The 46,692-nt window shown below is 68.2% G+C and carries 42 protein-coding genes, 1 tRNA gene and 3 pseudogenes; 21 read left to right on the top strand and 25 right to left on the bottom strand.

Annotation, left to right across the window (positions count from 1 at the left end; translation table 11 throughout):
* Positions 1-144 precede the first annotated feature (144 nt).
* On the bottom strand, positions 145-1,539 hold the full coding sequence (locus tag EJK91_RS15890; RefSeq protein WP_046301172.1) for a cystathionine beta-synthase: 1,395 nt from the start codon (positions 1,537-1,539) through the stop codon (positions 145-147).
* Between the two features lie 46 nt (positions 1,540-1,585).
* On the bottom strand, positions 1,586-2,638 hold the full coding sequence (locus tag EJK91_RS15885) for an alpha/beta hydrolase (RefSeq protein ID WP_125079418.1): 1,053 nt from the start codon (positions 2,636-2,638) through the stop codon (positions 1,586-1,588).
* 182 nt (positions 2,639-2,820) lie between these two features.
* Between EJK91_RS15885 and EJK91_RS15880 the strand changes: the two genes are divergently transcribed.
* Positions 2,821-3,675, top strand: coding sequence for an SGNH/GDSL hydrolase family protein (locus tag EJK91_RS15880; RefSeq protein WP_125079417.1), 855 nt, complete (start codon positions 2,821-2,823; stop codon positions 3,673-3,675).
* Between the two features lie 36 nt (positions 3,676-3,711).
* Complete coding sequence (locus EJK91_RS15875) at positions 3,712-4,929, top strand: acetyl-CoA C-acetyltransferase (protein WP_046301171.1); 1,218 nt, start codon at positions 3,712-3,714, stop codon at positions 4,927-4,929.
* Between the two features lie 299 nt (positions 4,930-5,228).
* Here EJK91_RS15875 and EJK91_RS15870 read toward each other — a convergent pair whose 3' ends face one another.
* Complete coding sequence (locus EJK91_RS15870) at positions 5,229-6,080, bottom strand: Bax inhibitor-1/YccA family protein (protein WP_125079416.1); 852 nt, start codon at positions 6,078-6,080, stop codon at positions 5,229-5,231.
* A gap of 157 nt (positions 6,081-6,237) precedes the next feature.
* On the opposite strand from EJK91_RS15870, the gene EJK91_RS15865 reads away from it, so the two are divergent.
* Genes EJK91_RS15865 through EJK91_RS15855 form a run of 3 tightly spaced genes read left to right on the top strand, consistent with a single transcriptional unit; the run spans position 6,238 to position 9,778 of the window.
* Positions 6,238-7,275, top strand: a complete 1,038-nt coding sequence (locus tag EJK91_RS15865; RefSeq protein ID WP_125079415.1) for an enoyl-CoA hydratase/isomerase family protein — start codon at positions 6,238-6,240, stop codon at positions 7,273-7,275.
* A gap of 9 nt (positions 7,276-7,284) precedes the next feature.
* Entirely contained in the window at positions 7,285-8,058 is a 774-nt protein-coding gene (locus tag EJK91_RS15860) for an enoyl-CoA hydratase (protein WP_125079414.1), read from the top strand.
* Between the two features lie 10 nt (positions 8,059-8,068).
* Positions 8,069-9,778: an alpha/beta hydrolase gene (locus EJK91_RS15855; RefSeq protein WP_125079413.1), complete on the top strand. Its 1,710-nt coding sequence runs from the start codon at positions 8,069-8,071 to the stop codon at positions 9,776-9,778.
* Here EJK91_RS15855 and EJK91_RS15850 read toward each other — a convergent pair.
* Together EJK91_RS15850 and EJK91_RS15845 are read right to left on the bottom strand one after the other, a co-directional pair.
* Positions 9,779-10,186 (bottom strand): annotated as a pseudogene (locus EJK91_RS15850) (rhodanese-like domain-containing protein); the annotation flags it as partial.
* Complete coding sequence (locus EJK91_RS15845) at positions 10,183-10,728, bottom strand: cysteine dioxygenase (protein ID WP_125079411.1); 546 nt, start codon at positions 10,726-10,728, stop codon at positions 10,183-10,185. The gene EJK91_RS15845 and the pseudogene EJK91_RS15850, both read right to left, overlap by 4 nt.
* Before the next feature lie 277 nt (positions 10,729-11,005).
* On the opposite strand from EJK91_RS15845, the gene EJK91_RS15840 reads away from it, so the two are divergent.
* Positions 11,006-12,178, top strand: a complete 1,173-nt coding sequence (locus EJK91_RS15840) for a patatin-like phospholipase family protein (protein ID WP_125079410.1) — start codon at positions 11,006-11,008, stop codon at positions 12,176-12,178.
* A gap of 10 nt (positions 12,179-12,188) precedes the next feature.
* On the opposite strand, the gene EJK91_RS15835 is transcribed toward EJK91_RS15840, so the two are convergent.
* From EJK91_RS15835 to EJK91_RS15800, 8 genes are all read right to left on the bottom strand, one after another.
* Positions 12,189-13,022: a patatin-like phospholipase family protein gene (locus EJK91_RS15835; RefSeq protein WP_125079409.1), complete on the bottom strand. Its 834-nt coding sequence runs from the start codon at positions 13,020-13,022 to the stop codon at positions 12,189-12,191.
* Positions 13,019-13,894 carry a class II glutamine amidotransferase gene (locus EJK91_RS15830; protein ID WP_024443937.1) on the bottom strand — a complete coding sequence of 292 codons (876 nt, stop codon included), beginning with the start codon at positions 13,892-13,894 and terminating at the stop codon, positions 13,019-13,021. Before EJK91_RS15830 ends, EJK91_RS15835 begins: the two co-directional genes overlap by 4 nt.
* Before the next feature lie 8 nt (positions 13,895-13,902).
* Positions 13,903-14,427 carry an SRPBCC family protein gene (locus EJK91_RS15825; protein ID WP_125079408.1) on the bottom strand — a complete coding sequence of 175 codons (525 nt, stop codon included), beginning with the start codon at positions 14,425-14,427 and terminating at the stop codon, positions 13,903-13,905.
* Positions 14,428-14,443: 16 nt separating this feature from the next.
* Positions 14,444-15,502, bottom strand: a complete 1,059-nt coding sequence (locus EJK91_RS15820) for an NAD(P)H-dependent amine dehydrogenase family protein (protein ID WP_125079407.1) — start codon at positions 15,500-15,502, stop codon at positions 14,444-14,446.
* Positions 15,502-17,133, bottom strand: a complete 1,632-nt coding sequence (locus tag EJK91_RS15815) for a long-chain fatty acid--CoA ligase (RefSeq protein WP_046301160.1) — start codon at positions 17,131-17,133, stop codon at positions 15,502-15,504. Before EJK91_RS15815 ends, EJK91_RS15820 begins: the two co-directional genes overlap by 1 nt.
* Positions 17,134-17,174: 41 nt before the next feature.
* On the bottom strand, positions 17,175-18,212 hold the full coding sequence (locus EJK91_RS15810) for a YncE family protein (protein WP_024443941.1): 1,038 nt from the start codon (positions 18,210-18,212) through the stop codon (positions 17,175-17,177).
* Positions 18,213-18,776: 564 nt separating this feature from the next.
* A tRNA-Leu gene (locus EJK91_RS15805) sits at positions 18,777-18,850 on the bottom strand.
* A gap of 64 nt (positions 18,851-18,914) precedes the next feature.
* Positions 18,915-19,220 carry a DUF732 domain-containing protein gene (locus tag EJK91_RS15800; RefSeq protein ID WP_024443942.1) on the bottom strand — a complete coding sequence of 102 codons (306 nt, stop codon included), beginning with the start codon at positions 19,218-19,220 and terminating at the stop codon, positions 18,915-18,917.
* Positions 19,221-19,702: 482 nt separating this feature from the next.
* On the opposite strand from EJK91_RS15800, the gene EJK91_RS15795 reads away from it, so the two are divergent.
* The 14 genes and pseudogenes from EJK91_RS15795 (at position 19,703) to EJK91_RS15730 (ending at position 31,460) form a co-directional block, all read left to right on the top strand.
* Positions 19,703-20,002, top strand: a complete 300-nt coding sequence (locus tag EJK91_RS15795; protein WP_046285093.1) for a PE family protein — start codon at positions 19,703-19,705, stop codon at positions 20,000-20,002.
* Between the two features lie 9 nt (positions 20,003-20,011).
* On the top strand, positions 20,012-21,250 hold the full coding sequence (locus EJK91_RS15790; protein ID WP_125079406.1) for a PPE family protein: 1,239 nt from the start codon (positions 20,012-20,014) through the stop codon (positions 21,248-21,250).
* An 8-nt stretch (positions 21,251-21,258) separates the two neighbouring features.
* On the top strand, positions 21,259-22,503 hold the full coding sequence (locus EJK91_RS15785; RefSeq protein ID WP_125079405.1) for a PPE family protein: 1,245 nt from the start codon (positions 21,259-21,261) through the stop codon (positions 22,501-22,503).
* 42 nt (positions 22,504-22,545) lie between these two features.
* Positions 22,546-22,845 (top strand): WXG100 family type VII secretion target, encoded by a 300-nt coding sequence (locus EJK91_RS15780; protein WP_083022909.1) that lies wholly within the window; start codon positions 22,546-22,548, stop codon positions 22,843-22,845.
* Positions 22,846-22,865: 20 nt separating this feature from the next.
* Positions 22,866-23,150, top strand: a complete 285-nt coding sequence (locus tag EJK91_RS15775) for a WXG100 family type VII secretion target (RefSeq protein WP_047317298.1) — start codon at positions 22,866-22,868, stop codon at positions 23,148-23,150.
* A gap of 205 nt (positions 23,151-23,355) precedes the next feature.
* Positions 23,356-23,655 carry a PE family protein gene (locus EJK91_RS15770; RefSeq protein ID WP_125079404.1) on the top strand — a complete coding sequence of 100 codons (300 nt, stop codon included), beginning with the start codon at positions 23,356-23,358 and terminating at the stop codon, positions 23,653-23,655.
* 29 nt (positions 23,656-23,684) lie between these two features.
* Positions 23,685-24,896 carry a PPE family protein gene (locus EJK91_RS15765; protein ID WP_125079421.1) on the top strand — a complete coding sequence of 404 codons (1,212 nt, stop codon included), beginning with the start codon at positions 23,685-23,687 and terminating at the stop codon, positions 24,894-24,896.
* A gap of 40 nt (positions 24,897-24,936) precedes the next feature.
* Positions 24,937-25,243 (top strand): annotated as a pseudogene (locus EJK91_RS15760) (WXG100 family type VII secretion target).
* 20 nt (positions 25,244-25,263) lie between these two features.
* Positions 25,264-25,548, top strand: coding sequence for a WXG100 family type VII secretion target (locus tag EJK91_RS15755; RefSeq protein ID WP_046302274.1), 285 nt, complete (start codon positions 25,264-25,266; stop codon positions 25,546-25,548).
* A 133-nt stretch (positions 25,549-25,681) separates the two neighbouring features.
* Positions 25,682-26,491: a PE family protein gene (locus tag EJK91_RS22975; RefSeq protein WP_125079403.1), complete on the top strand. Its 810-nt coding sequence runs from the start codon at positions 25,682-25,684 to the stop codon at positions 26,489-26,491.
* A 51-nt stretch (positions 26,492-26,542) separates the two neighbouring features.
* Positions 26,543-27,721, top strand: a complete 1,179-nt coding sequence (locus tag EJK91_RS15745; protein WP_125079402.1) for a PPE family protein — start codon at positions 26,543-26,545, stop codon at positions 27,719-27,721.
* 28 nt (positions 27,722-27,749) lie between these two features.
* Positions 27,750-30,254 (top strand): ATP-binding protein, encoded by a 2,505-nt coding sequence (locus EJK91_RS15740; protein WP_444850826.1) that lies wholly within the window; start codon positions 27,750-27,752, stop codon positions 30,252-30,254.
* A complete protein-coding gene (locus EJK91_RS15735; protein ID WP_046302273.1) occupies positions 30,254-30,937 on the top strand; it encodes a response regulator in 684 nt (227 codons plus the stop codon). The genes EJK91_RS15740 and EJK91_RS15735 overlap by 1 nt, the downstream gene beginning before the upstream one ends.
* Before the next feature lie 67 nt (positions 30,938-31,004).
* Entirely contained in the window at positions 31,005-31,460 is a 456-nt protein-coding gene (locus tag EJK91_RS15730; protein ID WP_125079401.1) for a DUF1942 domain-containing protein, read from the top strand.
* A 12-nt stretch (positions 31,461-31,472) separates the two neighbouring features.
* On the opposite strand, the gene EJK91_RS15725 is transcribed toward EJK91_RS15730, so the two are convergent.
* From EJK91_RS15725 to EJK91_RS22475, 12 genes and pseudogenes are all read right to left on the bottom strand, one after another.
* Positions 31,473-34,025 carry a sensor histidine kinase gene (locus EJK91_RS15725; RefSeq protein ID WP_125079400.1) on the bottom strand — a complete coding sequence of 851 codons (2,553 nt, stop codon included), beginning with the start codon at positions 34,023-34,025 and terminating at the stop codon, positions 31,473-31,475.
* Positions 34,018-34,920 (bottom strand): potassium-transporting ATPase subunit C, encoded by a 903-nt coding sequence (locus EJK91_RS15720; RefSeq protein ID WP_125079399.1) that lies wholly within the window; start codon positions 34,918-34,920, stop codon positions 34,018-34,020. Before EJK91_RS15720 ends, EJK91_RS15725 begins: the two co-directional genes overlap by 8 nt.
* A 1-nt stretch (position 34,921) precedes the next feature.
* The gene (kdpB, locus tag EJK91_RS15715) at positions 34,922-37,063 is read right to left on the bottom strand and encodes a potassium-transporting ATPase subunit KdpB (protein ID WP_125079398.1); all 2,142 of its coding nucleotides are present in this window, start codon (positions 37,061-37,063) and stop codon (positions 34,922-34,924) included.
* Position 37,064: 1 nt separating this feature from the next.
* Entirely contained in the window at positions 37,065-38,735 is a 1,671-nt protein-coding gene (kdpA, locus tag EJK91_RS15710; RefSeq protein WP_125079397.1) for a potassium-transporting ATPase subunit KdpA, read from the bottom strand.
* On the bottom strand, positions 38,736-38,825 hold the full coding sequence (locus EJK91_RS22485) for a potassium-transporting ATPase subunit F (RefSeq protein WP_125079396.1): 90 nt from the start codon (positions 38,823-38,825) through the stop codon (positions 38,736-38,738).
* A gap of 216 nt (positions 38,826-39,041) precedes the next feature.
* Positions 39,042-39,992, bottom strand: coding sequence for a Ppx/GppA phosphatase family protein (locus EJK91_RS15700; RefSeq protein WP_125079395.1), 951 nt, complete (start codon positions 39,990-39,992; stop codon positions 39,042-39,044).
* On the bottom strand, positions 39,983-40,474 hold the full coding sequence (locus tag EJK91_RS15695) for a DUF501 domain-containing protein (protein WP_024442501.1): 492 nt from the start codon (positions 40,472-40,474) through the stop codon (positions 39,983-39,985). Before EJK91_RS15695 ends, EJK91_RS15700 begins: the two co-directional genes overlap by 10 nt.
* Positions 40,467-41,123: an FtsB family cell division protein gene (locus EJK91_RS15690; protein WP_125079394.1), complete on the bottom strand. Its 657-nt coding sequence runs from the start codon at positions 41,121-41,123 to the stop codon at positions 40,467-40,469. The genes EJK91_RS15695 and EJK91_RS15690 overlap by 8 nt, the downstream gene beginning before the upstream one ends.
* An 18-nt stretch (positions 41,124-41,141) precedes the next feature.
* Complete coding sequence (gene eno, locus EJK91_RS15685; protein ID WP_024442503.1) at positions 41,142-42,431, bottom strand: phosphopyruvate hydratase; 1,290 nt, start codon at positions 42,429-42,431, stop codon at positions 41,142-41,144.
* An 81-nt stretch (positions 42,432-42,512) separates the two neighbouring features.
* Positions 42,513-43,247, bottom strand: a complete 735-nt coding sequence (locus EJK91_RS15680; protein WP_125079393.1) for a lytic transglycosylase domain-containing protein — start codon at positions 43,245-43,247, stop codon at positions 42,513-42,515.
* A gap of 166 nt (positions 43,248-43,413) precedes the next feature.
* Positions 43,414-43,983, bottom strand: a complete 570-nt coding sequence (gene sigC / locus EJK91_RS22480; RefSeq protein ID WP_241178715.1) for an RNA polymerase sigma factor SigC — start codon at positions 43,981-43,983, stop codon at positions 43,414-43,416.
* 120 nt (positions 43,984-44,103) lie between these two features.
* A pseudogene (locus tag EJK91_RS22475) lies at positions 44,104-44,802 on the bottom strand (DUF2275 domain-containing protein); the annotation flags it as partial.
* Positions 44,803-44,925: 123 nt separating this feature from the next.
* On the opposite strand from EJK91_RS22475, the gene EJK91_RS15670 reads away from it, so the two are divergent.
* Positions 44,926-46,452 (top strand): PPE family protein, encoded by a 1,527-nt coding sequence (locus tag EJK91_RS15670; protein WP_036457885.1) that lies wholly within the window; start codon positions 44,926-44,928, stop codon positions 46,450-46,452.
* Positions 46,453-46,692: the final 240 nt, after the last annotated feature.

The raw sequence follows: 46,692 nt of genomic DNA, 5'->3' as shown, positions 1-46,692 counted from the left end.
GGGTAATTGCCCTGCGCCGGGTAGTCACCGGACGGGGGTGGGTAGTTGCCCTGCGGGGGCGGCGGAAAGTCGGTCATCTCCACCCTTTCGGGTCGTGTCGGTGAACGGTGCAAACGCTACCGCAGGTCGGCCTACGTCAACGCCTTATCGGCGGCGTGGCCCGTCGGACAAAAAGCCCAACAGGTCGTGGCGAGTGATGACCCCCACCGGTTTGCCGTCCTCGACCACCATCACCGCGTCGACCTCGGCCAACGTGGTGGCGGCGACGCCGACAACCTCGCCGGATCCGATCAGCGGCAGCGGCGGTCCCATGTGCTGCGAGACCGCGTCGGCAAGCTTCGCGCGGCCCTCGAACACCGCGGAGAGCAGATCGCGCTCGGACACGCTGCCGGCCACCTCGCCGGCCATCACCGGCGGTTCGGCGCCGACCACGGGCATCTGCGACACCCCGTACTCGCGCAGGATCCCGATGGCGTCGCGCAGGGTCTCGGCCGGGTGGGTGTGCACCAGGTCCGGCAGCACCCCCGACTTGGCCCGCAGCACGTCGGCGACGGTGGGCTGCACCGTCGAACCGTCCAGCCGCGAGCGCAGAAACCCGTAGGACGACATCCAGGAGTCGTTGAACAGCTTCGACATGTAACCGCGGCCGCCGTCGGGCAGCAGGACGACGACAAGCGCGTCGGGGCCGGCTTTGACGGCGGTCTCCACCGCCGCCACCACGGCCATCCCGCAGGAGCCGCCCACCAGCAGCGCCTCCTCCCGGGCCAGGCGCCGGGTCATGTCGAACGAATCCGCGTCGGAGACCGCGATGATGCCGTCGGGGATGCTCGGGTCGTAGGCGGCCGGCCAGAAGTCCTCGCCGACGCCTTCCACCAGATACGGCCGACCGGTGCCGCCGGAGTACACCGAGCCTTCGGGGTCCGCTCCGATGATCTGCACCCGGCCGTCCGACACCTCTTTGAGGTAGCGGCCGGTGCCGGTGATGGTGCCCCCGGTCCCGATCCCGGCGACGAAATGGGTGACCTGGCCGTCGGTGTCGGCCCAGATCTCCGGACCGGTGGTCTCGTAATGACTCTCGGGGCCCGCCGGGTTGGAGTACTGATCCGGTTTCCAGGCGCCGTCGATCTCCTCGACAAGGCGGTTGGAGACGCTGTAGTAGCTGGCCGGGTCGTCCGGCGGTACGGCCGTGGGGCACACCACCACTTCGGCGCCGTAGGCGCGCAACACGTTCTGCTTGTCCTCGCTGACCTTGTCCGGGCAGACGAACACGCACTTGTAGCCGCGGCGCTGGGCCACCAGCGCCAGGCCCACCCCGGTATTGCCGGAGGTGGGTTCGACGATGGTGCCACCGGGCTTGAGCGCTCCACTGGCCTCGGCCGCGTCGATCATCTTGACCGCGATGCGGTCCTTGGAACTCGCGCCGGGGTTGAGGTACTCGACTTTGGCCACCACCCGGCCGGCGCCAGGGGGAACGATCGAATTCAGCTCGACGAGTGGGGTGTTGCCGATGAGGTCACTGATGTGGCTCGCTATCCGCATGCCTGCCATCGTCTCAGGCGGTCGCGCTGCGCGGGCCGGGGCCCGCCTAACCGGTGGCTTCCCGGATGTATTCGCCGATCTGGCGCAACGAGCGGGTGGCTTCCGGCACGAACGGAGCGGCGATCTGGAAGACGTGAATCTGGCCCGGCCACACCCGCAGCTCCACCGGGACACCGGCAGCGGCGAGCACCTTGGCCCCCAGCCGGGCGTCGTGCAGCAGAACCTCGGAGCCGGAGACATGGATCAGGGTGCGCGGAAGTCCGGGCCGGACGTGCTGCAGCGGCTCGAGGACCTCACTGCCGTGGGTGCGGTCACGGCGGGCCGCGCCTTCCACCAGCTCGACCAGCGCGTCAAATGCCTTGGGCGGGAACATCGCCCCGGTGTGGATGTTGGGGTGCGCCTTCTTGGCTTCCTTGGCGATCTCCAGCAGCGGCGACATCGCGACGATCGCCGCCGGCATGTCTTCGTCACCCTCCTCCAACAACCGCTCAGCCAGCGCCAGCGACAGATAGCCGCCCGCCGAGTCGCCGGCCAACACGATCTGATCCGGTTCGTAACCCTGGCGGCGCAGCCAGCGGTAGCCGTCGTAACAGTCGTCAACGGCGTCGGCGATGGAGTATTTGGGGATCATCCGGTACTCCACCACCAGGACCGGGCTGTCGGCGTACTTCGACAACTTGGTGACGAGCCGGCCGTGGGTGTTGGCCCCGCAGGTCAGAAAGGCCCCGCCGTGCATGTAGAGCACCACGCGGCGGGTGCCGTCGGCCGGCAGGACACCGGCGGCGCGCACCATCTGCGCCTTGCAGCGCGGCAACCGGATGGTGGCCCGGATGGTGCCTGGCGCCGGCAACATCGCCTTCGCGGCGAAGTCGAGCAGCCCGAACGGCCACGGCATCCGCGGAAGGTAGCTGCCGACCGAGAGAACCGGCCGAATGGTGGCCCGGGCCGCCAGCCACGCCATCCGCCCCTCGACGCTGGTCGACTCTTCGGAGACCTCGACGGGCAGCCCGTCATGACGGCCATAACGATGGGGTCGCGAACTGGGGTGCAAACGGGTTCGAACACGTAACGAGCTGGGAATTGTGTCGGGTGCGGTCATGATGGACACTCCCTCCAGCCGGCCCGGGCCGGCACAGCCAACGCGGTAACTCGTATCGTCACACGCGAAAAATTGAGAAGAAATCTTATGATCCGTTCCGATACTGCATCGGGTCCGCTTCGTGACCATATTTGTTTGCTGCGCTCAGGTGACACGGGCGTCCTTTCCCTAGAATCACCAACATGGCGATCGGGGCAACGCGACGTTCGGCGGTCACGCTGGCCACTGCGGGCGTGTTCGCTTTCAGCGGCACCCTCTATGTCGGGGTGCGCAATCTTCTGGCCGGCCAAGCCGACCGGGCCCGCCAGACGATCCCCAAGGCATGGGACCTTCCACCCCGTGCCGATGGTTTATACGGTCCCGACGACACCGAAGTTCAGCCCTTTCACCGCGGGGACGACGTCGATCTGCACCTGATGGTGTTCGGCGACTCCACCGCGACGGGCTATGGCTGCCTTTCCGCGGGCGAGGTTCCCGGCGCGCTGATCGCCAGAGCGCTGGCGGAGCGCACCGGCATGCGGATCCGGTTGAGCACCAAGGCAATTGTGGGCGCCACCTCCAAAGGCCTGGCCGGGCAGGTCGACGCGATGTTCGTCGCAGGTCCGCCACCGGACGTGGCGGTGATCATGATCGGCGCCAATGACGTGACCGCACTGCACAGCATCGCCGGCTCGGTGCAGCGGCTACGCGCCGCGGTAAAGCGTCTGCGGGCCAGCGGCGCGGTGGTGATCGTGGGCACCTGCCCCAAGTTCAGGGCGATCAGCGCGATACCGCGGCCGCTGCGCTGGGTCGCCCACGCCCGCGCATGTCAGCTGGCCCGGGCGCAGACCATGGCGGTCAAAGCGACCGGCGGCATCGCCGTGCCCTTCGCCGACTTCCGGGCCCGGGAGTTCCACGACAGTCCCCACCTGCTGTTCGCCGCCGACCAGTACCACCCCTCGGCGGCGGGTTACGCCCTGGCGGCGGGCCAAATGATCCCGGCGCTCTGCGCTGTGCTGGACCGGCCCGATTCCCGCGTGGTGGCCTCGTCGGGCTAGATTCGGCTCTAACTACCCGATCTCAAGGAGCCAGAAGTGCCTGAAGCTGTAATCGTCTCAACTGCGCGTTCGCCGATCGGCCGGGCCGGTAAGGGATCGCTGGTCACCATGCGGCCCGACGACCTGGCCGCCCAGATGGTGCGCGCCGCCCTGGACAAGGTGCCTGCGCTGGACCCGCGCGAGATCGACGACCTGATGATGGGTTGTGGCCAGCCGGGCGGCGCCTCTGGCTACAACATCGGGCGCGTGGTCTCGGTGCTGCTCGGCTACGACTTCCTGCCCGGCACCACGGTGAACCGGTACTGCTCGTCGTCGCTGCAGACCACCCGGATGGCGTTCCACGCGATCAAGGCCGGCGAGGGTGACGCGTTCATCTCCGCCGGTGTGGAGACCGTGTCGCAGTTCGCCATCGGCGCTGCCGACGGTGCCCCGAACAGCAAGAACCCGCTGTTCGCCGACGCTCAGGCCCGCTCCGAGGCTGCCGCGGCCGGCGCCGAAGAGTGGCACGACCCGCGGAACGACGGTCTGCTGCCCGACGTGTACATCGCGATGGGTCAGACCGCCGAGAACGTGGTGCTGCATACCGGGATCAGCCGTGAGGACCAGGACCACTGGGGTGTGCGCAGCCAGAACCGCGCCGAGGAGGCCATCAACAGCGGCTTCTTCGCTCGCGAGATCTCGCCGGTCACGCTGCCCGACGGCACCGTGGTGAGCACCGATGACGGCCCGCGTGCCGGCACCACCTACGAGAAGATCAGCCAGCTCAAGCCGGTGTTCCGGCCGAACGGCACGATCACCGCCGGCAACGCCTGCCCGCTGAACGACGGTGCGGCCGCGGTGATCATCACCAGCGATACCAAGGCCAAGGAGCTGGGCCTCAAGCCGCTGGCCCGGATCGTGTCCACCGGGGTATCGGGCCTGTCGCCGGAGATCATGGGCCTGGGCCCGATCGAGGCCGTCAAGAAGGCGCTGGGCAACGCCAAGATGTCGGTCTCCGACATCGACCTGTTCGAGATCAACGAGGCCTTCGCGGTGCAGGTGCTGGGCTCGGCCCGCGAGCTGGGCATCGACGAGGACAAGCTGAACGTGTCCGGCGGGGCGATCGCGTTGGGCCACCCGTTCGGTATGACCGGCGCGCGGATCACCGCCACCCTGCTGAACAACCTGGCCACCCACGACAAGCAGTTCGGCGTGGAGACCATGTGTGTGGGCGGCGGCCAGGGCATGGCCATGGTGGTCGAGCGGCTGTCCTAGTTTTCGTCTAGTTCGTTGACGCTGCGCTCAGGGCGGGAAAGTTCGAGTAACCCCCGCCCTGGGCGCAGCGTCATTCTCGGTTCAGGGCACCCGGCCGTTCGGCAGGACCGCGGTGTGGGCCTGGCGCAGCTCGTAGCGGCGCAAAGTGCCGGCAGCTAATGCCTCACCGCCGATGAGGGGTTCTCCCCTGTCGGCATGCTGCCCGGGCCACCGAACAAAAAAATGACTCTGCGCTGAGGGCGGGTGCTACTCGCACTTTTGCGCCCCTCAGCGCAGAGTCAACGGGGAAAGCTAGCGGGTCACTCGCTCTGGAAGTAGCTGAGCAGACGCAGGATCTCCAGGTACAGCCAGACCAGAGTCACGGTCAGGCCCAGTGCGATGCCCCAGGCGGCCTTCTCCGGCGCGCCGGCGCGGATCAGCTGGTCGGCTGCGTCGAAGTCGATCAGGAAGCTGAACGCCGCGATACCGATGCACACCAGCGAGAAGATGATGGACAGCGTGCCGCCGCTCCGCAGGCCCAGGCCCTCGCCGCCGCCGACACCGAACAGCGACAGCACCAGGTTGCCGATCATCAGGGCCAGCACACCGAACATGCCGGCGACGAGCATCCGGGTGAACTTCGGGGTAACGCGGATGGCGCCGGTCTTGTAGACCACCAGCATGCCGCCGAACACCCCGAGGGTGCCCATCACGGCCTGACCGATCATCGAGCCGGCGTTGCCGGTCCCCACCGTGAAGGCGGTCAGCACCCAGGAGATGGCGCCCAGGAACAGGCCCTCGAGCACCGCGTAGCTGAGCACCACCGCTTTGTTGTCCTGCTTGCGGGCGAACATGGCCACCAGGACCACGCCAAGACCGCCGAACGCGCCGATGAAGGTCAGCGGCCCGGCCAGCGCCTGGTTCGACGAGACCATGAAGAAGGAGATGATCGCCGCCACGCTCAGCACGCCCAGCGTGATGCCGGTCTTGGTGACAACGTCATCAATGGTCAGCGGGCGGGTGACCTCCCGCTGCTGGTACTGCGCCGACGACGGGTCGACCTGGTAGGTCTGACTCATCTGCTGAGTGGCACCGGCCATACCGGTTCCGAACTGCGCGTAGCCGCCCTGTTTGGGCAACGAACGAAATACCGGGTTGCTGGTCTCCCGCACCGTCCCGATCCTCTCTTGGGGCTGTGAAGCGAAGGGTTACGAACACTGAATCAACGTTTCCCGACTCGCCGGAGTTCCCGACGGCGTTCGGGCCGCTCTGCTGCCAAACCTTACCCGCGGATCAGTGACCGTGCGTAGGGATCTACATTGCGAAGGCGTGACAGGTGAATCTGACGAGGTCCTGGCCCGCGTTGACAACGGGGTCGGCCTGCTGACACTCAACCGTCCGAAGGCGATCAACTCGCTGAACCTTCCGATGGTGACCGCCATGACCGCGGCGCTGTCCACCTGGGCCGAGGATCCGGCGGTCACGGCGGTGGTACTCGCCGGTGCCGGCGAGCGCGGACTGTGCGCCGGCGGCGACGTCGTGGCGATCTATCACAGCGCCAAAGCCGACGGCGCGGATGCGCGACGATTCTGGTACGACGAGTACCTGCTCAATGCACAGATCGGCGGATTCGGAAAGCCGTACGTGTCGTTGATGGACGGCATCGTGATGGGCGGCGGCGTCGGAGTCGGGGCGCACGCCAACACTCGAGTGGTCACCGACACCACCAAGATGGCCATGCCCGAGGTCGGTATCGGCTTCATCCCTGATGTCGGCGGCACCTATCTGCTCTCGCGCTCCCCTGGCCGGCTCGGCCTGCACGCGGCACTGACCGGCGCACCGTTCTCCGGTCCGGATGCCATTGCGCTGGGTTTCGCCGACCACTACGTGCCGCACGCGGCGCTGGAGGCCTTCACCGCGGCGATCATCGCCGACGGGGTGGACAGTGCATTGGCAGCACACGCGGTCGAGGCGCCGCCGAGTCAGCTTGCCGCACACCGCGACTGGATCGACGAGTGCTACGCACACGACACCGTCGCCGAGATCGTGGCGGAGCTGGCCGCCCACGCCAGCCCCGACGCCAACGCCGCCGCCGAACTGATCGGCACCCGGTCCCCGGTCGCCTGCGCGGTGACGTTGGAGGCGGTGCGCCGGGCGGGCCGGCTCACCACCTTGGAAGACGTTCTGATTCAGGAATACCGGGTGTCGTGCGCATCGCTGCGCTCGCATGATCTGGTGGAGGGCATCCGCGCCCAGTTGGTCGACAAGGACCGCAATCCGCAATGGTCACCGGCCACGCTGGCTGAGGTGACCGCCGCCGACATCGCAACGTATTTCGTTCCCGCCGAACCCGACCTGACCTTCTAAGGAGAACCCATGACTTACGAAACGATCCTCGTCGACCGCGACGGCCGTGTCGGCACCATCACGTTGAACCGGCCGCAGGCACTCAACGCCCTCAACAGCCAGGTGATGGGCGAAGTCACCACCGCCGCAGCTGAATTCGACGCCGACCCGGGCATCGGGGCGATCATCATCACCGGCAGCGCCAAGGCGTTCGCCGCTGGAGCGGACATCAAGGAGATGGCCGACCTGAGCTTCGCCGAGGTGTTCGCCGCCGACTTCTTCGCCGCATGGTCGAAGCTGGCCGCGGTACGCACCCCGATTATCGCCGCGGTGGCCGGGCACGCCCTGGGCGGCGGCTGCGAACTGGCGATGATGTGCGACCTGCTGATCGCCGCCGACACCGCCAAGTTCGGCCAGCCGGAGATCAAGCTGGGCGTGCTGCCCGGCATGGGCGGCTCCCAGCGACTGACCCGGGCCATCGGCAAGGCCAAGGCCATGGACCTGATCTTGACCGGCCGCACCATCGACGCCGCCGAAGCCGAGCGCTCCGGGCTGGTGTCCCGCGTGGTGCCGGCCGACGACCTGCTGGCCGAGGCCGGCAAGGTGGCCGCCACCATCGCCGGGATGAGCCTGTCGGCGGCCCGGATGGCCAAGGAAGCAGTCAACCGGGCCTTCGAGTCCACCCTGGCCGAAGGGCTGCTCTATGAGCGCCGGCTATTCCACTCGGCGTTCGCCACCGAGGACCAGACCGAGGGCATGGCGGCCTTTACCGAGAAGCGCGTACCGAATTTCACCCACCGCTGAGTAGCTCCCGATGAGCGCGCCAGCCGCCGACACCGCCGCCGCCACCGCGGAAACACCCCCGGCGGAAGCGACCGCGCGCGAACCCTGGTGGGTCCGGCACTACACGTTCACCGGCACCGCGGTGGGCCTGGTGTTTCTGTGGTTGTCGCTGACGCCGTCGCTGCTGCCACGTGGGCCGCTGTTCCAGGGCTTGGTCAGCGGCGGCTCGGGCGCCATCGGCTATGCCCTGGGGGTGTTCAGCGTCTGGCTGGTCCGCTACATGCGCTCGAAGGACACCAGTCCGCCGGCCCCGCGGTGGGCGTGGCGGGTGCTCATCCCGACCGCGGTGGTCATCCATCTGTGGGTGGTGTGGACGATCCACGGCTGGCAGGACCAGATGCGTGACCTGATGGGTGTGCCGCGGCTGACTTGGTACAACTACCCCCAGGCCGGCGTGATAGCGGTGATCACGCTGTTCATCCTGGTCGAGATCGGCCAACTGATCAGGCTGCTGATCCGCTTTCTGATGCGCCAGCTCGAACGTGTTGCGCCGCCGCGGGTTTCGGCCGTGGTCGCAGTGTCGTTACTGGTAGCTCTGGTTGTGGCGGTGCTCAACGGTCTGGTGCTCAAGACCGCGATGCACGTCATGAACAGCACCTTCGCCTCGGTCAACGAGGAGACCAGCCCCGACCGAGCGGCCCCGTCGACCCGGCTGCGCTCCGGCGGGCCGGAGTCGCTAGCCTCCTGGGAGTCGCTGGGCCATCAGGGCCGTATCTTCGTGGCGAATGGACCGACCGTCGCCCAGCTCAGCGCGTTCAACGAGAAACCGGCCACCGAACCGATTAGGGCCTACGCCGGCCTGAATTCGGCCCACGGGATCAAGGAGACCGCCGAGCTGGCGGCGGCCGAATTGGCCCGCACCGGCGGACTGAGCCGGGCGGTGGTGGCCGTGGCCACCACGACGGGCACCGGCTGGATCAACGAGGCGGAGGCCTCGGCCCTGGAATACATGTTCAACGGCGACACCGCGATCGTGAGCATGCAGTATTCGTTCCTGCCCAGTTGGCTGTCTTTCCTGGTCGACAAGGAGAACGCTCGCCAGGCCGGCCAGGCGCTGTTCGAAGCCGTCGACAAGCAGGTGCGGGCCCTGCCGGAGGCCAAGCGCCCCAAACTGGTGGTGTTCGGGGAAAGCCTCGGCTCCTTCGGCGGCGAAGCCTCCTTCATGAGCCTCAACAATGTGCTGGCGCGCACCGACGGTGCGCTGTTCTCCGGCCCGACGTTTCAGAACACCATCTGGACCGACCTGACCATCAATCGCGATCCCGGTTCCCCGCAATGGCTGCCGATCTACCACGACGGCCGCGCCGTGCGGTTCGTCGCTCGCCCGGATGACCTGGCACGCCCCGACAACCCTTGGGGCGCAACGGATACGCCGCGGGTGGTATACCTACAGCACGCCTCGGACCCGATCGCCTGGTGGCATCCCGATCTGCTGTACCACAAGCCGGACTGGTTGAAAGAGCCCCGAGGCTACGACGTGCTGCCGCAGGTGCGCTGGACTCCGATCGTGACGTTCCTGCAGGTCTCGGCCGACATGGCGGTGGCTATCGACGTGCCCGACGGCCATGGCCACAGCTACGTCGCCGACGCCGCCGATGCGTGGGCGGCGATCCTACATCCAGCGGCGTGGACCCCGGAGAAGACTGAACGGCTCCGCCCCCTGTTGCACTCCAACGCTTAATCCGACGAGAGGCGCCGGCTCGACCAGCTCCCCGACGGCGGCCAGGGCCTGATAGCCGCCGATGACGTCGGTGGCGCGGTGCAGCCCCAAGTCCTGCAGAGCAGCCGCGGCCAGGCTCGAGGTGTAGCCCTGCGAGCACAGGATGACCCACTGCACGTCGTCGTCGACCGCCTGCGGCAGCCGCGCGTCGCTGGTCGGGTCGCAGCGCCACTCCAGCACGTTGCGTTCGATCACCAGCGCTTCGGGCACTTGGCCTTCCTCCGCGCGCTGGGCCGCCGGCCGGATGTCGACTAGGTATGCGCCGTTGCGCAGCGCCTCGGGCACCTCATCAGCGGTCAGCCGGTGCAGCTTGGCGCGGGCGGCCTCCAACACCCGGTCAATGCGGCTGGTCACGTGCGTTGTGGTCATGACGCCTCCGGGTGCGAAGTGAGTTCGGTGCGCTGCCTACGCAAAGTATGGTCCTGCGCGACGTCGTAATAGGACATTTCCGCCAGTGGCGGCGAGTAGGCGTGCACGCTCAGCGTCGGGGCGGCCGGTTCGAACTGGTTTGCCGGCGGCGCCCAGACGACGTCGTGCACCCAGCCCTGGGTGAACGCGGCCTGGTCCCCGGCGTCCAGGCGTCGTTGCGCCAGCTCGCGACCATTCCAATGGAACTCGTCCAATGAGCCGGACAGCACGGTCAGCGCGCCCAGCGAGTCGCCGTGATCGTGCAGTTCGGTGGCGTGCCCGGGGACCCAGCTGATCAGCCATATGTCGAGCCGCTCGTCACCGTGAATTCGGGCGAACCAACGCTGGTCGTCGGGAAGGCCGGAGGCGGGCAGCAGGTGGTTGTAGCGGCCCTGCAGCACCGCGTCGGCGGCCAGGTCGGTGGTCTGCAAGAGGTCGGGCAGGCGCAGCGCGCGGGGCCGGGCGCCCGAGCGGCGCAGCGCGATGGGGTCAGCGATAACCATGGTGAGAACTCCAAAGAGGATGGGCTGGATTTAAGAAAGGGATCGGCGGCAGCAGTCAGCTGCGGCAACAACAACCCTGGAATCCGACGTGCTCCATCACAGCGGCCATGCTATCCGGGTGTCGCGCCGGATGCATCGCCGCATCAGTCCCGGGGGCGAAGTTCCGCCCTTCCCAGCGCGGCGATACCCACCGTGACCTGCTCTTTCCTGTCGGTATTACGGTTGTAATCGCAATGACGCGAAGAATTGGCCCGGTATAGCCCGCAAAATGGTGGCTATGACTTCTGCTGCGGAACCCCGCGGGGCCCGGGCGCCCCGCGTGGCCCTGGTGCTGGGCAGCGGCGGAGCGCGCGGCTATGCCCACATCGGGGTTATCGCCGAGCTGCGCGACCGCGGCTACGACATCGTGGGGATCTCCGGGTCGTCGATGGGTGCACTGGTGGGCGGCCTGCAGGCGGCCGGCCGACTCGATGACTTCGCCGAGTGGGCCAAGTCGCTGACCCAGGGCGCGGTGCTGCGCCTGCTGGATCCGTCGTTCACCGCGGCCGGAGTGCTGCGGGCCGAGAAGATTCTCGATGTCGTCCGCGACATCTTGGGCAACATCAATATCGAAGAGCTGCCCATTCCCTATACCGCTGTGGCGACCGATCTGATCGCAGGACGATCGGTGTGGCTGCAGCGCGGCCCGGTCGACACCGCCATCCGCGCCTCGATCGCCATCCCCGGGGTGATCGCTCCGCACGTGGTCGATGGACGCCTGCTCGCCGACGGCGGCATCCTCGACCCGCTGCCGATGGCTCCGCTGAGCGCCGTCAACGCTGATCTGACCCTGGCGGTGAGTCTCAACGGCGGCGACCCGACCGCCGCCGGCCCGGCCGCCGACGATTCCGAGCGGGACGTGCCGGCAGGCCGGCTGAATCGCATGTGGCGCAGTACGTCTGCGCTACTGGACACCAGCGGGGCGCGGTCCCTGCTGGACCGGCCGACGGCGCGGGCGATCCTGGACCGGTTCAGCAGTGGTGAGTCTGAACCCGGCGGTTCAGCGAGGCTCGACGAAGGAGAGGCGAAGCTGGGACCGCCGCATCGGCCCGGCGGTTCAGCGAGGCTCGACGAAGGAGGGGCGAAGCTGGGACCGCCGCATCGGCCCGGCGGTTCAGCGAGGCTCGACGAAGGAGAGGCGAAGCTGGGACCGCCGCATGAATCCGGCGAGGACGAGGACTCGGCACCCGAAGTGGTGCCCAAACTCGGCAGCTTCGAGGTGATGAACCGAACCATCGATATCGCCCAGGCGGCGCTGGCCCGCCATCAGCTTGCGTCGCACCCGCCCGATCTGCTGATCGAGGTGCCTCGCGTCGCCTGCCGCAGCCTGGACTTCCACCGCGCCGCGGAGTTGATCGACGTGGGCCGCGAACTCGCCGCCCGCGCCCTCGACAGTGCGAAATCGCTCTGACCCAAGGGCACTAACCGGCCAGGAACTCGGCGATGGCGCCGGCCTGCCGCCGGCCCTGTTCACGCCCGGCCTGCGCCGACGGCAGCCGGCACGCCGGGTCGAGCGGATTGCCGCCGAAGGCGCGCAGCGCGTCATCGTCGGCCAGCACGGCGCACACGCGACCGGCGAATGCCGCGATCTCGCCGTCGACTCCGCCACCCGTGGGCACCAGCAGCACGGCTTCGTCGCAGTCGGCGGCCACATCGAGGTTGACCGTGCTGCGCACCCCGCCGTCCATGTAGCGCCGCGGACCGAGCACCACCGGAGGCCAGGCTCCCGGGACCGCACAACTGGCGGCCACCGCGTCGATGAGTTCCACCCCCGAGTCGCGGTCGAAGACCGCCAGCTCCCCGGTGTCGATGTCGATCGCGGTGATCCGCAGCGTGCGCTCCGGCCAGTCGTGTGACGGCAGGCGGTCGGCGATGATGCCCCGCCGCACCGGTGCGGCAACCGTCTGCGCTGCCAGGGCGACCGCGCCGATGCCTTGCAGCTTCTGCGCGGTGGTGGTGTTGGGCTCGGTGATCGCCGCCACGAACAACTCGGTCAGCTCATCGGCACCGACACCGGGATCGATCTCCGAGGAGGTCGCCGTGATCTGCCGGGCGTACAACTGCTCCAGGCCCAGCCCGCTGCCGATCTGGGCGGCCACCGCCGACCCGGCCGAGGTGCCCACCAGCACCGCAGCGTCGAGCAGTTCCCGTGCGGTGTCGGGTGATTCGTCGGCGATGCCGCACAGCACGCCGGTCTCCCAGGCGATGCCCGCTACCCCACCACCGCCGAGCACCAGGGCACGTTTGACTGTCATCTCATTCCTTTCCAGGGGTGTTGGGCCTCCTGGGCAGCGGTGGTCAGATCTTCCCGGCGCAGCTGCCGGGCAGGAGCGTCGGGGAAGGCCAGCTCGGTGGTGACCGTCAGCGCGGCGTCGACGTGCACCAGCTCCCCGGGGTTGATCAACCGCCAGCGCGGGTCGATGTCCATCGGCTCGCTGGCGAACACCACCGCCGAGCGGCCCCGCAACTGCTCGGAGTGCGCGCGGATCCGCGGGGTCTTCAGGTCCAGTCCGACCGGAGCGGATCCGTCGCGGCGGTCCAACAGGTACAGCTCGTGGGTCTCGGGATAGCGCAGTGCCCACATGTCGGTGGCGGTGGTCAGCAGAATGTTGAGCGCATAGATCGGCACCTGGGCTGCCAGCCAGCCGACCGCGTCACGCAGACCTGCCCCGATGTCGCCGTCACGCGCCCGCACGCAACCGGTGATCAACGCGAAGACCCGCTCGGAATCGGTCTGTCCCCCAACCAGATCCGCGGTGCCGATCTCGCGGAGACGTTCCTCGACGGCATCGAGGCCACGCAGCACCCCGTTGTGCGCGAAGATCCGGCAGTCCTGCAGGAACGGGTGGGTGTTGGCGACGTCCCGCGCGCCGGTGGTCGCGTAGCGCACATGCGCGACGAACGTGGTTCCGGTCAGTTCGTTTGCTTCCGTGGAGAATTCGGCATCCTGCCACGCCGCGATCGGCTCCTTGTGCAGGTGCGGTACTCCGTTGGCGTCGAAGACGCCGATCCCGGTGCCGTCCGGGTTTCGTCGGCTCTGCTCGGCGAGGTTGTCCGGAGCGTCGAGCAGCCAGAACGTGGCGGTGACGGCGTCGGTCCCGGCGTGCAGCCCGAAAAGTCGGCACATCGGCGAGGTCAGTTCTCCAACAGGGCAGACAGTCGCGCCAACGCCTGGCGCGCGTAGCCCTTCCACAGCCAGCCGAACACCGGCAGCAGCGGCGCAGTGAGCTTAGACCGCGGGTGGATCACCCAGCTCCAGGTGACCGTGGTGCCCGAACCGGCGGGTGCGAACTGCCAGCGACCCTCGACGTGGTCCACCAGTGGCGCCAGCGGGCCGGTGAGGTCGGTGAGCCGGTAGCCGAATGCCCGGGGCGGATCGACCTCGGTCAACTCCTCGCGCATGCTGCCGCCGCCGGTCAGCACGACGGTGCGGGTCTGCCCGACGTTCGCCCAAGCACCGCGCTTATGCGGCGGTCCCAGCTTCGCCTCTGCTTCGTCGAGGCTCGCTGAACCACCAGTCTGGTCGCGGACTTCCTTGATCGGCGGGATCGGCCCGTACCAGCGGCGGAAGAGCTGCGGCAGCGGCAGCTGCAGTGTCCCGGCGAACGCGTCGGCGACGGTCGCAGGTACCGTCCGGGACTGTTCGACAATCAGGGCCATCAGCCGAGGGTAGCGCTCAGCGCGCCAGGTGCGGAGCGGCCCGGCCCGTGATCAGCGGCAGGTCGAAGAACCCGGCGATACCGGGCGGGGCCGCGCAGGTCGCCGGGACGGCGTTGACGCAGTGCGCTGCGGTTGCCACCACGCCGGGGTTGCTGATCAGCCCCTCTTCGACGCTTTCGGGCTGCCAGCCCTTGACGGTGACGAACGTGTCGGGATTGCCTCGCACCTCCATCTCGTAGCGCTCTCCCGCCGGACCGAAAGTCCATGCCGGATCGAGGTTCTCCTCACCCATCAGCCAGTTGACGGTGACCCGGACCACCACCTCGTCGCCGACGGTGGCTTCCCAGTGGAATCGCCGTCCGGCCACCTGACCGGGTTCGATCGAACCGATCGGCGAGGCGATCGGCGCGGTGGCCACCGCCACCTCCTGCGAGGAGCGGATCTGTTCGTCGGCAGCGAAACCGAGCCGGTCCACGCACAGCCGCACCGATTGGCGGAACCCGCCATCGAGCAGCTTCTGCATGGGGCCGCTCAACGCCTTATCCGGAGTGCCGCCGAAGCCCATAACGTGGCGCACCACATCCGGGGCGTCATAGGTGCGCAGGTCTGAATACTCTTCGCCGCGAATGAATGTCACGCCGGTGGACATCACCGACAGCAGCAGTGGGAACAACTCGGTCGCCGCGCCGGGGCCGATCCCGGCCCCGTGCAGGGTCACGCCACCGTCGCGCGCCGCGCCTTCCAGCGGGCCTGCTTCCTTCTCGGTCGGATAGAACCAGCCGACCGGGGTGACGACGTTCTTGCCCGAGCGCAGCAGCGCCGCGACCTCGTCGGGGTTGGGAAGCAGCGGTGCGTAGATCACCGCGTCGGCATCCAGCGCCAGGATCTCCTCGACGCTGTTGGTGGCCGTCACACCCACCGGCTCGGTGCCGATGATCTCCCCGACGTCCTTGCCGCTCTTGGACTTCGAGTGCACCCAGCACCCGACCAGCTCCAGGTCGGGATGCTCGAGCACGCCCTTGATCGCGGCGACTCCCACTCCGCCGGTTGCCCATTGGATGACACGCAGGCTCATCAGTTGTGCACCTCGCTCACTTGGTATTGCTCCTCGGCGTACCGGGCACGGATGGTCTTCTTGTCGTACTTGCCGACACTGGTACGCGGGATCGCCTCGACGAACGTCCAGCGCTCCGGCAGCCACCACCGGGCGACCTTGTCGGACAGGAAGGTTCGCAGTTCGGCGCCGCTGATCGAGGCACCGGCGCGGGTCACCACGACGGCCAGCGGTCGCTCCTGCCAGCGTTCGTCGGGCACCCCGACCACCGCGGCTTCGACGACGTCGGGGTGGGCGATCAGCTCGTTCTCCAGTTCCACCGAGGAGATCCACTCCCCGCCGGATTTGATGACGTCTTTGGCCCGGTCGGTCAGCGTGATGAAACCCTGCGGGTCGATGCGGCCGACGTCACCGGTGCGCAGCCAGCCCGAGGAGAACTTGGACTCGTCCTGGCCGCGATAGTAGGCGCCGGTGATCCACGCGCCGCGCACCTCAAGCTCGCCGACCGCTTCGCCGTCGTGGGGCAACACCGCATCCTCGTCGTCGACGATGCGGGTCTCGACCCCACACACCGGCCGGCCTTGGGTGCCGCGCAGCGCCCAGTGCTGTTCAGGCGGGGTGCCCGGCGGCGGCCAGGCCATGGTGGCCATCGGCGAGGTCTCGGTCATGCCCCACAGTTGGCGCACCTGCACGTTGTGGCGCTGCTCGAACGCCTGCATCAGCGAGACCGGCACGGCTGACCCGCCGCAGGCCGCCAGCCGCAATGACGAGATGTCATGGCCGGGTTCACGTTCCAGGTAGTGCATAACGTCGTTCCAGATGGTCGGCACCGCGCCGGCCACCGTGGCCCGCTGCGATTCGATGAGGGCGACCAGCGACTTGGCGTCCAGATGCCGGTCGGGCATCGCGAGGTCCGCACCGGCCATCAGCGCCGAATACGGCAGCCCCCAGGCGTTGGCGTGGAACATCGGCACGATCGGCAGCACGCAGTCGACCGCGCCGATCCCGGTGCCGTTGGTGGTGCATCCCGCCATGGCGTGCAGGTAGCTGGACCGGTGGCTGTACACCACACCTTTGGGGTTGCCGGTGGTGCCGCTGGTGTAGCACATGGCGGCTGCCGAGTTCTCGTCGATGACCGGCCAGTCGAACTCTTGCGCCTCGGCCGCCAGCAGCTCGGCGTAGCCCAGCACGGTCTTGCCGGAGGCTTCCAACGCCGCGACATCGCCATCACCGACCAGGATCACGGTGTGCACGGTCTCCAGTTCCGGCAGCACCGGCGCCAGCAGCTGCACCAGTGACCCGTCTACCAGGATCACCCGGTCCTCGGCCTCGTTGGCGACGAAGACGATCTGCTCGGCGAACAGCCGGATGTTCAGCGTGTGCAGCACCGCGCCCATCGCCGGCACCGCCAGGTAGGCGGCCAGGTGTTCGGTGTTGTTCCACATGAAGGTGGCCACCCGCTCGTCGCCGGTGATGCCGAGACGCCGCAGGGCATTGGCCAGCTGGGCCACTTCCCGGCCGAGTTCGCGATAGGTGGTGACCCGATATCCGTCGTCAGCAACGGTGGTGACGGTGCGATCACCGTGGACGGCCGTGACGTGGTTCAAGATGGCGCCGACCGTCAACGGCCAGTGCTGCATGGTGCTGTGCATCGGCCTATTCGATCACGCCACCACCGGAAACGTGGCGTGGGTTACACCGCGGGTTCGAGCTGCAGCATGCGAGTGACGGCGTCGTCGAGCTCCAGCTGCTCGTGCAGCAGCGCCGACGGGGCCGGCAGGTCGGCCAGCGACGCGATGGTCACCTTGCCGTCGAAGCCGGCGATGTAGAGCCGGCTGCCGTCTGGGCTCTCCGCGGCGCAGGACGGCGCGGTGACGCCGGGCAGCGTGCCGAGCGGCTCGTTGGTGCGCGCACACAGCACAAAGACGGCGCCGTCGGTGACCAGGTAGACCCGCTGGCCGTCGCGCCCGGCGATCAGCTGGATCAGCTGGGCCTCCAGGACGCGGGTAGCGCTGACCGCGTGGGTGCGGGCATCGACGACGTGCACGCGGCTGCGGCCGTCAGGCCCCAAGGTCGCCACGTACAGGCGGGCACCGTCGGGACTGACTGCGACGTCGATGATGCTCGCGCCGATCGCGATCGTGTCGACGATGTTCAGGTCGCGGTCCAGCACCGTGACGGTGTCGCCGGTGGGCTGGCGTACCGCTGCGTACAGCCGTCGGCCGTCCGCGCTGATCCGCAGGCCGGCCGCTGCCGCCCCGGGATGCGCGGACACTGCGGCGGACGCGGCGGGACGCATGGCCGCGTCGAGCGCGAGCACGTCGACACCGGCCGAGCCGGTACGGGTGAGGTAGACGCGGCTGCTGGTCGGGTCGGCGACCAGGTCGCCGATGTCCATGGCCACCGGGTAGCACCCGGCGACCTGCGCGGTGTCGACGTCGATCGCCAGCACGGCGTCCAGCGCGGTCGAACCCGCGGTGATGTAGGCCCAGCCGGTGCCGGCGGGGCCGGCGGCGATCGAGAACGGCTCGTCGGCCTGGAAGACGGTGTTGACGATCTTGCAGCTGACGGTGTCGATGATCGAGACGGTGTCGTCGCCGTAGTTGGTGGCCAGCAGGCGCTGGCCGTCCGCGGTGACCGCGAGGCCGCCGATGGGGCCGCGATCCAGTGTCACGGTGCGCGCGACGCGGGATGCAGCGTTGGCCAATCTATAAGCCGGCACGTCGTCCACATCGCTCCTATCAACCACTGTTCGTATCGCTTCGTTCGTATCGTCACTGCCCTCGCACCTCGCGGCTACCGCAGTGCGGTCCGGCCGAGACCGGGACGCCGAGGCGGGGCATCTGGTCGATACTAGCGGTGAATTCGAAGTAACAGGAAAATGTCCTAATTATTGTGATCGAGGTCGCAGGCTAATCCCAACCGTCCCATGTCACACCGGGCGAAACCGCAACATCCGCCCCTTCCAGCAACCTCAGACATACGCTCCGAGCAGGTTGTTTTCTCATCTTGGACAACTTGTGATGTGTACCGCGATTAACATTGAATAAGAAATTAAGAACTCCCACCAGGAAATTCCGCGCTTCTTGCCAAAGGCCCTTGCAAATGTTCGGGCGGGCGGGTATGCACCGGACAAAGCTGCCGGTCAGGCGGTGCGGAGGGGTCGGCCGAGGCCCCACGGGCCTGGGTTTCGCGCCACGCCGTGGCCGCCGCGGTCGAGTTCCTAGCTGTCGTTGCCGGCGACCGTGACGGGGCCCGGGACGTGCGCCGGGCCGGTCCCGAATCCAGCTGTCAGTGCCCCCAGTCGGACTCGAACCGACACTGGGCGGATTTTAAGTCCGCTGCCTCTGCCAATTGGGCTATGGGGGCTCGCGGCGAATCTAACGCGACGGCCTCGACAGCGCCCTACCGGCACTCCGAGAAGAGGCAGAAATCAGGCGTGCTCGGGGCAGTAGTTCTGCGCGGCGATCCGGGCGAACTCCGCGGCACGCTGCAGCGTGAAGCCGGGGTTGGTGGTCTGCACGGCGACCACGGTGTCCATCGGGGAGAGTCCGGCGTCCATCAGCTGACACACCGAGTGACCGGCCGAGATGGCCACCTGGTCCGAGCCCTTGTGGCTCAGGCCGGCGCCGGTCAGCTGGGTGAGAAAGGCCGCGTCGCTGCCGACCGGTTCTGCGTGCGCCGGGGCCGCCAGACCGACCATGGCGGTGAGGCCCGCCAGCAGCAGAAACCGTTTCATAGCTCGTAGTGTGCTGAGCATTCGTTAATAACATGTTACGGACCGTTTACTCCGCCGGATCCAGATGTTAAATCCGCGTTACCGGCCCCTCACCACCCCCAGCTCGGCGGTCGCCAGAATGGCTGATGCGGACTAAAAATGTTGCCCTTCAAGCCAATTGACAACCAGCCATGCTGGACCGAAATGGTAGCGACCCCGCACCCCCGCCCCAGAGTGACCTGGACCACGCGGGCGGGACGCGAAAGCCCTTCGGCGAACGTCCAATACCGCCACGCACGGCATTTGCATCCAAGCCGTCGTTCGGTCTCGAGCCCGCGAGACCGTGACGCCTCACACACCGCGAAAACACCGCCCCCGAGGTGCATGTAAAGAGTTCCGACACCGCCGTTAAGAAGCGGTTAACCAGCTTTCACAATCGCCCACTGATGCGCAACGGTGATCCCAGGAGTCGGTTCGTCACCGGGCTCCGTAAGGAGAAACCCATGTCTTTCGTGACCACCCAGCCGGAGGCACTGGCGTCAGCGGCCAGCACCCTGCAGGCGATCGGCGCGGCGCTCAACGCACAAAGCGCCGCGGCATCCGCCCCGACCACCGGCGTCATCCCCGCGGCCGCCGACGAGGTCTCGGCACTGACCGCCGCGCAGTTCGCCGCGCACGCCGGCCTCTACCAGACGGTCGCGGCGCAGGCCTCGGCCATTCACGACATGTTCGTGGCCACGCTCAAGACCAGTTCCGCGTCGTACGCGGCCACCGAGGCCGCGAACGCGGCGGCGGCGGGTTAGGCGGAGATCATGTGGGATTACGGAGCATTGCCCCCCGAGATCAACTCCGGGCGGATCTACAGTGGACCGGGCTCGACCCCGATGATGACCGCCGCGGCGGCCTGGCGCGCACTGGCCGCCGAACTGACCGCGGCCGCCCACTCCTACGAGACGGTGATCACCGAGCTGTCCGGCGAGGAATGGCTCGGCCCGGCTTCATCATCGATGGCCGCGGCCGCGGCGCCCTACATCGCCTGGATGAACAACACCGCCGCGCTGGCCGAGCAGGCCGCAGTCCAGGCCACCTCCGCCGCCGCCGCATTTGAGACCGCACGGGCGGCCACGGTGCCCCCGGCGGCGGTCACCACCAACCGGGTGCAGCAGGCGGCGCTGGTCGCCACCAACATCCTCGGCATCAACACCCCGGCGATCGCAGCTCTCGACGCCCACTACGCGCAGATGTGGGCCCAAGACGCCGCGGCCATGTACGGCTACGCCAGCGGCTCGGCCGTCGCGACCCAAGTCACCCCGTTCAACGAGCCGGCCCAGAACACCAACCCGGCCGGGTTGGCCAACCAGGGTGCTGCGGTCAGTCAGGCCGGCGGCTCCAGCACCGCCAACAGCACCGCGCAGACGGCGCAGATGATTTCGTCGCTACCGAACGCCCTGCAGAGCATGGCCTCCCCGGCGGCATCGACCGACTGGCTCGAGCAGATCATCGAGTTCCTCTACAACGACCCGGTGAACGGCTGGGCGTTCATGTTCGGCACCCCGGTTTACAACCTGTTCAACACCGCGGGCACCGGAGCGGCCTACATCCCGTCCGCGCTACTGCCAAGCCTGATCGGTAACTTGACCGGCGGCGGGTTTACCTCCGCCACCGGCAGCGCGCTCGGAGGTGGCCTGGGGGCGGCGTTGAGCCCCGGTGGTGCACTCGGTGCCCTTGGTGCGCTCGGCGGCGGCCTGTCCAGCGGCGTCAGCAGCGCGTTCGGGGTCAGCGCGGTCACCCCGGCCGTCACCGCCGGGATGGGGAAGGCCTCCCTGGTGGGGACATCGTTCTCGGCGCCGGCGAGCTGGGCGGCAGCCACCCCGGGCGCTGCGGCGCTGACCAGCGGCCCCGGCGGTTGGGCGGTCCCCACCGAGACCCACAACAACATGGCCTCCATGCCTCCTCCGGTGCCGACCGGCGTCGGGCAGCGCGGCATGAATTACGGCACGCCGCGTTACGGGTTCCGGCCCAAATTCATGCCCAAGCCGATGGTGGTCTAGGAGCAACCATGATCGACTACGCACTGCTGTCGCCGGAGATCAACTCCGGGCGTCTGTACGCCGGTCCCGGCTCCACGCCGATGATGACGGTCGCCTCCGCCTGGCGCGGACTGGCCGCCGAGATCTCCTCGGCGTTGACGTCGTACGAAACGACGATCACCCAACTCGTCGACGAGGAGTGGATGGGTCCGGCATCGGCCTCGATGTCGGCGGCCACCAAGCCGTATCTGGCGTGGATGGCCGACACCGCGGCCAAGGCCGAGGAGGCGGCCACCCAGGCCACCGCCGCGGCGGCCGCGTTCGAGGCGGCGCACGCGGCAACCCCTCCCCCGGCGGTGATCGCCGCCAATCGCGTCCAGCAGAAGCAACTGGTGGCAACCAACGTCGTCGGCCAGAACTCGGCCGCCATCATGGCAAGCGATGCACAGTATTTCGAGATGTGGGCGCAGGCCACCGATGTCATGTACAGCTACGCCGCGTCCTCGGCGACGGCGACCAAGGTGACACCGTTCAGCGAGCCCAACCAGACCACCAACCAGGACGGGACGGCCAACCAGGCCGCCGCGGTCGGGCAGGCCACCGGCAACACCGCCGCCAACAACAGTGCGCAGGCCGCGCAGGCGATTTCGTCGCTGCCCAACACGCTTCAGACGCTGACCTCGCCGGGTCCCGCGGACGCCGGCCTGCCCCCGCCCACGCTCGCCGGACTGCTCGAAGCCATCGGCCGAAACGCCTCGATCAACGGTGTGGTGTCGCTGATGACTTACCCGCTCAACGGCACGATGAGCCTTACGGGAACCTCCGCGGCATTCATCCCCGCAAGTTTGATTCCGACCATGACCACGTTCTTCTCCGGTGGCGGTTTCAACGCCCTCGGCGGTGGTACCGCCGGTGCCGGCATCGGCGCCCTGCTGGCCCCGGGTGGCCCGTTGAGCAGCCTGGGCGCGCTGGGCGGCGCGTCCGCATTCACCGCGAGCGCACCGTCTGTGTCGGCCGGCGTGGGTCAGGCCACCTTGGTCGGCGAGCTGTCCACGCCAGCGACGTGGGCCGCAGCGGTTCCCGCTGCCGGTGCCGTCGACACGGCCGCGGCCTTGCAGGGCAGCAGTTGGGCCGCCGCGCCGGAACAGATCGAATCGATGGCGGCCATGCCCGGCGGGATGCCGATGGGCGCCGAGCGGGGCGGCTTCGGTCTGAGCACCCCGCGCTACGGCTTCAAACCGACCGTCATGGCCCGTCCGGTAGTTGCCGGGTAGACCCCCTCACCGCAAAGCGGAACCGCAGAAAAGGAGACAACAGTGGCAACACGTTTTATGACTGATCCGGACGCGATGCGTTCGATGGCGGGCCGTTTTGATGTGCACGCGCAGACGGTGGAGGACGAGGCGCGCCGGATGTGGGCGTCTTCGACCAACATCTCCGGTGCGGGCTGGGGTGGTCTGGCGGAGCGGACCTCGATGGACACCATGGGTCAGATGCAGACCGCGTTTCGCAACATCGTGAACATGCTGCACGGGGTGCGGGATGGGTTGATTCGCGACGCTAACCACTACGAGCAGCAGGAAGCTGCGTCGCAGCAGATCCTGTCCGGCAGCTAGGCAGAAGGGGAACCACGACCATGTCGATTAACTACCAGTTCGGTGATGTGGATGCCCACGGTGCGTTGATTCGTGCTCAGGCGGCGTCGTTGGAGGCTGAGCACCAGGCGATCGTGCACGATGTGCTGGCGGCCGGTGATTTCTGGGGTGGCGCGGGTTCGGTGGCGTGCCAGGAGTTTGTGGCGCAGTTGGGCCGCAACTTCGCGGTGATCTACGAGCAGGCCAACAGCCACGGTCAGAAGGTGCAGTCGGCCGGCAACAACATGGCCAACACCGACGCCTCGGTGGGTTCCAGCTGGGCGTAACGTCAGCCCAAGACCCGGAAAGACCCGACGCAGCGGAGGGGGCTGCGTCGGGTTTTTCCGTTTCCAGACATCAAGGACTCATCAAGGTTGGACCCGGCGCCGTTAAGAGCGCGTCAAGGCAGCAGCTAACCGAGCACCGTTGCGGCACGGTAGATCTCGTGACCGGCACCGTGCCGGCTCGATCGGTTAGGAGAGGGTGATGTTGATGTCGTTCGTGAGCGCGCAGCCAGTGGAGCTGACGGCCGCGGCCGGCGAATTGACCGGTATCGGCTCGGCGATGGCTGCCCAGAACGCGGCAGCCGCCCCGGCGACCACCGGCGTGGTCCCCGCGGCGGCCGATCCGGTGTCGGCGTTGACCGCCGCCCAGTTCGTCGCGCACGCCGGCCTGTACCAGGCGATCAGCGCGCAGGCTGATGCGATTCACCAACACTTCGTCGCCACATTGGCGGCCGGCGCGGGCGCGTACGAGGCGACCGAGGCCGCCAACGCGATCGCAGCCCGCTAGCTCCCGCACCCGCAACGGATCAAGAAATGATGGATTTCGGTGCTTTACCACCGGAAGTCAACTCCGCATGGATCTACACCGGCCCGGGTGCGGCGCCCTTGATGGCGGCCGCCACGACCTGGCATGGCCTGGCCGTGGAGCTGGGGTCGACGGCCGCGGCCTACCAGGCCGTGGTCACCCGGATGGCCGGCGAACTGTGGGCGGGTTCGGCGTCGGCATCGATGGTCGCCGCGGTCACGCCCTACGTGGCGTGGATGAACACCACCGCCGCTGCCGCCGAGCAGGCCGCCAACCAGGCCACCGCGGCCGCAGCCGCGTTCGAAACCGCGTTCGCCATGACGGTGCCCCCGCCAGTGATCGCGGCCAACCGCAGCCTGCTGATGGCCCTGGTCGCGACCAACTTCCTGGGACAGAACACCCCGGCGATCACGGCCACCGAGGCGCAGTACGCGCAGATGTGGGCCCAAGACGCCGCAGCCATGTACGGCTACGCGACCGGTTCGGCCGCCGCGTCGCAGGTGACGCCGTTCGCCGAACCGGCCCAGGCCACCAACCCGGCCGGGTTGGCCGGCCAGGCTGCCGCGGTCTCCCAGGCCGCGGGCAGCTCGGCAGCGGGCAACAGCCAGGCCAGCCAACTGGTCTCGGTGCTGCCCAGCGTGCTGCAGGGTCTGGCCTCACCGGCCCAGGGCAGCGCGGGTTCGTCCGCCTCGTCGAGTTTGTCCGGGATCCTGGGCAGCCTGTTCGACAACAGCCAGATCACCGACAGCATCAACGGGATGGTGAACACCGGCGCCTGGAACGTCGCCAGCACACTGTCGACCGCGGTCGGCTTCCTGAGCAGTCTCGGCAGCAGCGCGGGATCATCGCTGGGGACGGCCGGCTCCGCGGCTGCCGGCGGACTGACTTCGGCGGTCGGCGCGGTGGCCCCGGTGGCTTCGCTGGGCCCAGCCGGATTGGCCGGGCTGAGTGCATTCGGCGGCGCGCCGGTATCGGCGGCCCTCGGTCAAGCCGGTTCGGTCGGCATGTTGTCGGTGCCGCAGAACTGGGCCGCCGGAGCCCCCGCCAGCACCGTCTCGGCACTCCCAAGCGCCGGCATGGCCATGCCCGCAGCAAACGGGGCCTCGGCCGTACCGGCCGGTTTGCCGATCGCGGCGGGGGCCGGCCGCGGTGGCCCCAGCGGGAATCTGCCTCAGTACGGGTTCAAACCCAGTGTCGTCGCACATCCGGTCCTAGCCGGCTGACGCCGCAAGACCACAACCAACAAGTCAAGGAGTTACCGCAATGACCACACGTTTCATGACCGACCCGGACGCCATGCGTTCGACGGCGGCCCGATTCGATGCGCACGCCCAGACCGTGGAGGACGAAGCCCGGCGGATGTGGGCTTGAAAATTTCCAGGCGACCAGCATCTCCGGCTCCGGCTGGGGTGGCCTGGCCGAACGCACGTCCTACGACACCATGGGTCAGATGCAGGCCGCGTTCAGCAACATCGTCAACATGCTGCACGGCGTGCGTGACGGACTGATCCGCGACGCCAACCAGTACGAACAGCAGGAAGCTGCCTCGCAGCAGATCTTGAGTAGCTAACACAAGGAGCGATGATTCAGATGTCTATCAACTACCAGTTCGGCGACGTCGACACACACGGCGCGTTGATTCGCGCCCAGGCCGCAGCCCTTGAGGCCGAGCACCAGGCGATCGTGCACGACGTGCTCGCCGCCGGGGACTTCTGGGGCGGCGCCGGCTCGGTGGCCTGCCAGGAATTCATCACCGCGCTCGGGCGGAACTTCCAGGTCATCTACGAGCAGGCCAACGCCCATGGTCAGAAGGTGCAGTCGGCGGGCAACAACATGGCCCACACCGACGCCGCGGTGGGCTCCAGCTGGACCTGAAAGCAAACCGTCAATAATCCGAGCGAGACCGTAAAGAACTCGTTAACGACCTCTGGCCGTCGGGAGTCCGACGAAACAGTGGACAGTGACCGAGCCCAGCTGGGGTCCGGCTCGTATCCGCCGAGGAGATGTCATGTCGTTCCTGACCACCCAGCCCGAGGCGCTGGCCGCGGCGTCCGGCAATCTAGCGACGATCGCCGGGGCGCTGAACGCCCAGAACGCGGCCGCGGCCGGCCCGATCACCGGGCTGGCCCCAGCCGCCGCCGACGAGGTCTCCGCACTGCAGGCCGCCCAGTTCTCCGCCTACGGCACCCTGTACCAGCAGATCAGCGCGCAGGCCGCGGCAATGCAGGAGATGTTCATTCACGCCCTGCGCGTCAGCGCTGATTCCTACGGGGAGACCGAGACCGCCAACTCGGCAGCGGCCGGATTGGGCACCGCCAGCTCCGCTCTGGGGAGCACCGGCTCGGGGGTCGCCGACCCGACATACGGGCTGGCAGCGGTGGCGAGTAACTCCGCCATCCTGGCCGCGATGAACGGCGCGAACCTCGGCTCCGCGACCTCGGCATTCACCGGCCTGGGCACCGGCTTCATCACCAACCCGTCCGGCGTCATCCACCACGTCGAGGGGGTCAGCCAGGGCAACCTGGTCTCCCAGAGCACGCCCGGTGCCGCCACCGCCGCACCGGTCGCCGGGGCCGCCGGCCAGGGCAACGGCCTCAACAAGCTGTCAACGCCGCCGGGGTGGGCCGCCGAGGCCGCACCGGCCGCCGAGCCGCGCCCGCTGGTCGCGGCAGGCCCGACTCCGACCGAGCCGCACGGCGCCGCCACGATGCCCGCCGGGGCACCGGCAGTCGCCTCTTCCGATCGTGGTGGCCCCGGGTTCGGCCGGCCTCGCTACGGTGTCAAGCCGGTCGTGATGCCGCGCAAGCCGATCGTCTAGCGGCGACCCGAGCCTGGCCGAAACCGACTAGAGAAAACGGACTTCCACGACATGGACTACGCAGCATTGCCCCCGGAGATCAACTCCACTCGGATGTACTCGGGCGCCGGGGCCGCACCGATGACGGCTGCCGCCACGACATGGAACGCGCTGGGCGCCGAGCTGGCCACGACAGCGGCCTCCTATGAGTCGGTGATCTCGACGCTGACCGACGAAGAGTGGCGGGGCCCGGCCGCAGCGGCGATGGCCGCCGCAGTCCGGCCCTACGTGGCGTGGTTGAACACCACGGCCGCCGCCGCCGAGCACGCCGCCGCCCAGGCGTCGGCATCGGCCGCCGCCTACGAAGCGGCGTTTGCGATGACGGTGCCCCCGGCGGTGGTCGCCGCCAACCGGGCACAGTTCGCGGCGCTGGTCGCGACGAATTTCCTGGGGTTCAACACCGCAGCAATCGCGGCGGTGGAGGCGCAGTACGCCGAGATGTGGGCCCAGGACGCCTTGGCCATGTACGGCTACGCGGCCGCCTCAGCGCTTGCCGGGACGCTGCAGCCGCTGAGCTCACCCGCTCCCAGCACCAACCCGGTCGGGATCGCCGGTCAGGGTGCAGCTGTCGCCCAGGCCTCGGCCGGCAGCGCACAGAACGGGTTGTCGCAGCTGGTGTCGGGATTGCCGACCGCCATGCAGACCCTGGCCGCGCCGTTGGCCGCCGGGCCGGCCCAGGGCGGGCTGACCGACTTCCTGTCCAACTTCATCAACTCGACCCAGAACATCGGCATCTGGAACGGGCTTCAGACCTACAGTTCGGCACTGACCAACGCCGGCGCATGGCACGCGTTCGCCGGTATCGCCAGCGCCATCGCCATCGCCCACGGCGGTGCGGCAGAGGCGGTGACTTCGCCGTTACTGGTGGACTCGGTAGCCACGCCGCCAGCGACGCCCCTGGGCCGCGCCCCGGTGCTCGCCGGCAGCGGCATGGCCGCCCCGGTGGGCGGACTCTCGGTGCCTCAGAGTTGGCCGGCAGCGGTCCCGACAACGGCCACTTCGATCCCCGAGAGCACTGCCACCCTGGTCAGCCACGGCTGGACCGAGGCCGAGGAAGCCGGCAGCACGGTCAACACCGTGGGGGCCGGCGTGCCTGGGGTGGCATCGGCCGGCCGCAGCGGGGCCGGCCTGAGCAACCCCCGCTACGGGGTCAGACCCACTGTGATGGCCCGGCCTGTCGTCGCTGGCTGATGCCCTCGGTTGCCGCGATGATGGTCTGGTGAGTCTGGTGAACCAGCGCGGCGAGCGGGGAGAACTCCGCATCTACCTCGGAGCCTCGCCCGGGGTCGGCAAGACCTACGCGATGCTCGGCGAGGCGCACCGCCGCACCGACCGTGGCACCGATGTAGTGGCTGCCGCGGTCGAGACCCACGGCCGCAGCAAGACCGCTGAACTGCTGCAGGGCATCGAGACCGTCGGCGAGCCCGGCGGGGAACTCGATGTCGACGCGGTGCTGACCCGCCACCCGGAAGTGGTCCTGATCGACGATCTCGCGCACACCAACCCCGCGGGCAGCCGCAATCCCAAACGCTGGCAAGACATCGAAGAACTGCTCGCCGCCGGAATCACCGTGGTCTCCACCGTCAACGTGCAACAGCTGGAGAGCCTGAGCGACGTCGTCGCCAAGATCACCGGAACCACCCAGCAGGACACCGTCCCCGACGCGGTCGTACGCCAAGCGGCACAGATCGAACTCATCGATGTCGCCCCGGAAGCTTTGCGGCGCAGGCTGTCGCACGGGAACGTCTACCCTCCGGAAAAGGTCGACGCGGCGTTGGCCAACTACTTCCGCGGCGAGACGCTAACCGCCCTACGGGAATTGGCTCTGCTGTGGCTGGCCGGGCAGGTGGACGCGACGCTCACCCGCTACCGCGCCGACAAGAAGATCACCGAGACCTGGGAGGCACGGGAACGCATCGTCGCGGCGGTGACCGGTGGCCCGGAGTCTGAGGCCCTGGTCCGGCGGGCCTCCCGAATCGCGTCGAAGGCCGGCGGTGACCTGTTGGTGCTGCACGTCCTGGGCGACGACGGCCTCTCGGGTGCGCCGGCACCCCGGGTGGGCAAGATCCGCCAATTGGCGATCAGCCTGGGCGCCTCGCTGCACACCGTGATCGGCGACGACGTGCCGGCCGCGCTACTGGACTTCGCCCGCGACGTCAACGCCACCCAGCTGGTGATCGGCACTTCGCGCCGCTCCCGCTGGGCCCGCATCCTCGACGAGGGTGTCGGTGCGGCGGTGGTGCAGCAGTCCGGCGATATCGACGTCCACATCGTCACCTACGAGGACGCCAAGCCGAGTTTCCGCGGCGTGTCGATCTCGCCGCGGGAGCGGCGCGCAGCCTCCTGGTTGGCCGCCGTCATCGTGCCGTGCCTGATGTGCGCGATCATGGTGGGCTGGCTGGAACGCTACTTCGACGCCGGCCAGAGCGCGCTGTTCTTCGTCGGCGTGCTGGTGGTGGCCCTGCTCGGCGGCATTGCCCCGGCCGTGTTGTCGGCGTTGCTGTCCGGAGCCTTGCTGAACTACTTCGTGCTCGCGCCCCGGCGTGATTTCACCATTGCCGAGCACGACGTCGCGGTGACCGAAGTCGTGCTGCTCCTGGTGGCCATCGCCGTGGCGGCCCTGGTCGACGGCGCAGCCAAACGAACCCGGGAAGCCGGCCGCGCGTCCCGCGAAGCGGAGTTGATGACGCTGTTCGCCGGGTCCGTGCTGCGCGGCGCGGACCTGGACACCCTGCTGGAGCGGGTACGCGAGACCTACGCGCAACGAGCGGTAAGCCTGGTCCGCGTCCCAACCAGCAGTGCAACTCCGGAAGTCGTCGCCTCCGTGGGCGAAAATCCGTGCACCTCGGTAGATCTCGCGGACACCTCGATCGATGTCGGCGACGACGAGTTCTGGATGCTGATGGTCGGGCGACAGTTGGCCTCGCGCGATCGCCGGGTGCTCTCGGTGGTGGCTCGCCAAGCCGCCGGACTGGTCCGCCAGGAGGAACTGGCCGCCGAGGCCGGCCGGGCCGACGCGGTGATGCGGACCGACGAGCTGCGCCGTTCCCTGCTGTCGGCGGTCAGCCACGACCTGCGCACCCCCCTGGCCGCGGCCAAGGCGGCGGTGTCGAGCCTGCGCGCCGACGACGTCGACTTCTCCCCCGACGACACCGCCGAACTGCTGGCCACCGTGGAAGAATCGGTCGACCAGCTCACCGGCCTGGTGGGCAACCTGCTCGACTCCTCACGCCTGGCCGCGGGTGTGATCCGGCCAAAGTTGACCAAGGTGTACCTGGAAGAGGTCGTGCAGCGCGCGCTGATCGGAATTGGCAAGCACAGCAACACCTTCGGGCGCGGCCTCGACCAGGTGAAGGTCGAAGTGGGCCCGACCGTGGCGATGGCCGATGCCGGCTTGTTGGAACGCGTGCTTGCCAACGTTATCGACAACGCGTTGCGCTACGCCTCTGACAGCGTGGTACGGGTGACAGCCGGCCAAGTCGGCGACCGCGTCCTGATCAACGTCGCCGACGAGGGGCGCGGACTGCCCCGCGGCGGCGAAGCGCACGTGTTCGATCCGTTCCAGCGCCTCGGCGACCGCGACAACACCAGCGGCGTCGGTCTCGGACTCTCGGTGGCACGGGGTTTCACTGAGGCGATGGGCGGCACCATCTCGGCGACAGAGACACCAGGCGGCGGGTTGACCATGGTGGTAGACCTGGCCGCGGCGGCAGGAGAGAGCTGATGAGCACACGAGTCCTGGTAGTCGACGACGAGCCGCAGATTCTGCGCGCACTGAAGATCAACCTGTCGGTACGCGGCTACGAAGTCGTCACCGCGGCGACCGGCGCCGGTGCCCTGCGCGCCGCCGCCGAGCAACGCCCCGACGTGGTGATCCTCGATCTCGGGCTGCCCGACATCTCCGGCATCGAAGTGCTGGCCGGACTGCGGGGCTGGCTGACGGTGCCGGTGATCGTGCTGTCCGCTCGCACCGACTCGGCCGACAAGGTGGAGGCGCTCGACGCCGGCGCCGACGACTATGTGACCAAGCCGTTCGGAATGGACGAATTCCTGGCGAGGCTGCGCGCCGCCGCACGACGCAACGCCGCAACCGCCGAAACCGACCAGCCAATAGTGGAAACCGCTTCGTTCACCGTGGATCTGGCAGCCAAGAAGGTCACCAAGAACTCCCGTGAGGTTCACCTGACTCCCACCGAATGGGGCATGCTGGAGATGCTGGTGCGAAACCGGGGAAAGCTGGTCGGCCGCGACGAGTTACTCACCCAGGTATGGGGCCCGGCATACGCAAAGGAGACCCAATATCTTCGGGTCTATCTGGCGCAGTTGCGCCGCAAACTCGAAAACGACCCCTCAAACCCCAAACACCTGCTCACCGAGGCGGGAATGGGCTACCGCTTCGAAGTGTGAATCTTTGAGGTTTTGAAATCCGCCGACGCGGATATGCCTGGGAGAACCTAGCGGAAGGAGTTTTACCGTGATGTTCTCCCAGATCGCCAAGAAGACCGCAGTAGCGGCGGCCGGCCTCACGACGGCCGGAATGCTTGCGGTGGCGCCGGCTTCTGCAGACCCAACGGTGGTCGGATTCGGCCAAACCCAAGAGATTCAGAGCCCAGGCGGGGCGATCGACTACACCGTCTCGGATCTGCAACCCAGCGGGCACAACGACGGCATTTGGTATTCGGAAGTGACCGCGCGGGCGGTAAGCGGTTCCCCCACTCCGAATATCGCTGACTTCAACGCACGTGCGGTTAACAGTTCAACCTTCGCGGTGATGAAGGGCAATGAGGTCGACGGCCTGCCCAACGCACCGATCCCCGCGGGCAGCCAGACGAGCGGCCGCCTGTACTTCGACGTCAAGAACGGCACCGCGCCGGACAGCGTGGTCTACCGCGACGCGGCAGGCGTCGACAAGGTTGTCTGGAAGCACTGACACCCAGTTGAGTCACATTGCCTGGGGCGCGGCCAGATCCACCACCATGGTGAGGCCGCCCCCCGGCGTCTCGGTGGCCGAGATCGTTCCGTTCATCGACTCGACGAACCCCCGCGCTACCGACAGGCCCAGGCCGATACCGGTGGTGTTGTTCTGATCGCCGATCCGCTGGAACGGCTCGAAGAGACGCTCACCACCGGGAGGGAGGCCCCGGCCCTGATCGGCGATGTTGATCAGAACCCGATCACCGGCCTGACACGCACTGACCCGGATCGGGCCGTCTGGGGCATAGCGCAGCGCGTTGTCCAGGAGATTGGCCAGCACCCGTTCCAGCAGGCCGGCATCGGCCAGCACCACCCCGTCACCGACATCGACCTTGACCCGGTCGATTCCGGAACGGAAGAAGCCGGTGTTGCCCCGGCCGATGCTGACCAGGGCACGTTGCACGGCCTCTTCCAGGTACACCCGGCCCAACTCGGGGTGTATCACGCCGGCGGCCAGTCGAGATGAGTCCAGAAGGTTGCCGACCAGGGCGGTGAGTTGGTCGATCGACTCCTCTACGGTGGCCAGCAGTTCATTGGTGTCTTCCGGCGAGAACCCGACGTCTTCGGCGCGCAGGCTCGACACCGCGGCCTTCGCCGCCGCCAACGGTGTACGCAGATCATGACTGACCGCTGACAGCAGGGAACGACGCAGCTCATCGGCTCGCATGACAGCTTCGGATCGACTCGCTTCGTCGGTCAGCTCACGTTGCCTGACCAATCCGGCCGCCTGTTTGGCCACGGCGGACAGCACGCGTCGATCACGCGCCGCCAACTGTCGGCCGGCAATCAGCATCCAGAACTCGTCGTCGCCCACGTCGATGGCGGTGTCCGCAGCGTCGACAGTCGTACACGGGTCGTTGCCCGCTGCCGCGATCACCGTTTCGCCGGCATGCTGGCCGTCGATGGTGGATCTCCGCAGGATGCTCACCGCCCGCAGGGCATAGGTCTCCCGGACGCGTTCCAGCAGCGTCCCGAGGTCGGCGCCCCGCAGTACGGAGCCGGCGAACAGAGCCAGTAACTCGGCCTCCTGGGATGCCCGCCCGGCTTCCCGGGCGCGTTCGGCGGCGCGGTCCACGAGCACCGACACCGCAACCGCCACCAACAGCAGCACGATCTCAGTAACCGCCGAATCGGTCTCAGCGATGGTGAAACTGTGCCGGGGGTCGATCAGGAAGTAATTGAGCAGCAGACCGGATATCAGCGCCGAAAGTATTGCTGGGGCAACGCCGCCGAGCAGGGCCACCGCCAGCACGCTGACGAAGAACAGCGCACTCTCGCCACCGAGGCGCAGCACCGGATCCAGCCATGTCGCGGTGATCGCGCAGACCGCGGACGGCACGAGCACCGCCGCCAGCCACGGCAGCACCCGCCGCTGCCGCGGTGAAATCGGTGCGAATCGGAAACCTTGCTTGGACTCTTCATGAGTCACGATGTGTACATCGATCTTGCCGGACCGCCGCACCACCACTGCGCCGATGCCCTCGTCGAACAAGCGCGCCCAGCGGGACCGCCGCGACGTCCCGATCACCAACTGGGTGGCGTTGACTTCCCGGGCGAAGTCCAACAGCGCCGTCGGCACGTCGTCGCCGACGACGACGTGCAGTGAGGCAACGAGACTGGCCGCCAGCTCACGAATCTTTCCCATCCGCGCAGTGGGCACGGCCGAATGTCCGTCGCCGGCCAGCACATGAAGCGCCAGCAACTCGGCGCTGGACTTCGAGGCGATCCGCGAGGCCCGCCGTACCAGCGTCTCCGATTCCGGGCCGCCGGTGACGGCCACCACCACCCGCTCGCGGGCTTCCCAGGTGGCGGTGATCTTCTTGTCTGCGCGGTACTTCGCCAGTGCTGCGTCCACCTGGTCGGCCACCCACAGCAGTGCCAATTCCCTTAGTGCGGTGAGGTTTCCGCTGCGGAAATAGTTGGACAACGCCGCGTCGACCTTCTCCGGTGCATAGACGTTGCCGTGGGCGAGTCTTCGGCGAAGCGCCTCTGGAGCGATGTCGACGAGCTCGATCTGCGACGCCTGACGAACAAACGAATCCGGCACCGTCTCCTGCTGCTCGACCCCGGTGATCTCCGTGACGACGTCGTTGAGGCTCTCCAAATGTTGCACGTTGACCGTAGAGATCACCGTGATCCCCGCGGCGAGCAGCTCCTCGACGTCCTGCCACCGTTTGGGGTTCACGCTGCCCGGCGTGTTGGTGTGGGCCAACTCGTCGACGAGCACGACCTGCGGTCGTCGAGCCAACACCGCCGGAACGTCGAGTTCGGGGAAACTCCTTCCCCGATACTCGATCAGGCGCGGCGGGACGACCTCGATGCCCTCGAGCAGCTCCGCTGTCTTTGTCCGACCGTGCGTCTCGACCACAGCGGCCACCAGATCGGTGCCGCGTTCCAACCGCCGGTGGGCCTCACCGAGCATCGCGAACGTCTTGCCGACGCCGGGGGCCGCACCCAGATAGATGCGCAACTCCCCGCGTCGTCCGCGCGAGCTATAAGCACTCACCGGAGAATCATCCATCGAAACAGCAGCCGGGAACAGGATGCTCGTGGTCGAGTTCCAGGTTCACCGCGACCGCGTTGACGCGGGTCTCACCGAGGAACCCGAGCAGTCGCCCGCTCCGGTGCGCACGGACCACGGCGCGGACCTGTTCGGCGGGAATCCCCCGGGCCTTCGCGACCCGGTCGACTTGGAGCTCGGCGTAGGCCGGTGAGATATCGGGGTCCAGGCCGCTGCCGCTGGCGGTGACGGCGTCGGCGGGAACCCGCGGGTGCTCGGCCGCGGCGCCCCGGATCGGGACGATCTGGCCGGCCGAGTAATCCTCACCTGCCCGGGCACATTCCACCCGAACGCCGCGATAGCCGGACACAAACGGCGCACTCCCGGGGGCACACGGCTCGTTGACGCTGACCACACGGGTCGGGCGGGCGACGGTGCCGTTGGGGCCGCGCGGGCCGAACACGGCCAGCACCGCGCCCCGCCCACCGGCAGTGCAGAACGGCCGCTCTCCTGCCCCGACTGCCAGGCCCTCGGTCTTGGCAACTTCCACACTGCGGGCGCAGACTCCGGTGAGCAGGCTCGGCCGATCGGGCATGTCGACGATGCTCTCTGGGCCCAGATTGCTCGCTCCGCTGGCCAAGCCGTCGTAGCCGATTCCCGCCCCCGACGGCCTGCCCTGAAAATACTGCGGGAGTGGCCGGCCGGCAGTGTCGGTGAACGATTGCCCGATCAGTGCGCTTGCGATCGGTCGACCAGCGGCGTCGGTGATCAATGAACCCTCTGCACGTCCGTGCAGGCCCGGGATCTGCGCCACCAGCCAGACCAAAACCGGGTAGCCGACGCCGAGCACAACGGTGAAAACGAGCAGGGCACGCAGCGCGGCCCAGTGACCCCGAATCAAGCCCGCAGATCTCATGTCACGCCATCCCCGGCAGCAATTGAACCAGCAGGTCGATGAGCTTGATCCCGATGAAGGGGGCCACGATCCCGCCCAGGCCGTAGACGGCGAGGTTTCGGCTGAGCAACTTCGACGCGCTGCCCGGAACGTAGCGAACCCCGCGCAACGCGAGCGGAATCAGCGCAGCGATCACCAGCGCATTGAAGACCACCGCCGACAGGATCGCCGACTGCGGGCTGTGCAACCTCATCACGTTGAGCAGACCCAGACCGGGGAAGATCGTTACGAAAAGCGCCGGAATGATGGCGAAGTACTTGGCGATGTCGTTGGCGATCGAGAAGGTGGTCAGGGCGCCTCGGGTGATCAGCAGCTGTTTGCCGATCTCCACGATCTCGATGAGCTTGGTGGGGTCGGAGTCCAGGTCCACCATGTTGCCCGCCTCCTTGGCGGCGCTGGTGCCGGTGTTCATCGCCACCCCGACGTCGGCCTGCGCCAGCGCCGGTGCGTCGTTGGTTCCGTCGCCGGTCATCGCGACCAGGCGTCCACCCTGCTGCTCCCGTTTGATCAGCATCAGCTTGTCTTCGGGGGTGGCTTCGGCGAGGAAGTCGTCAACCCCGGCCTCATCGGCAATCGCCTTGGCGGTCAACGGGTTGTCGCCGGTGATCATCACGGTCCGGATACCCATCCGGCGCATCGCGTCGAACCGCTCGCGCATGCCCTGCTTCACCACGTCCCGCAGCTGAATGACACCGAGCACCCTGGCGGGACCGCCGACGAGCACCTCACCTACCACCAGCGGTGTGCCGCCTGCAGCGCTGATGCCGTCGACGATCCGGCCGAGTTCGGCGGGGATGTCGCCGCCGTGGCCGCGCACCCAGTCGCTGACGGAATTGGCGGCGCCCTTGCGCAATTGACGTCCGCTGATGTCGACCCCGGACATCCGGGTCACCGCGGAGAACTCGACCCAGGACGCTGCCGTGAGCTCGCCCGGTGTCCGGGTTCGCAGCCCGTAGGCCTCCTTGGCGTAGACCACGATGGAGCGGCCTTCGGGAGTTTCGTCGGCAAGACTGGCCAGTTGTGCGGCATCGGCGAGCTCGGCGGCGGTCACCCCGGAGATCGGAAGGAATTCCGATGCCTGCCGGTTACCCAGCGTGATCGTGCCGGTCTTGTCCAGCAGCAGTGTGTTGACGTCGCCGACGGCCTCTACCGCCCGGCCGGACATGGCGAGCACATTGCGCTGCACCAACCGGTCCATGCCGGCAATTCCGATGGCGGACAGCAGCGCGCCGATCGTGGTGGGGATTAGACAGACCAGCAGTGCGACCAAGACGATGCCGGTGACACCGTTGCTGTCCAGCGCCGCCGTATCCGAGACACCCGGGTTGTTGGCCTTAGAGTAGATCGCCAACGGCTGCAGCGTCGCGACCGCCACCACGAAGATCAGAGTCAGCGCGGCCAGCAGGATGTTCAGTGCGATCTCGTTCGGGGTCTTCTGCCGGTTGGCGCCCTCGACCAGGGCGATCATTCGGTCGACAAAGCTCTGCCCTGGTTTTTGGGTGATCCGGACCACGATCCGGTCCGACAACACCAGCGTCCCGCCGGTGACCGCGGAACGGTCGCCACCGGATTCGCGGATCACCGGGGCCGATTCGCCGGTGATCGCCGATTCGTCCACCGATGCGATGCCTTCCACCACGTCGCCATCGCCAGGGATGATCTGCCCCGCTTCGACGACGACGACGTCGCCCCGTTGCAGCAGCGGCGCCGCGACCGGCTCTTCGATACCGGGCGTGTTGGGCGTCCAGCCGCACAGCCGACGTGCGACGTTGTCGGACTTGGACTTTCGCAGTGCGTCGGCCTGCGCCTTCCCGCGACCTTCGGCGACCGCCTCGGCCAGATTGGCAATGACCACGGTCAGCCACAGCCAGCACACGATCAGCCAGCCGAACCAAGTCGGTTCGCCGATGGCCAGCACCGAGGACCACACCGCGCCGACCTCGACGATCAGCATCACCGGGTTACGCCACAGGGTACGGGGATCGAGCTTGCGCAACGCCACGGGCAGTGACGCCAGCAGCATGGCGGGGTCCAGCAGCCCGCCCGAGACCCGTCGGTGACCGGTGAGCGGCGGCGCCGGTGAGACAGTTGTGGCCGAGCGCATTTCAGTGCAGCCCCTCAGCGAGTGGCCCCAAAGCCAGTGCTGGCAGAAAGGTGAGGGCGACCAGAATGAGCGTCACCCCGACGACCATGCCGACGAATTGGGGCTTGTGGGTGGGCAGCGTGCCGATGGACTCCGGAGTCTGCCCCTGCGCGGCGAACGCCCCGGCCAGCGCAAGCACCAAAATCATCGGCAGGAACCTGCCGAAGAGCATCGCGATCCCGAGCGCGGTCTCGTACCACGTCCCGTCGGCTGCCAATCCCGCGAACGCGGAACCGTTGTTGTTCGCCGCGGAGGTGAACGCGTAGAGCACTTCGGAGAGTCCGTGCGGTCCAGTGTTAGCCATTGCCGAGCGCAGGCCAGGCAACGCAATCGAGATCGCCGTTCCGCACAGCACAATTACCGGGGTTACCAAGAAATAACTTGCGGCCAGCTTGATCTCACGTGGACTGATCTTCTTGCCCAGGTATTCCGGGGTCCGCCCGACCATCAACCCGGCTACGAACACCGTGATCACCGCAAGGATCAAGATGCCGTAAAGACCTGCTCCGACACCGCCGGGGGCGACCTCCCCAAGCTGCATGTCGACCATCGTCAGTAGACCGCCCAGACTGGTATAGGAGTCGTGCGTGGAATTCACTGCGCCGGTGGAGGTCAGCGTGGTCGCCGCGGCGAAGACCGCCGAGTCAGCCACGCCAAGCCGCTGCTCGATCCCCTCCGTCGCCGCCCCCACGGCGGTCGGGACGGTGCCATGATGTGCCAGCTGCGACCAGCTGAGCAGGCTGACGCTGATGAGGGCGATCACGGCCATGACGGCGGCGATCGCGTGGCCTTGCTTGGCGTTGCCCACCATTCGGCCGAAAGTGCGGGGCAGCGAGAAGGCTATGACCACCAGCAGGAAGATCTCGACCCAGTTGGTCCACGCGGTCGGGTTCTCGAACGGATGCGCAGAGTTGGCGTTGTAGAAGCCGCCCCCGTTGGTGCCGAGTAGCTTGATCACCTCCTGGCTGGCCACCGGACCGCCTGGAAGGGTCTGCGGTGCACCTGTCAGGGTCGTGATTGTCTGGTCGTTGGGGTGAAAGTTCTGGACCACCCCGCCGACCATCAATACCGTCGCGCCGACGACCGAGATCGGCAACAAGATACGCAGGGTGCCGCGAACCAGATCAACCCAGAATGAGCCCAGCACTGCGGTGCGCCGACCAACGAACCCGCGGACGAACGCGACGGCGACCGCCATGCCGACCGCGGCGGAGACAAAGTTCTGCACCGTCAGGCCGGCCATCTGCACCAAATGCCCCTGCGTCGACTCCCCGGCATAGGCCTGCCAGTTGGTATTGGTGACAAAACTGACCGCGGTGTTCCACGCCAACCCAGGTGTCATCGAGGTCGCCGGATCATGCAGATGCAGGGGAAGCTTTCCCTGGATGAGCTGCAGAACGAACAGGAACACCACGCACACGGCGGAGAACGCCAGCACGCTGCGCGCATAACCGGCCCAAGTCTGTTCGGACTCCGGATTGATCCCTATCGACCGGTAGACGAATCGCTCGCTGCGGGAGTGCGTTTCGCGGGTGTAGACCCGATACATGTAGTCGCCCAACGGTACGTGCACCGCTACCAGCGCCACCGCCAACGACGCCAGGAACCACACCCCCGCGGCTGTCGTACTCAACTAGAACCGTTCCGGGAACAGCAGTGCAGCCACCAGCAGCGCCACCACCGCGACAGCCAGCGTCAGCCCAACGGCATTGGCAGTGTTCACAGTCGCTCAACCAACCTCAGCGCCCCGCCGAGCAGGGCGAAGATCAGCGCCGTCAACAGTAGGTAGGCCGCTACAGCCACGTGTTCTCCGTTCTCGAGAACCCGACCGGGTGTGACCTGAAGTTAGACCCGCTCACCAGGCGCGGCGGCGACCGTTGACGCTTTCTTAACGCTCAAGGAGGCGACCTTTACGCCTTTACGGCCGACAGGCGGATCGTTAGGCGATCGACAGCACGATGCCATCCAGGATGTCGTGCTCGCTGACCACCAACTCCGTGATTCCGGCGCGCTGCGCCAAGATGCGGGCCAGTTCCTGGACCACGATCGCGCCACCGCCGATAACATCGACGCGGCCGGGGTGCATCGGGCCCAGGGCGGCCCGCTCGGCGCGGCTCATGCCGATCAGCTGATCGCAGACCGCCGTCAGATCCTCGAAGCCGACTCGGGACAGATGGATTGCGGCCGAGTCGTATTCGCCCATTCCGTGCGCAAGAGCCGACAGCGTGGTCATGGTGCCCGCCACCCCCACCCAGGTTCGGGCCTGCTGCACCGGCACCGCCCGCACCGCCTCCCCGAGTAGCTCCCGGGCCACCGCGGCAGCGGCGGCGACTTCTTCGGCGGTAGGCGGGTCGGAGCGCAGGCAACGCTCCGTCAGCCGGACGCAGCCGACGTTGGCCGAAAAGCTCGCCGTCACCCCGTTGTCCGGATCGCCCAGCACCACCTCGGTGGAACCACCGCCGAGGTCGACGACCACGAATGGCCCGTCGGCACTGTCCAATTCACCCACCGCGCCGCGGAAGGACAGCTCGGCTTCCTCCTGGCCGGTGATGACCTCGGCGACCGCCCCCGGAACGGCGCGTCCCAGCACCTGCGCCGTCATGTCGAAGAACACGTCGCGGTTGGCCGCGTCCCGGGTCGCTGAGGTCGCCACCATCCGCACGCGTGAAACACGATGTGCCACCAACAACTGGGCGTAGTCCTCCAACGCCGCGCGGGTGCGTTCCAGCGCCTCGGGGGCGAACCGTCCGGTCGCGTCGACGCCCTCGCCCAGCCGGACGATGCGCATCTCTCGATGGACGTCGCGCAGCCGGCCGTCAACAGGCTCCGCGATCAACAGCCGAATCGAGTTGGTGCCGCAGTCGATTCCCGCCAGGCGCGTCACAGCCAGTCCCCCGGTGCCAGAATCCCGGCCATCGCCGGCTCGGCGGCCAGGATGGCGAGCGCCTCGTCACCGAAAGGGTTGACGCCGCGGCCCTTGGCCAGGGAATGGGCCATCAGCACGTGCAGGCATTTCACCCGCTCGGGCATGCCCCCGCCGGTGAAGGTGGTTCCCAACGTTTCGATCGCATCACGCTCAGCGAGATAGGCCTCGTGAGCGGCCCGATAGCCGGCCGCGAGCTCGGGATCGTGCTGCAGCCGCTCGGTCATGTCGGCCATCAGACCCGACGACTCCAGCCGGCTGGCCGCGGCGGTCAGCGCCGGATGCGTCAGGTAGTACAGCGTGGGAAACGGTGTCCCGTCCGGCAGTTTCGGGGCCGTCTTGACCACGGCAGGTTCACCGTTGGGACACCGATAGGAGATCTCCAGGACGCCGCGCGGCTCACGGCCCAGCTGCCGGCCCACCGCATCCAGGTCGGCGGGATCAACCAACGGGCACCACCGGTGCGGGCGGAACCGGAAGCCCGGGAGCGCCCGGGGGCGCAGCAGGCGCAGCCGGCGGAGGGTGCGGCGCGTCGGCGATGGTGTGCCACAGTGAGGTGTACCAGGGATCGCCGCTGGGCGCGTCCAGGGGCTCGGCCCCCGGCTCGCCCGGCACCTCGGCCGGCGCGGGCAGCTGAACCTGATACGGGATCTCGCCTGGCATGACGAAACCGAGCCGCTGGCGGGCCTGCGCGCGGATGTGCGCGGGGTCGTCCAAGTTGGCCTTCTGTTGCTGCAGGTCGGTGATCTGGCGGTGCAGGGTGTTCTCCAATTGGGACTGCTGTTTCATCTCCGCGTGCTGGGCGAAGAACGTACGGACCGGCCCGGCGACGGTCAGGGTGAGCACACACATCACCGCGGCCAGGATCACCGCCCGCCGGGCGGTGAAGCCGACCCGCAGCTCCGAACTCTGCTCGGCCGCCGCCGCGATGGCTCGTTTGACCGCACCGGCCGGTGACGGCGGTGGGGTCCGCGGGGCGCCAGGTCCCCGGCGCACCGGCGGCGTCCGGCGCGGGTGCGCCCGTCCGTTCTCCCCGCCCCGTCCCGGCCGCGACGTCGCGGCACGCCGCTTGGCGTCAGGACGTTTCGGATCGGACATGGCAGCGGCCCCTGGCGGCTACTTGCTCTCCGGCGCGTAGCGGGGGAAGGCCAGCTCGCCGGCGTAACGCGCGGCGTCGCCGAGTTCCTCCTCGATCCGCAGCAGCTGGTTGTACTTGGCCACCCGCTCGCTGCGGGCCGGGGCACCGGTCTTGATCTGACCGCTGCTGACGGCCACCGCCAAGTCGGCGATGGTGGTGTCCTCCGTCTCGCCGCTGCGATGACTCATCATGGTGCGGTAACCGCTGTGGTGGGCCAGGGTGACCGCGTCCAGGGTCTCGGTCAGCGTGCCGATCTGGTTGACCTTGACCAGCAGTGCGTTCGCCGCGCCCCGCTCGATGCCCTCCTCGAGCCGTTCGGGGTTGGTGACGAACAGGTCGTCGCCGACGAGCTGCACCCGGTCCCCGATAGCCGAGGTCAACGACACCCAGCCGTCCCAGTCGTCCTCGGACAGCGGGTCTTCGATGGACACCAGCGGGTAGCTGTCGAGCAGCTTGGCGTAGAACTCGGCCAGCTGGGCCGCGGTGCGGTTCTGCTTCTCGAAGGCGTAGCCGCTGCCCTCGGTGTAGAACTCGGTGGCCGCGACGTCCAGCGCCAGCGCGACGTCGGTGCCCAGCTTCAGGCCGGTGGCCTCGATCGCGGTGCTGATCAGGTCGAGCGCGGCGGTGGTGCCGGCGACGTCGGGGGCAAAACCACCCTCGTCACCGAGCCCGGTGGACAGACCCTGCTTCTTCAGCACCGCCTTGAGCGAGTGGTAGACCTCGGTGCCCCAGCGCAGCGCCTCGGCGAAGTTGGGGGCACCGATCGGGGCGACCATGAATTCCTGGACGTCGACGCCGGTGTCGGCGTGGGCGCCGCCGTTGAGGATGTTCATCATCGGCACCGGCAGGATGTGGGCGTTGGGGCCACCCAGGTAGCGGTACAGCGGGAGCGCCGCGGAGTCGGCGGCCGCCTTGGCCACCGCCAGCGAGACGCCGAGCATGGCGTTGGCGCCCAGCCGGGACTTGTCCGGGGTGCCGTCGAGATCCACCAGCGCCTGGTCCACCAGCCGCTGGTCGTCGGCGCTGATTCCGATGACCGCCGGCGCGATCTGGTCCAGTACCGCGGCGACCGCCTTCTGCACGCCCTTGCCGCCGTAGCGGGCGCCACCGTCGCGGAGTTCCACGGCCTCGTGCTCGCCGGTGGATGCACCCGAGGGCACCGCGGCCCGGGCGAACGTACCGTCTTCCAGCGCGACCTCTACCTCGACCGTGGGGTTGCCGCGGGAATCGAGGATCTCGCGGGCGCCGACCTGCTGGATGATGGGCACTGACTTCTCCTTGAGCGTGGGTGGGGCTGGCCGTCGTGTTCTATCGGAGGCCTGTTGGGAGCCTATCCCGTAGCAGAGACCTCACAGCGGGCGACCGGCCGCGTACGCCGCGGCCCAATCCCGGACAGCGCGGGCGTAGATCTCCGACTCGTTATAGGCCATCAACGCCGTCATCCAGCCCTTGGGGGTGGCCAGATCCTTACCGCGCCAGCACAGATAGCCGGCCGCTGACAGGGCTGCGTCGTCGATGTTGTCGGGGCTGACGATGCCGTCATTGTTGGCATCAACGCCGTAGAGCCGCCAGGTCTCCGGAATGAACTGCATCGGGCCCATCGCACGGACCACCCCGTCGTCGTCGGCCAGGTCCGGTTGGACTTCTTCGACGATGTGGAGATTGCCTCCGGAGCCGTCGAGCCGGACTCCGCGGATCTTGGGCCGCACGTCGCCGTTCCGCGCGACAGTGGCGTTGTTGTAGTGGCCGTGGTGACTCTCGATCTGGCCGATGCCCGCCAGCGTGGTCCAGCCCAGGTGGCAGTTGGGGTTCTCCACCTCCGCCACCCGCGCGGCGTAGGCGTAGGCCTCCAGCGCGGTGATGGGAATGCCGAGCATCGGGGCTCGCTCAGCGGCCCATTGATAGAGCTGGTCGGCAGGCCGGCCCACGGCGACGTCAGTACTGACCGGCGGGACCGGGTCGCCCGGCGGCGGCGGCACGCCCTGCGGAATGGGATTACCGAGCTGCCAGCTGCAACTGGATGCCAGCAGCACAGCCGTCGCGCCGACGACGGCGGCCGTCCGCAGCCAACGTAGCGCCGACACCGCTCTCCCCAACCTCGAAGCTATGGTTTCGCGTACATCGTTCCATGACTGGGCCATCAGCGAGGCATGCCGACCGCCCGCTCCGGCCGCGCTCGCCGCAAAAAAGGTTCTGCCAGCGCGAACCCGGCCGGTCTATGCGGCGGTCCCCGCGTCGCTGAACCGTCTGCTAACCGGTCAGCTCACTGCGGTCAGGATCGGCCAGCAACGCGTCGCGGGCCCGCGCCACCCGGGACCGGATGGTGCCCACCGGGCAACCACAGACCGCGGCGGCGTCGGAATAGGAGAGCCCGAACAGTTGGGTGAGCAGCAGCGCCTCGCGCTGATCGGTCGACAGGTCGGCGATCAACTCGGTCACCTCGACGACATCCTCGAAACCGCGGGTCGGCCGGTCGCGCTCCAGCAGCAGTTCGGGGTCAGCACCCGGCGCGGTGCGCGGGCGCGCCTTGAGGTAGCGAATGTGGTCGGCCACCACCCGCCGAGCGATGGCCAACAGCCAGGTCCGCGCACTGGAACGGCCGGCGAACCGCGGGATCGCGCCGATCGCCCGCAGGAACGTCTCCTGAGTCAGGTCGTCCGCACTGACACCGTCGAAGAGGTAGGCGACGAAGCGCCAGACATCGTGCTGAGTGGCTTTGATGAAAGCCTCCAGCGCGCGGGCATCGCCGGCGGCGGCGGCAACGGCGAGGGCCGTGACAACATCGTCGGGATCGCCTTGGACCCGCTCAGCTCCCGCCATGAACACCCACCTTAGACCCGGGGTCGCAGAGCCATTACGACGCATGGTCGTAGAGCTGTCCGAGTGGTTGACCGACCGCAGATGGCGCCGCCGGCCGCGACCGGCGCCCGCCGCCGGGGCTGCCCCGTCAGCCGCGCCGTCCGCGCCCCATCGGGCCGGGCGCGGGCCTGCCCCGCCCATCCGCTGACGCGCCACCAGCAAAGCGAACACCAAGCCGATCAGCACCGGCAGGTGGCTGGCGATCCGAGCTGCCGTCACCTGACCGTGGTAGGCGTCGACCGCCACATAACCGCCCAATGCCAGGGCATAAACTCCCGCGATCGCGGCAACACCGGCCGCCACGGACGGCCAGATACCGGCGGCGATCATCGCCCCGCCGAGCGCCAACAACCACGCGGTGGACTCGTGCAGCAAATGCGCCCCGGTGGCAGCGCCGTGCCCGTGGCCGTGCGCCGAAACCATGCCGAAGTCCACGCCGGCGATCTGGATGCCCGCCAGCGCCACCTGGAGCACCCCGACGGCGATCAGCGCCGGACGCCGGAAGCCCCACCGCGACCAGACGCTGTCGCCGGAGTTCTCGGTGGTGACCGATGTCACCCCGGCCGCCGCCAGGATCTGGGCGGCCAGGTCAGGGCCGTGCCCGGCGCCACCCTCGCTGTTGATGTCAGTGAGCCGGCGGGCCTGGGCAGCCGCGCCGACCAGCCAGCGCCGGCAGCCGCGGCATGATGCCAAGTGCGCATCAACCTGCTGCGCCGGCAGCTCCTGCTGCTCGCCGTCGAGCAGCGACGACAGGGTCTCCCGCACCACCTCGCACCGCATGCCGCCATAGTCGCTCATCCGGCGCGTGGAAACAAAGGGGCATCCCCAGGGAACCAAATCGACCCACAACGCGACTACTGATTGACGATGTGAAGATCACCAAGCGTGGGGAAGAGGTGTTCGATGACCGCACCGGTCTGGCTGGCTTCGCCGCCGGAGGTGCACTCGGCGCTCCTGAGCGCCGGGCCCGGACCTGGTCCGCTACTGGAATCCGCGTCAGCGTACTCGGCGATGAGCGCGGAGTACGCCGAGGTGGCCGCCGAACTCGACGCGGTACTGGCCGGAGTGCAGGGCGCCTGGCAGGGCCCCAGCGCCCAGCAGTACGCGGCCGCGCACGCCCCGTATCTGAGCTGGTTGGCCGAGAGCGCCGCCAAGAGCACCGCCGCGGCCGGTCTGCACCAGACGGCGGCCGCGGCCTACACCGCGGCGCTGGCCGGCATGCCCACCCTGGCTGAGCTGGCCACCAATCACGCGGTGCACGCCACGCTGGTGGCGACGAACTTCTTTGGCATCAACACCGTCCCGATCGCACTGAACGAAGCCGACTACGCCCGGATGTGGGTGCAGGCCGCGGAGATGATGACCGTCTACCAGGGCGTCGCGGGAGCGGCGCTGGCCTCGGTTCCGGTAGCGACGCCGGCGCCGCCGATCGTGGCCCCGGGGGCCGCCGAGGCCGCTGCCGCCCCCAGCTGGGAACAACAGATCGCCGACCTGCTCAGGCAGTACAACATGGGCTTCGCCGACCCGATCGCCAGGTGGCTGTGGTCGCTGCTGGGCGTGGACGGATATCCGATCGAGGCGTTTCCGTTTGCCAGCTCGGTCACCCAGATGCTGCTACAGATCCCGGGCATGACCCCGATCCTGGCCGGGGCGCTGGGCTGGACCACCTTCCACACCCTGACGCTGTTGTGGCCGATGGGCCAGATCGCCGTCCAGATGGCGATCCCGATCGTGATGGCCGCAGCGCCCGCCCTCGCCGCGGCCGCCGGGCTCGGTGCGCTGGGTGCGCTCGGTGCGGTCGGGCTCGACCAGACCGTCGAGCCGACCCCGCCGATGCCGGTGGGAGGCAGCGTCGGCGCCCCGGTCGCCGCGGGTGCCCCGGTGCCCGCGGGAGCCGAGGCGTGCGCCTGCGCGGACCCGATCTCCTCAGCCGGCCCGACCGCTCCTGCCACCGCGAGTGCCGGCATGCCGGCCGGCGGCGCGGCGGGCGGCGGACCGGGCGTCGGATTCGGGCCCACCTCCTGCCTGTACCTGGTGAGCAGCGTCTCCTCGTCGGCGCGGAGCTCCAGCGGTGCGCGACGTTCCCGCAGTGCCGACGAAGAGGCGTCCGAGAGCCAGGGCGCCCCCGGTGAAGCCACCGCGCAGGCTCTGGCCGCCAAGCGCCGGCAGCGGCAGCGCGCCAAGCAGCGCGGGTTCGGCGACGAGTACATGGATATGAACATCGGCGTGACGCCGGAGTGGGAGGGACCCGCCGGCACGGCAAGCGCCTCGGATTCCGGTGCCGGACCGCTGGGCTTCGCCGGCACCGCGACCGGGACCAGCCGTCAGGCTTCCGGGATCGCCGTGCTCACCGGTGCGGGGCTCGACACCGAGCCGCGGATCCCGATGCTGCCGGGCAGTTGGGGCGAGGTCTCTGACTCGCAGCGCTGATATGTAGGGATGTTTGTCAAGTCCCAGGGTGAAGCGGCGGCCACGACCGTCGTCATGGCCGCCGCTTCGTGACCAGGTGAATGTGGGTTGTCGAGCGTGTCGTATCGACGCGTATCAAGTCTGATATTCGCGGGTTGGTTACCGCAGGACGGGACTTTCGAGTCGGAGTTGGCCGCTATCTAAGGTCGAGCGTAATGCGTTGCAGGGCAGCGACATCGTTCATAGCGCAGCCGCGGGTCA

Origin of the sequence: Mycobacterium sp. P7213, assembly GCF_900604305.1 — a bacterium.
GTDB lineage: Bacteria > Actinomycetota > Actinomycetes > Mycobacteriales > Mycobacteriaceae > Mycobacterium.
The sequence above is the reverse complement of the archived record's forward strand: the minus strand, read 5'-3'. Positions and strand labels throughout refer to the sequence as shown.

What these genes read in the sequence shown, in the direction of transcription:
- EJK91_RS15890 (WP_046301172.1), bottom strand. Translation starts at nt 1,539, where the DNA reads ATGCGGATAGCGAGCCACATCAGTGACCTCATCGGCAACACCCCACTC.
- EJK91_RS15885 (WP_125079418.1), bottom strand. Translation starts at nt 2,638, where the DNA reads ATGACCGCACCCGACACAATTCCCAGCTCGTTACGTGTTCGAACCCGT.
- EJK91_RS15880 (WP_125079417.1), top strand. Translation starts at nt 2,821, where the DNA reads ATGGCGATCGGGGCAACGCGACGTTCGGCGGTCACGCTGGCCACTGCG.
- EJK91_RS15860 (WP_125079414.1), top strand. Translation starts at nt 7,285, where the DNA reads ATGACTTACGAAACGATCCTCGTCGACCGCGACGGCCGTGTCGGCACC.
- EJK91_RS15855 (WP_125079413.1), top strand. Translation starts at nt 8,069, where the DNA reads ATGAGCGCGCCAGCCGCCGACACCGCCGCCGCCACCGCGGAAACACCC.
- EJK91_RS15845 (WP_125079411.1), bottom strand. Translation starts at nt 10,728, where the DNA reads ATGGTTATCGCTGACCCCATCGCGCTGCGCCGCTCGGGCGCCCGGCCC.
- EJK91_RS15840 (WP_125079410.1), top strand. Translation starts at nt 11,006, where the DNA reads ATGACTTCTGCTGCGGAACCCCGCGGGGCCCGGGCGCCCCGCGTGGCC.
- EJK91_RS15835 (WP_125079409.1), bottom strand. Translation starts at nt 13,022, where the DNA reads ATGACAGTCAAACGTGCCCTGGTGCTCGGCGGTGGTGGGGTAGCGGGC.
- EJK91_RS15830 (WP_024443937.1), bottom strand. Translation starts at nt 13,894, where the DNA reads ATGTGCCGACTTTTCGGGCTGCACGCCGGGACCGACGCCGTCACCGCC.
- EJK91_RS15825 (WP_125079408.1), bottom strand. Translation starts at nt 14,427, where the DNA reads ATGGCCCTGATTGTCGAACAGTCCCGGACGGTACCTGCGACCGTCGCC.
- EJK91_RS15820 (WP_125079407.1), bottom strand. Translation starts at nt 15,502, where the DNA reads ATGAGCCTGCGTGTCATCCAATGGGCAACCGGCGGAGTGGGAGTCGCC.
- EJK91_RS15815 (WP_046301160.1), bottom strand. Translation starts at nt 17,133, where the DNA reads ATGCACAGCACCATGCAGCACTGGCCGTTGACGGTCGGCGCCATCTTG.
- EJK91_RS15800 (WP_024443942.1), bottom strand. Translation starts at nt 19,220, where the DNA reads ATGAAACGGTTTCTGCTGCTGGCGGGCCTCACCGCCATGGTCGGTCTG.
- EJK91_RS15795 (WP_046285093.1), top strand. Translation starts at nt 19,703, where the DNA reads ATGTCTTTCGTGACCACCCAGCCGGAGGCACTGGCGTCAGCGGCCAGC.
- EJK91_RS15790 (WP_125079406.1), top strand. Translation starts at nt 20,012, where the DNA reads ATGTGGGATTACGGAGCATTGCCCCCCGAGATCAACTCCGGGCGGATC.
- EJK91_RS15785 (WP_125079405.1), top strand. Translation starts at nt 21,259, where the DNA reads ATGATCGACTACGCACTGCTGTCGCCGGAGATCAACTCCGGGCGTCTG.
- EJK91_RS15775 (WP_047317298.1), top strand. Translation starts at nt 22,866, where the DNA reads ATGTCGATTAACTACCAGTTCGGTGATGTGGATGCCCACGGTGCGTTG.
- EJK91_RS15770 (WP_125079404.1), top strand. Translation starts at nt 23,356, where the DNA reads ATGTCGTTCGTGAGCGCGCAGCCAGTGGAGCTGACGGCCGCGGCCGGC.
- EJK91_RS15765 (WP_125079421.1), top strand. Translation starts at nt 23,685, where the DNA reads ATGGATTTCGGTGCTTTACCACCGGAAGTCAACTCCGCATGGATCTAC.
- EJK91_RS15755 (WP_046302274.1), top strand. Translation starts at nt 25,264, where the DNA reads ATGTCTATCAACTACCAGTTCGGCGACGTCGACACACACGGCGCGTTG.
- EJK91_RS22975 (WP_125079403.1), top strand. Translation starts at nt 25,682, where the DNA reads ATGTCGTTCCTGACCACCCAGCCCGAGGCGCTGGCCGCGGCGTCCGGC.
- EJK91_RS15745 (WP_125079402.1), top strand. Translation starts at nt 26,543, where the DNA reads ATGGACTACGCAGCATTGCCCCCGGAGATCAACTCCACTCGGATGTAC.
- EJK91_RS15735 (WP_046302273.1), top strand. Translation starts at nt 30,254, where the DNA reads ATGAGCACACGAGTCCTGGTAGTCGACGACGAGCCGCAGATTCTGCGC.
- EJK91_RS15725 (WP_125079400.1), bottom strand. Translation starts at nt 34,025, where the DNA reads ATGGATGATTCTCCGGTGAGTGCTTATAGCTCGCGCGGACGACGCGGG.
- EJK91_RS15720 (WP_125079399.1), bottom strand. Translation starts at nt 34,920, where the DNA reads ATGAGATCTGCGGGCTTGATTCGGGGTCACTGGGCCGCGCTGCGTGCC.
- kdpB (WP_125079398.1), bottom strand. Translation starts at nt 37,063, where the DNA reads ATGCGCTCGGCCACAACTGTCTCACCGGCGCCGCCGCTCACCGGTCAC.
- EJK91_RS15690 (WP_125079394.1), bottom strand. Translation starts at nt 41,123, where the DNA reads ATGTCCGATCCGAAACGTCCTGACGCCAAGCGGCGTGCCGCGACGTCG.
- sigC (WP_241178715.1), bottom strand. Translation starts at nt 43,983, where the DNA reads ATGGCGGGAGCTGAGCGGGTCCAAGGCGATCCCGACGATGTTGTCACG.
- EJK91_RS15670 (WP_036457885.1), top strand. Translation starts at nt 44,926, where the DNA reads ATGACCGCACCGGTCTGGCTGGCTTCGCCGCCGGAGGTGCACTCGGCG.